This window comes from Staphylococcus sp. FSL K6-0223 (genome assembly GCF_038008285.1).
This window is the reverse complement of the sequence record NZ_JBBOYX010000003.1, coordinates 344,543-402,213: the sequence shown is the minus strand read 5'-3', so window position 1 is coordinate 402,213 and position 57,671 is coordinate 344,543. Positions and strand designations below refer to the sequence as shown.

The window sequence follows — 57,671 nt, the reverse complement described above, 5'->3', positions numbered from 1 at the left end:
AGTAATTATGATTGAGGAAAAGGGGCTGTAACATTGAATAGAGTAAAGCAATATAGAGCACATCAAAAAATATCGCAGCTTGCTTTAGCCCGAGCAGTAGGCGTTTCTCGACAAACGATTAATATGATAGAAAATGATAGATATAATCCATCTTTGAATTTATGTATAAACATCGCTAAAGAACTCAATGTCACATTGAACGATTTGTTTTGGGAGGATAAAAATGGTTAGCAAGCTATTTAATGTCAAAGACGAGTATCAACTAGAACAATTTAATCGCTTATTTGCTAAAATAAGTGCCCTTGTATCTATTTTAATGTTGGCTTTGTTATACTTTGAAGCTATTTTTGATGTTGAGAGGTCTTATTTATCACCTTATTTAATAGGTGTATTACTTTGTCTCATCGTATTAGCATGTATGTTAATGACAAATGGATATAGTGAAGAATCGAAAGAAATATATGTTAGAAATGAAGAAGAGAAAAAGTGGCTTAAAAAATGAGTTTAAAAAAACGTATGATAGCTTTCGGTCTTACTAGCATTTATTTACTTTTAGTAAATTTAATCATTGTGCCTTTAGTAACTAAGGGTCATATCGATAGGTTTCAATTATCGCTAATTACTCCATTTGTTGTACCATTTATAATTATGATATCAAGTGATAAAAGGATTAAAGTATCAAAGACACCTACCGCACCAGCTAAGGAAAAGCTGAATACCGCAGATAGGTTACTTAATTTAATCCCTCAATACAATTTTAGCGATGAGTATGAACGAATGAGAATAGAAATGGAATATGCCAAAAATTGTATATGGTTATTACCTGCATTATTAATCATATCCATTGTTGATATCATCATTTCAGGGGTTATGCACCATATGCCGTATGCACCTTTGATTACACTTCTTATAATTATCATTTTTATAGCCATTGCTTTATTCAAAGTACACAAGATAAAAAAAGCTTAAAATAATAGTGGTCAAAGTAAAATATCTACTTTGACCACTATTTATTATTTGTGTATATAAGATAAAGTTGGATGTTCACGTCCAAGAATATCATGAAGTTGACGATACTTATCAAAGAGTCTTTCATAAGCTTTCACTTTTTCGCTTTCAGGTTCTTTAACGTAATGAATAGGTTGCTTCATATGTTTTACAGCATCTTTAAGCGTCGAATAAGCACCACCAACATTTGCGCCTAACATAGCAGCGCCTAATGCTGTTGCGTTTGATGATTCAAGCACAACTACTTTTTTATTTAACACATTGGCGTAAATATCGACTAAGAGTTTACTTTTTTTAGGGATGCCACCAGAAGCATAAACAGTATGAACGGGAATATGATGATCTTCAAATTGATTCATTATCATTTTAGTACCGAAGGCAGTTGATTCTAAATATGCGCGATGAATCATTTCGAAAGGTGTTTGTAATGTTAAACCGAACACACTACCTGTAAGGTAACTATCACTTAGAATACTTCTATTACCATTGTGCCAATCAAGTACTATAATATGTTGATCTTCTACATTAATATTACTTGCTAACTCTTCCAAGTACTCAAGTAAGGGGACATCATTTTCAAGAGCAGTATCAGTAATTGACTTAGGTGCTAATTGTTCTGAGTAACTAAATAGATCACCAACTGCGGCTTGGCCTGCTTCATAGGCATATAAACCGGGTATAATAGCATCTTTTACTGAACCAGTAATTGCAGGAATAGGTTCTTGTTTAGGATCTAGCATAAGGTGGCAGGTACTCGTTCCAATTACAGCTGTGAATTCGCCTTGTTCAATGGCACCTGCTCCTAGAACGCCTGAATGTGCGTCAATCATGTATGGAGAAATTTGAACTTGAGAGGGAAGTCCCCACAATTCCTGATAATATTCAGCTAAAGTGCCTGCGCTTTCTCCAATATTAATTACTGGTGCTTCACATTTTTCTTTTACAATATTAGGTAAATCTTTGTCTACAGCTTCGAAAAACGCATAGTTAAAACCATTTTCTCTATCCCAAAAGCCTTTGAAACCTATACCGCAATTGGAACGTATATTTTTATATGTAAGTAAACTGGTAATGTAATCTCCAGCTTCCATAATATAATGAGTATGTTCTAACAATTCAGGAGCTTTATGTTTCATTTCAAGTATTTTCGGAATCATCCATTCACTATTAACGCTTGAACCATAATAATCAAGCCAGTTCTGATTCTCTTGTTGATTAACTTCAACCATTTGTGTTGCTTCATCTTGAGCCCCATGATGCTTCCATAATTTGACATATGCATGGGGATTACTTTTAAAATTATCATGTCTATGTAGAGGTTCGAAATGTTCATCTAAAAATACAATAGTACAACTTGTAAAATCTACACCAATTCCTATTACCTCATCTCTATTCACTTGACTTTCTTCTAATACATGCGTAACACCATTTTCAAGTATGTACTGATAATCATCAGCATTTTGTAAAAAATAATTACGCGGTAACGTTTCCCCGTATAGTGATTCAGCAATAGTACTGTGAGGATATGTTTCTTCATAACTTGAAATAATATCGCCATTGGATGTATCCACCAGAATTACTCGACCAGAAGCGGTGCCGTAATCAATTCCAATACTGTAGCTCATTTTACTAACCCCTTTATTTTATGAAGATCATCAACGTTAATTTAACGATGAATTGTTTGTGAATAATGATAGGGCTTTCAAAATTATTTGTAAAGTTTATTAATTTTATGAAGTTTACTTATATTATGTAATTAAATAATGTTATATTGAAAAAGAATTCAAAATAGAAATTTTAGTGTTAGGAGTAGAAACGATGGGATTGTTAATTGAACATGTCACCAAGAAATTTGGAGATTTTACAGCAGTAAATGATATTTCGCTAAGACTTGATAAGGGGAAAATGTTGGGATTCTTAGGGAGAAATGGTGCGGGAAAAACAACGACATTTCGCATGATTCTTGGCTTAAGTGAAACTACAACAGGCCATATTACATATGAGGGGAAAAATATTAACAAACATATGTATAACAAAGTTGGCTATTTGCCAGAAGAGCGTGGCCTACATCCCAAAATGACTGTAGAGGAAGAACTCACTTATCTTGCCACTTTAAAAGGTTTATCAAGTAGAGATATTCAACAACGTATTGATTATTGGTTAGAGCGATTTGCAATTACTGAGAATCGAAAGAAACGTATTCAATCTTTATCTAAAGGTAATCAACAAAAAATTCAATTACTTGCAAGTATGCTTCATGAGCCAGAATTACTTATTTTAGATGAACCTTTTAGTGGGCTAGATCCCGTTAATGTGGAATTACTTAAACGTGCAGTTAAAGATTTAAATGATAAAGGATCTACTATAATATATAGCTCACATCGAATGGAGCACGTTGAAGAACTATGTGATGACGTTTGTATTATTGATAAAGGACAACTTGTTGTTTCAGGAGATATACAGAAAGTTCGCTCTGAACATGGTAATAAATTAGTTATCGTCGAATCAGATCATCAGATAGATGGTCTTGATGATATACCAGGAATCTTGAAAAAGGAGCATCGTAAACATGATGTTCGTTTAACGATTGAAAATGAAGCGGTTGCGGAAAAGATTTATAATACTGTAATTAAACAAGGATACGTGAGACGTTTTCAAGTCTTAGAACCATCGCTTAATGATATATTTATCGATAAAGTAGGTGAACTACATGAGTAAATTTTGGTCAACATTCAAACTCACTTATATGAGTAAAATTAAATCAAAAGCATTTATTATATTTATGGCCATCGTTGTTGTGCTCATGGTTGGACTTTCAAACATAGATAAAATTATGGGGTTATTTGATCATGGTCCAGATAAAGTAGGTATAGTTACACAGAATGAACAAATATATAAAGTGTTAAAGCAACAAGGACATAGTCTTGAAAATGACGCGAAATTTAAAAAAGTAAGTAAAACCAAAGCAGAAAAGTTAGTTAAAAATGAAAAATTAGATAGAGCCTATATAGTCAATCAAAATAAAGATAATCAATTGTCAGGTACTATATTAAGTAAGGACAATGTTGATGTTGAAGATAAACAGCGGTTTACTGAAGTATTAACAACAATGCAATCTCATTTAGTTGCCTCAAAGCTTGACTTAAGCCAAAAAGAGTTAAAACAATTGCAATCGCAAAGTCATGTAGATAGTAAAATCATGTCTGATAAAGAAGATAGTCAATTAAATTCTGGCCAAAAAACGCTAAATTACATTTTGATTTACGCAACATTAATGCTAATATTTTTCATCATTTTCAACTTTGCAGGTCAAGTGGCAATGGAAATTGCTACGGAGAAAACATCACGGGTGATAGAAATGATAATTACAAGTGTTTCACCAGTTGTACATATACTTGCTAAAATTGCTGCAGTAATTGCTGTTGCTTTCACTCAAGTTATCATGATTATTCTTACGGCATTAATATGTATATTTGCATTTGATTTAAAGAAATTGTTCAAAAACTTTGATATACAAATGAATCACCTTGCATGGCAAATTATTGTTGTGAGCTTGCTATGTCTGATTGTAGGTATTTTCTCTTATGTGTTGCTTGCAGCTATTCTTGGATCGCTAGTCTCAAGAATTGAAGATATGAATCAAACTTTAATGCCATTAACATTATTAGCTATGATTGCATTTTACATCGCGATATTTAGTATCATGAAGCCAGATATGTTACTCACTAAGATTACAAGCTTTATACCATTTTTAGCACCGTTCGAATTATTAGTACGGTCTCAATCATCTGATCTAGACATATGGGAAATTATTGTCAGCATGGGGTTATCAGTGATTGTGATTATCTTATTATTATGGATAGCAGTAAAAACATATAAAGATTCTGTTCTCACATTTGAGAAAGGATTATTTAAATCTATACATCAACTCATTAAAAATAAATAACTCAGTAAAGCCAAGTATTTGAATTTTCATCAAATATTTGGCTTTTTATGTGGTTAACCTATGGAATAATAAAAGAAAAAGTGTAACAATATGTAAGTGAAAACATCGTCGTTAAATTAATGATAGATTTATAGAATTTAACATTGATACAATGTAACTTAACATATTAAATAAATTTCTTTTGAGTTTATCTACCTCTAAACAATAAAGAATGAGACTGTTTGATAGGGTGGTGCATTGTATCGTGTTTTATCCAGTATTTATTTTTATATTAGCAGGCCTTTGTGAAATTGGCGGAGGCTATTTAATATGGTTATGGTTAAGGGAAGGCCATACATATTGGCTAGGTTTAATGGGAGGCATCATACTCATACTTTACGGCGTGGTTGCAACGTTTCAATCATTTCCTACTTTTGGTAGAGTATATGCAGCTTATGGAGGCGTATTTATTATAATGAGCCTGTTTTGGGCTTATGTAGTAGATAAACAATCGCCAGATAAATATGATGTTATAGGCGCTATAATATGTATCATCGGTGTGCTTGTCATGTTATTACCTAGCAGAGCTTAATTTAACGTGGTTGAAAGGGAGATTATGTAATGATAGTTGAAGTTGAGCATCAAAGACATGATGTTGATTTAATTAAAATCGATAATGATGAAACAAAAATTGTATTCTCGAACTACGGTGCTAGAATTGTATCGTGGAAATATCATGACAATAACATTATTTTAGGGAATGTAGTAGAAGCGGATGAATTCTATTTTGAAAATCCATTTAACTTTGGTGCGACAATTGGTCGTTATGCAGGTAGGATTAAAGATGCATCATTTAAGTTAGATGGACATACATATGAATTAGAGAACAATGATAGCCCACATCATATTCATGGTGGTTCCAAAGGTCTGGATAAACGTATCTTTGATTATGAAATTATTGATGAAATTGGACAAATTAAAATTATATTCACTACAACAATTAAAGAAATGGAAGATCATTATCCTGGAGATATGACTATTAAGGTAACGCATACATATGATGCTGACCATCGATGGACTATACAATATGAAGCTGAATCAACGAAAAGGACATTATTCAACCCTACAAACCATGTATATTTTAATTTAAATCGTGATAATAATGTGGTTGATAATCATCGAATGTCCAGTTCATCGTTAAAGATGTATACACTTGATGATGAAAATATTGTGACAGGAGATGAGCCACTCAACTTTAGCCAAATATTTGAAGACGAACACATTCTCTTTAAAGATATATTTGATAGTACGAATCAAAAGCTTCAAGAACAAATGCAACGTTATAAAGGTTTAGATCATCCATTTGAAGTGGGTGACCAACAACTTGCTATAGATAATAAAGAGTTTGAACTTCTGATCGAAACGGACATGCCCAATATGGTTATATTTACATTTAACGAACCTCAAAATTGGGACAGCGATTTTAATATTTATAAATCTCATTCTGGTTTCACAGTAGAAACGCAACATATTCCTAATGACATTAATATGTATGGAGAAAAAGCACATTCAATTTTAAATGCTCATACACCATATTTTTCTAAAACAAGTTATCAAATCAACGAAAAGTAACTCATATCGGATACATTGCATAATAGCAATAGTATCCGATTTTTTAGTTTTAAAATTATTTATTATCTCAAAATATAAAGGTTGCTTCGGCAACACTTTCAAAAATTTAAAAATTGATGAAGTAATAATGTACAGACTTTTTTAAAAGTAATCGGGTATTCAAAAATAAACAAAGTCATGTAAAATAATATTAAGGATTAAAGAGAAAAGGAGACTTTCGGCTAATGAAAGACGTAAAAGAACTTAAACTTATGACATTAGATGATGTAACGAGCCAAATAAAAGATGGTATGACACTCGGAATCGGTACAGGAAGTACTATTGAGTTGTTAGTACCTAAAATTGCTGAGTTGATTCATCAACATCATTACGAAATTACAGGCGTGTGCACATCAAATAAAACTGCTTTTCTTGCCAAGGAGTTAGATATAAACATTGTTGAAGTCAACGACGTAAAAAAAATTGATCTTGCTATAGATGGTGCAGATGAAGTTGATCCAAATCTCAACCTTATTAAAGGTGGGGGCGGTGCACTGTTCAGAGAAAAAGTGATTGATGAAATGGCTGAAAAATTTGTTGTCATTGCCGATGAAAATAAAATCGTTGACTATTTAGGTCAAACGTTTGTTTTACCAGTTGAAGTTGATAAATTTAATTGGTATCAAGTTTCCAAAAAGATTGAGAGTATTAAGGGCGTAAAAGTGAATAGACGTGTGAATGAAGACGTTCCATTTACAACAGATAATGGAAATTATATATTAGATTGTAATTTACCAGAAGGCATTGATCCGTATGAAATGCATGAATTTTTGATTCATTTAACAGGAGTATTAGAAACAGGATATTTTCTCGATATGACTGATCAAGTGATTGTAGGTACCCAAAATGGCGTAAAAATCATGGATAAATAAATTGAGTTAAGATGATGAGATAAATTTTTGAAATGACTTACATAGGTGTATTGTCATTAATTCTGGTATCAAAATATGGTTTTGCAAATGAAATTTAGAATTTGAATAAACAAAATTAAAAGGCAACTTCTACTGAATTAATTTAGAAGTTGCCTTTAATATACTTAATTATTCTTTTTTAGTTGAATCACTCATGTCTTGTTCTTCAACTTGATTAATTTCTTTCTTTACATCGCTAACAACAGATGAATGACGATCTTCTGTATATTTAGCGCTGTCCTTTAAATCTGTATCACTAGTGTTTGAATGCTCTGAACTCGCTTCTGAATTATTATCTTCTTTATTAGCAACGCTATCATTTTCAAATTGATGATTTTTTGAATCATCATTTTTATGACTTTCAAAATCATCTTCTTCGGTGTGGTCTAAATAATTATTGGGTTGCACCTCATCTAAACTTTGTTTCGTTGTTTTGTAAGCAATGGCACGAATAATTAAACTGATAATGATAAACAATACGCCTACAATTGTAGTGGAAAGTGCAATCACTTTCATTGAGAAAAGATCACCAGTTTCTTCACTGAAAAGAAAAACTAAGGCAAATGTCATTGCTGCATGGAATATAGTCGCAATATAGATTGTACGTCCATGTGTTGCTCTGATTAATTCACCAATGATCATCGAGAACATAAATGTATATAAGAAATGGTAACCAGCATATTCAATACCATAAGTAGTGTTTGCGGTGAAGATTGAATAAATTACACCTACAATAATACTAGCAAAGAATGTGTTCATCTTAGATTCAAGAATACTTTGTAAGTATGAACGGAAACCAAATTCAGTAACAAACGCCATTAATAAATGGCCAATTAGAATTGTAATTAAAGATACTGATAAATCTGATGTTTGTAAAAGGATAAAACTGTCAGCAAAAGTATTGAAACAGAACATACCAATCATAAAAATGATAAGCGGTAAAATAAGTGCTAATAGGATACGTTCAATAACTTTTAGACTGAATGAAAATTTTAATCCGGCTAATTGTTCTTTTTTATACTTAAATACTAAAATACATACTAATGATGCAATAAATGGAGCTAAGTCTTTGATGTCAAAAACAAATCTTTTAACTCCAATGGACGCTTGGAAATCTCTAAGTATAATGGATAAGGCCATTGTAATAACAAAGAAGACAAAGACCATCATTGCCCATTGAAACCCAGAAATTCGAGAGTTTTTCATTTTTGTAACCTCCATTAGGTAACAGCCAAATTTCTTTTATTTACAATTATACATCTTACAAGCATATGTTTAAATTGTCTATTTTAATTATCATAAAAATGTAATAGTCCTGAAGTATTTTGTTAGATAATCGTAATTAATCAATTTTAATAGAGGGTATCACTTAACTACTAGCGTTGAATTCGATAACATCAATAGTTATACTTTAAATAGTTTATATAATAAATAAATTAAGGGGGAAATATCATGTATAGACTTGCGGAACCGGATTTATGGAAAGGTCGTTTAGATAGTGAAACAGATTTAAGACAATTTAGACATTTCCAAACTGTAAAATTTGGAGATTTAACTAAAGTTGAAAAGACTAATAACCCCAAAGGTGTAGGTATACTGGGATATGCTGTAGATAAAGGGGTTGAATTAAATAAAGGTCGTGTAGGTGCTAAAGAAGGACCTAATAAAATTAAACAAGCCTTTGCTGGTTTGCCAGATTTAAATCAATGTGAAGAGCTCATTGATTACGGTAATGTAGAACATGATCATGATTCACTTATAGATACGCAACAAGAGTATGCTGAGCTTGCAGCGAAATCAATTCAAAATCATAAACAAACTTTCTTACTTGGTGGTGGACATGATATTGCTTATGCACAATATTTAGCCACGCGTAAAGTTTATCCAAATGAGTCTATCGGTGTTATAAATATTGATGCGCATTTTGATACTCGTGACGAAGGTGAGTCTACGTCGGGTACTAGTTTTAGACAAATTCTAGATCAAGACGATAATGCTGATTACATGGTATTAGGTATTTCTCAAGGTGGTAATACTCAAGGTTTATTCGATTATGCTAAAGAGAAGAATGTTCAATATGTGTACGCAGATGAGTTGCTACACCAAGTTTCTCCCCCGATTAAAGATATGATTGAACATTTTATACATGATCATGATGTCATAATGTTTACTGTGTGTATGGACGTTGTAGACAGTGCATTTGCGCCTGGTGTGAGTGCACCTGCCGTTTTAGGTATCTATCCTCATACTGTATTTGAGCTAGCGAAACGTATTATTCCTAGTGAGAAAGTGGCTTCGATTAGTATAGCAGAGATGAATCCTGAGTATGATTTAGATAATCGTACTGCGAAACTTGTAGCAAACTTAGTTCATCATTTCTTAATTTAATACCTTTAAAAAATGGACTACCAATAGTGAAAAAATAAATATTCATGATATACAACAGCCCAATTAGCGTTGCAAAGATAATTTTAACGCTAATTGGGCTTTTTTTAATATAAGTTTATTTAAGTATCCCAATACGCTATACAAAGTTGTATTAAAGACATTACTTGTTCAGAATGCTTACGCTTATTTAAATAATTAATAAAAATCTTACGTCCTAAATTCGGGCGAATTTTAATACTATCCAAATCATTAGTAAAATTTGATTGATAATAAAAACGAGGTATCACTGCATAACCTAATCCTAAATGAACAAAGTTTGTTGCTGATTCAAAGCGATCGGCTTCTAAGACTATATTAGGGTGTTGATTCATACGATTGAAATAATCATCTAAATGGTCACGTACTTGTGAATTTTTGTTTGGCATTATTAATGGAAGATGCTCAATTGTAATCGTCTTCTGATTTGGAAATTCATCCTTAGGAGTAATTAACACATAAGGTTCCTTATACAATGGAATAGATGCGATATCTTCATGAGTGATTTCTTCATTCGTTAGTGCAAAATGAACATCAAAATTAAGCAATTTGTCTATAGATGAATGACGGTCATGTACTTCGTACATACGATATTGTTGATTAGGATAATCATTATGATGTTGTTTTATCACTTTACCCATCCATTGACTTGTGGATTCTAACATTCCCATTTTAATTCTAGGTTCAGATGTAATATTTAAGTCATACATTTTTTCAACTGTGGAACGATATTCCTGTACGATATGTGTCGCATGCTTATAAAATTGAATGCCTTTTTCAGTGATTTTAATGTCTTTAGTTGTACGCATAAATAAGTCATAACCTAAATCAGCTTCCATCTTTTTAATGGTTGCTGTTAGAGAAGGTTGGCTTATATGAAGAAAATTAGCCGCTTTAGTAAAACTATTATATTTAACTATAGCTAAAAAATATTCAAGTTGAATAATCTTCAAGTGTGACACCCCTATTTATAGTTTTAAGTTATAAATAATTAGTTTATTTATATTTGTTGTCTATATCTTAGTACATTATACTATAAATGTAAGATATTTAAAGCAGTCTAAATGTTTGGAATTTGAATTATTTGAATATTTAATTAATTTTCTAATGGCATTAAAGCTTCTTAATTAATATTCGTTTAGAAGGGGGTTTATTTTTCAAATAGGACTGCTGAGCTCATTTAAATAGGTTTGAATGATTATTCCAGATGGGAGAGATTAATATGAGAAAAATTCAAGCAAAAAAGGGTTTAGATATTGAGTGTAAAGGTTGGGAGCAAGAAGCGGTATTAAGAATGTTATATAACAACTTAGACCCAGAAGTTGCTGAACATCCTGAAGAATTAGTTGTTTACGGAGGTATTGGTAAGGCTGCTCGTAATTGGAAAGCGTTTGAAGCAATTGAAAACACTTTACGTGATCTTGAAGCAGATGAAACGATGTTAGTGCAATCTGGTAAACCAGTTGCCGTATTTAAAACGCATGAAGAAGCGCCACGTGTCTTAATATCAAACTCAGTTTTAGTTCCAGAATGGGCGAACTGGGATCACTTTAATGAACTAGATAAAAAAGGGTTAATCATGTATGGTCAAATGACCGCTGGAAGTTGGATTTATATAGGTTCACAAGGTATCGTTCAAGGAACTTATGAAACCTTCGCTGAATTAGCTAATCAAGAATATAAAAGTGATTTAACAGGAACAATTACTTTAACTGCAGGTTTAGGTGGTATGGGTGGGGCACAGCCACTTGCTGTAACTATGAATAACGGAGTCGCAATTTGTGTGGACGTTGATGAAACACGTGTTGATAAACGTGTAGAAACAAAATATTGTGATATTAAATCTACGGATTTAGATGAAGCTCTAAAAATGGCTCAAGAGGCAAAAGACAAAGGTGAAGCTCTATCAATTGGTTTAGTTGGTAATGCAGTGGATATTCATAAAGCAATTTTAGATAAAGGTTTCAAAATTGATATCATTACAGACCAAACGAGTGCGCATGACCCATTAAATGGTTACGTGCCACAAGGATATTCTGTTGAGGAAGCGAAGAAATTACGTCAAGAAGATCCAAAAAAATACGTAGAATTATCTGAAGCTTCAATGGCTAAGCACGTTGAGTTGATGTTGGAATTCCAAAAAAATGGTGCTGTAGCATTTGATTATGGTAATAATATTCGTCAAGTTGCATACAATAATGGTGTTGAAAATGCTTTCGACTTTCCAGGATTCGTTCCAGCATATATCCGTCCACTCTTCTGTGAAGGTAAAGGACCTTTCCGATTCGCAGCATTAAGTGGTGATCCTAAAGATATCGAACGTGCTGATGAAGAAATGAGAAGATTATTCCCAGATAATGAAAAATTATTAAGATGGTTAGATTTAGCTGAAGAAAAAATTTCGTATCAAGGTTTACCATCAAGAATTGCATGGCTAGGTTATGGTGAACGTGCAAAAATGGGTCTAGCTTTAAACAAGCTTGTACGTGATGGAGAAATTTCAGCACCCATCGTTATAGGGCGTGACCATTTAGACTCTGGTTCAGTAGCAAGTCCTAACCGCGAAACTGAAGGTATGCAAGATGGCAGTGATGCAGTTGGTGATTGGGCTGTGCTCAACGCATTGATTAATACTGCAGCTGGTGGTTCTTGGATTTCATTCCATCATGGTGGCGGTGTAGGTATGGGTTATTCATTACACGCTGGCATGGTAGTAGTAGCAGATGGTTCAGAACGTGCTGATAGAAGATTAGGACGAGTTTTAACTACAGATCCGGGTATGGGAGTAGCGAGACACGTTGATGCAGGATATGACATCGCTATTAAAACGGCTAAAGATAAAGGTGTCCAAATTCCAATGATTGATGAAGCAGGTGATAAATAATGAATGATTTAATAATCCAAAATATTCAAGAATTAATTTTACCTAAATCTACTGACAAACCTTTAAAAGGGAGAGAGTTGGACGAATTAGAAGTTGTAGAGAATGGTACAGTTGTAATTAAAGATGGGAAAGTGGTTTACTCTGGACCTCATACAGATGACTATGAGGCTAAAGAGGTCATTGATGCTAGTGGTAGAGTGGTATCTCCTGCACTTGTAGATGCGCATACACACCTCATTTTTGGTGGCTCACGTGAACATGAAATGTCATTAAAACGCCAAGGGAAATCCTATTTAGAAATATTGGAATCTGGTGGAGGTATTCTTTCAACTGTAAAGTCTACTCGAGAAATTAATGAGGAAGATCTTTTCAAAAAAGCAGAGCATGATTTACTTACAATGATTAAACATGGTGTGTTAACAGTAGAAAGTAAAAGTGGCTATGGTTTAGATAAAGAAAATGAATTAAAACAGTTAAGAGTATCGAATCGTTTAGCTGAAAAATATAACCTAAACATGAAACACACTTTCTTAGGGCCGCATGCAGTGCCTGAAGAAGCTGAATCTAATGAAGCGTTCTTAGAAGAAATGATTGAATTATTACCAGAAGTTAAAGAATATGCAGATTTTGCTGATATTTTTTGTGAAACTGGTGTATTCTCGGTTGAAGAATCTAAGCGATATATGGAAAAGGCTAAAGAAGCTGGATTTAAAGTTAAAATTCACGCTGATGAAATTGATCCATTAGGCGGATTAGAGTTGGCTATTGATGAAGGTGCAATTTCAGCTGACCATTTAGTTGCCTCTAGTGAAGAAGGTAAAGCTAAACTTAAAAATAGTGATACTGTGGCAGTATTATTACCTGCTACAACATTTTACTTAGATAAAAATGACTACGCTGATGCACGTGGTATGTTGAATAATGGTGGTGCGATTGCAGTAGCAACTGACTACAATCCAGGTAGTAGCGTAACAAATAATTTACAACTTGCGATGGCGATTGCTGCATTGAAATTAAAATTATCACCAAATGAAGTTTGGAATGCCGTGACAGTAAACGCAGCTAAAGCAATTGATGCTGATGCAGGTACGATTAATCAAGGGGACCAAGCAAATATTGTAATTTGGGATGCGCCAAACCATGAGTATATCCCATATCATTTCGGTATTAATCACGCTCAAAAAGTGATTAAAGATGGTAAAGTTATCGTGGATAATGAATTTAAGTTAGATTAAAGTAAATCAGTTACTTGTAAATGAGCTAGGCGGTTATGTTATCAATAAGAGTTAAAGCGTTCGTTTATAGTCTTTAGCGAGTCCTTTGAGGGCTCGCCTTTTTATATTTAAACGAGAGGTTTATAATATAGTGAAAAAGTGAAAATAAAGATTATACTTATATCGATATGAGAGGTTTAATAGTTTGAAATGAAGCCTCTAAAGCTTAGCAAAAAGGGGATGTATTAATGACCGAGTTGCATAAAATTGCTTATATAGAGGAATGGAAAGGTCATTATGGTCAAAATATTTTAGCAGGTATACTCATGGCATTAGCACTATTACCAGTAGCTATTGCTTTTTCTTTTATAGTACATATTAAGCCAACGTTAGGACTGATGAGTTGTGGTTTAATGATGTGTCTCATTTCTTTGTTCGGTAAAAGGTTAGCAATGGTTTCAGGACCAAGTAGTGGTATTTCTATCATAGGTGGGCCTTTAGTAGAACAATATGGGGTTCATTATTTGGCTCTTGCAACCATACTCATGGGAATGATTTTATTTATATATGGTTTATGCCATATTGATAAAATATTAAAACTCATACCTAATACTGTTGTGATAGGGTTTATGAACGCCTTGGGACTTCTATTATTGTGGACACAAATGAAGTATATATTTGGTATCTCAATAGCAACTTATGTGGTAAGTGCACTCACTTTTATAATTATTTTTATTTCATCTAGAACAATTAAAGTAATTCCGGCACCGCTGATTACTATTATCGTATTAACATTTGCGACATGGCTTATTCATCCGAATTTGCAATACGTACATGATATGGCGGATATACACTTTTCAATGCCATCGATTCATATACCTCAAGAAATGTTTGAACTGAGTGCTTTCTTCATTGCTTTAAAATATGCTTTCACAATGTCCGTTATTTCAGTAATCCAAACCAACTTAACAAATGATATGATGAATATGATTTCACAACATCCAACTAATAAAGACAGAGAGATTGTAGGACAAGGGTTATCAAATATTATCGTTGGTTTATTCGGAGGATATGGTTCAAGCGGTTTAGTTGGACAATCGAAATTTAATTATCGTATGGGAGCAAGAACACGAGTAGCGACGCTCACTACCGGTATTTTCTTATTATTATGTGTGTTCGTCTTAGGACAACTTGTTGGTTTAATACCAATGGTGGTACTCGCTTCGGTACTCATTACTATTTCTTTTAATACCTTTGATAGACGCACTTTTCAACATATTAAAGGTGCACCAGTTAAACGTGGATTGGTTATGGGATTAACGATGATTTTAATTTTAATTACTAATAATTTAGCTATTGGTGTTATTGCAGGCACGTTATTTTACTACATTTTACGCTTATTTTTTAAAAAAGAAGGGACTGAATAGCTTATGCCAAATTATTCAGATTATGTTAATTGGAGACGTACATTTCATCAATTCCCAGAGCTTTCCGATAAAGAGTATGAAACTACAAAGCGACTTAAACGTATACTTGAAAGTTTTGATATAACCATTTTAGATGTACCTTTAGAAACGGGTTTAGTGGCTGAAATAGGTAGAGGTGAACCGGTGATTGCAGTAAGAACTGATATTGATGCATTACCGATAAACGAACAAGTTGTGCACGAGTTTACATCTACAAATGAAGGAGTAATGCATGCATGTGGTCATGATATCCATATGGCAAGTATTTTAGGCGTAGCAACTCAACTTAAAGAGCTTGAAAACGAATTAAGTGGACGAGTGAGAATATTGTTTCAAGCTTCTGAAGAATTAGGTCATGGTGCAATTAGGTTAAGTGAAACTGGAGTACTTAAAAACGTTAAAGCAGTCTTAGGTTTTCATAATTATCCTTCACTAGACATTGGTGAATTCGCGATTAAAAGTGGTGTAATCACTTCCGCTGTAGATCGTTTTGAGTTTCATATTCAAGGAAAAGGTGCTCATGCATCGAAACCAGAACAAGGAAATGATCCGGTCATTGTAGTAGGTCAACTGATTAACAGCCTACAATCTATTGTGAGTCGTAATTTATCAGCATTTGATAGTGCGGTCGTTACGATAGGGGAAGTGTCATGTGGGAATACATGGAATGTCATCGCTGATCAAGCTTATATTCAAGGTACTGTTCGTTCATTTGATTCTAAAAAACGTCAACTTATAAAGCAACGTATGAAAGAAATTTCAGATGGGTTATCTCAAGCATTTAATGTAGATATTAAATTCGAATATACACAATTACCGGGTGCTGTCGTAAATGATGAAACACTTACCCAACAAGCAATTGAAGCAGCTAAGGAAGTAGGTTACAACGTTCAAATGATGGAAGAACCACTAACGATTGGTGAAGATTTCTCAGGTTATACGAAAGATTATCCTGGTGTCTTTGCTATCATTGGCTCAAATAGTAAATATGATTTGCATCATCCTAAATATGACCCAGATGAACGTATTTTAGAGAAAGTGCCAACGTATTTTGTAACGCTCGTTAAAAAGTTATTGAATGGTTAATCTATACGGCAATAGTTGCCGTGTAGCTATTTAAAGTGCTATTGAATTCATTTTCAGAGATAAAATGATGATTAAAATATGCTTTATGATGGGTAAATAATATTAAATCTTAAATATGGAGATGATGAATGATGTCAGCACAAGATCCTAGAAATAAATTTAAAACGTCTGATTATGAACAACAAGAACAAGAGTTACCAGGTCTACAATCGAAAATGACACCTCAACCTGATTGTGGTGAAACATCTTACAAAGGTCATGAAAGATTAAAAGGCTATAAGATGTTAGTGACTGGAGGAGATTCAGCAATTGGACGTGCAGCTGCAATCGCTTATGCAAAAGAAGGTGCAGATGTGGCTATTAACTATTTGCCGAGTGAAGAAGAAGACGCACAAGAAGTAAAACAAGTGATTGAGGATGCTGGTCAGAAAGCTATTCTTATTCCTGGGGATTTAAGGGATGAACAGTTTAACTATGATATGGTAGAAACGGCTTATAATGAGTTAGGCGGTTTAGATAATGTAACGTTAGTTGCCGGCCATCAACAATATCATGATGATATTCACGGATTTAATACTGAAGCTTTCGCAGAGACGTTTGAAACGAATGTATATCCAGTATTCTGGACAGTTCAAAAAGCGTTAGAATATTTAAAACCTGGCGCATCAATTACGACGACGTCTTCCGTTCAAGGATATAATCCGAGTCCAATTTTACATGATTACGCAGCTTCTAAAGCAGCAATTATTTCATTAACGAAAAGTTTCTCTGAAGAACTTGGTGCGAAAGGTATTCGAGTGAATTGTGTTGCTCCTGGGCCATTCTGGTCACCGCTTCAAATTACTGGAGGTCAACCTCAAAGTGCAATTCCTACATTTGGACAACAAACGCCACTGGGTCGTGCCGGTCAACCAGTTGAATTATCAGGTACTTACGTTTTACTTGCTTCAGAAGATTCAAGTTATACTACTGGCCAAGTCTTTGGTGTAACAGGTGGTACGCAAATCGACTAACAATTGATTTACTTTTAATAGACAAATTATATATTGATTATTTTAAGGTGATGGGGACTCGACTGAGTTCCCATTTTTTAGTGTGAGAGTAGAAAGTTTGCACCATATTAAATGGTGATTTGATAATAGTTGAAGCTTTCATGTAAGATGTATGTGATTGGTGAAATATAGAATAAAGGTGATTATAAAATGAAGAATTTTTTAATCAGATGGTTACCTAATATCTTAATTGCTTTAGCTTTACCGTCACTAATATTGTGCCATCATAATCTAATAGTAATATTAGCTATAGCTGTGATTATTTGTACATATATTTCTGCAGTTAATGTTTATTTAGTTAACGAGAATGTAAAAAAAGGTATAACTTGGTTTAATCCTATGATTGATTATATTTTAGCAATTGTTTCTGCACTTGCTTATTTTGGAATGTTCAGTTGGATTATTACACAACCTTTTTCAAATGTTACGATGCTACTAATCATTATTTGTTCTGGAAGTATTGCTTACGTCCTTGAAGTGAAGCTTAAAATTAGTGAAGCAAAAAATGGTAAATTTCTTCATGGCGACGAAATGAGTGAATATAAAATTGTATCGGTTAGAACTGAAAAAATTTTCAAAAGGGTATCTTTATGTTTAACAATTATAAGCATTTTACTCATATTTATAAGTCTTTATTTGAAATGGTGGATTGTTTTTGGTGTAGCTATTGTATTATTAATTGTTGTTGCTTTAGCAATCACGATTTATGAGAAATTTTTCACTACACAGATTGAAGAATAATTTTAAAATACAATAAACTTTATGTATTGACGTGTCTATAATTATCTTGTAACGTTAGACACAATTCGAATAACTTATCGAGAGAAGTGGAGGGACTGGCCCTAGGAAGCTTCGGCAACATTTTATCATGTGCCAATTCCAGTAACCGCTAAGGTTAGAAGATAAGCTGAAATGCTATGCCAACAGAGTATAAATGGTGAAATAACATATCTTTTAATCACTTGTTGGCATGAGTTGACTCTATTGATACACACTTGGGTTAGTTTACAAATAAAGTCACTTGCCGGAGCGGAATGAAGAAATGATTCATTGAGAATGAAATTTCTGTTTCGCTCCTATTTTTATGGAAAGTAGGTCAAATTTATGGAGAAAGTAAAGAAAGGTAACGCGTGGGCCCTGCTCCCATTACTCCTATTTGTATTACTCTTTTTAGGTGTAGGAATTATTTCAGGAGATTTTACAACTATGCCTTTAAATGTTGCAATTACAATTACAGTAATCGTTGCCTTACTTATGAATAGAAAAGAATCTTTTGCCAAGAAGGTAGAAGTATTTACTAAAGGTGCTGGACATTCGAACATTATCTTGATGATGTTAATTTTTATCTTGGCAGGTGCGTTTTCAACTACTGCTGAAAAAATGGGTGGTGTTACATCAACTGTTAATTTAGGTTTATCATTGATTCCTCAAAATTTAATCATTGTAGGCCTATTTGTTATTTGTATGTTCGTGTCTATTTCGATGGGGACATCAGTTGGGACTGTTGCAGCGATAGCCCCAGTAGGATTTGGATTCGCACAAGCAACACATGTGCCCGCAGCTTTAGCTATGGCTACGGTAGTCGGTGGTGCAATGTTTGGTGATAATCTGTCAATGATTTCGGACACTACCATTGCTGCAGTAAGAACTCAAAAGACTAAGATGAATGACAAGTTTAGAGTTAATTTTAAAATCGTTTTACCAGGTGCTATTTTAACGATTATAATTTTATTTTTCTTAACGAATGGTATTTCAATCGATCATGCCAAAAGTTATGATTATAACTTAATTAAAGTTATTCCATATTTATTAGTACTGATACTCGCACTTGTAGGGGTAAACGTCATCATTGTACTCATTGGTGGCACAGCCTTAGCAGGTTTAATAGGATTGATTGATGGTTCCTTTGGTTGGAAAGGACTTCTCAGTGCCGTATCTAAAGGTATAATTGGAATGGAAGATATTGCAATGATAGCATTACTGATTGGTGGCCTTGTAGGTATCATTCAACATAATGGTGGCATAGATTGGTTACTACAGTTTGTACGTGCTAGAGTTAAATCTAAACGCGGTGCAGAATTAGGTATTGCCAGTTTAGTAAGTGCCGCGGATATATCTACTGCTAATAATACAATTTCTATTATTATGGCAGGACCTTTAGCCAAGAATATTGCTGATGAGTATGATGTCGATCCGCGTAAGTCAGCTAGTATATTAGATATATTCGGAGGATGTTTCCAAGGGTTACTCCCATATAGTCCTCAAGTTATTTCAGCAGCTGGTGTTGCTGGTATTTCTCCATTCTTACTTGTTCCATATAGTATCTATCCAATTTTATTAGGAATCTGTGGTTTAGTGGCTATTATTTTGAGAGTCCCTCGTTTAAAAGATAAACCTCAAAAATAAATATAAATTAAAAGGAAGCTACTCAATTAGATTTTAGCTTCCTTTTAACTTTTTCAGAGCTTTCAGAGTTTGTGACATAGCTTAAATACGTTAAAATAGAAATAAGAGTGAAAGTAGGTGAAAGAGAGTGGCAAAATATAATGTAGAGAATGAACACGTAGAAATCGACATCGAACGTTTACTAAAATTTACTCCAGAAGTTGTTTATGAAGCATGGACAAAAGTGGAGATTCTTAAACAATGGTTCATGACAACACCACGTACAAATAAGACTTTTGAAGCGGATGTCCAAGAAGGCGGTACATATCGTATAGTAGATAGTAGAAATGGGAAGCAAAATGTTATCGAAGGTAAATACGAAGAGCTTGTAATGGATGAATACATTAAAATGACAATAGGTATGCCTGGTTTAAGCGCCGAAGAGGATGTCATAGAAGTAGAATTCTTTGAACGTGAAAATGGTGGTACTCAAATGTTGTTTTACTACCGCTCATTAGTTGAAAAGGAAAGACGTTTAACTGCGTTGGAGTACAAACAGAAGAAGAAAGAATATCATGATTCAACTGCGCATGGTTTTGAATTAATGATTGATCAAATGCAACATATATTAGAAGAACTAGAAGAACAACAGCATAATTAAAAACAATCGCAAGCATTAAATGAGTAGCCCCTAGGTGTTACAAATAATGCTTGCGTTTTATTTATAATAATTCATTTTTTTCTTTACGTTCATTATATTTTCTTAAAAGTGTTTCAAAAAAGATATGGTAACTAATAAAGCTTGAATAATCGGTACCGTCATTTAAATAAAATGTATTACTTGATACATATATATTATAGTTTGCTTGTTGAGCGAGTGAGTTATCTTTCATCGTTGTTACTGAGATAAAATATTTCTGTCTTAATTGAAGAAGCTGTGTAACTTCGGTCAATTGATATGTTTCGCCAGATAATGAAATAATAAAGAATAAATCCTCTGGAACAGTTTTATTTAACACCATTTTTAATTCATGAACATCATGTAGGATTATAATGTTTTTATGCATTGTAAGTAAAATACGTTGTGCTTCTTCAGCCACATTCATTTGAGCGCGTCCTGTTCCGTAAAGATAAATCGTAGTGGCTTCATGCATTTTATTCGTTAATAATTGATAATCAATGCGATCTAAATAACTAAAGGTATTTGCTATTTCTTGTTTAAATTGTTCCATTGAATCAGAAGGAAGCTGATTCTTTTTTTCATTTTCAAATTTCAAAAATGATTTAAAATCACTGTAGCCATCAAATCCTAGTTTACGTGTAAAACGGTGGATAGTGGCATTTGATGCATGCGTATGTACAGCTAAATCTTGAATTTTCATATTTTTACATTCTTCTATATGTGTATTAACATAACTTGCGATTTGTATATCATTATCATTCAATTTATCGAAATGAGTGTTCACACGTTCATCTAGTATCATTTAAGCACCTCATTATTTTGTATGAAAAAATTTCCGTTCAATGAAAATATAATCTGATTATACAAAATAGTTTCAAAATGCGTCAACGTCGTTGTTATTATGTAAGCGTTTACTATATATTGAAATTAACTTATTTAGAGATACTAACACTTACTAATAAACATATAAGTAAATGATAGTGAGAAATAGATTGGGATGTGGAGGTTTTAATTATGAATGCTATCAAACGATTCGGTAGTGCGATGATCGTGCCAGTGTTGATGTTTGCTTTCTTTGGTATCGTACTTGGGTTTGCGACACTTTTCAAAAATCCAACAATCATGGGTGGTTTAGCGGATCAGCATACATTCTGGTTCAAATTCTGGTCAGTGATAGAGTCAGGCGGATGGGTCATCTTTAATCACATGGAAATCGTCTTTGTTGTGGGTTTACCTCTATCTCTAGCTAAAAAAGCACCAGGGCATGCAGCATTAGCCGCGTTGATGGGTTATTTAATGTTTAACACATTTATTAACGCGATTCTAACGCAATGGCCTCATACTTTTGGTGCTAACTTAAAAAAAGGCGTAGAAAACGTCACTGGATTAAAAGCTATAGCAGGGATAGAAACGTTAGATACAAATATTTTAGGGGCTATTATTATTTCAGGGATTATTACATGGATACATAATCGATACTATAGTAAAAGACTGCCAGAAATGTTAGGGGTTTTCCAAGGCCTCACATTTGTAGTTACCATTTCATTCTTTGTAATGTTACCTATTGCAGCAATAACATGTGTGGTTTGGCCAACAATTCAACATGGAATTGCATCAATTCAGCATTTTATCATTGCTTCTGGATACGTTGGCGTGTGGTTATACCATTTCTTAGAACGCGTATTAATCCCTACAGGATTACATCACTTTATATACGCGCCAATTGAGGTAGGACCTGTGGTAGTAAATCACGGTTTAAAAGCAGAATGGTTACAGCATTTGAATCAATTTGCTGAAAGTAGTAAACCTTTAAAAGAACAATTCCATTATGGATTTATGTTACAAGGCAATGGTAAAGTATTTGGATGTTTAGGAATTGCGCTTGCAATGTACTCGACAACACCGAAAGAAAATCGTAAGAAAGTGGCAGCACTACTCATACCTGCAACGCTAACAGCGGTTGTTGCTGGTATTACTGAACCTCTTGAATTTACATTCTTATTTATTGCACCATATTTATTTGTGATCCATGCTATCTTGGCAGCTACAATGGATACTTTAATGTATGCTTTTGGTGTTGTAGGTAATATGGGAGGCGGTGTGCTAGATTTCTTAGCTACAAACTGGATCCCGTTAGGTAAAGATCACTGGATGACATATGTTGCTCAAGTAGTGATTGGTTTTATATTTGTGGGAATCTACTTCTTCCTATTTAGATTTTTAATTCTTAAATTTGATATACCACTTCCAGGTCGAAAAAAAGGAACAGAAGAAGTAAAACTATTTTCTAAACAAGATTATAAAGATAAGAAAGGTGGCACTGCTTCATCAGAACAACCAAAATCAACTGGGAATGAATATGATGACAAAGCAGCTTACTATTTAAAAGGCCTAGGTGGTAAAGAGAATATTAAAGACGTAACAAATTGTACAACTCGCCTACGTTTAACAGTGAATGATGAAAGTAAAGTTCAAGATAGTAGTTATTTTACACATAATCAAATGGCTCACGGTTTAGTGAAAAGTGGTAAAAGTGTGCAAGTTGTAGTCGGTATGTCTGTACCTCAAGTACGAGAAGCGTTTGAACATTTAGTTTACGAGGAAGAAAAGTAATTAAATATCACAATAAGCGTCTCAAGGAGAAAGAATTATATCTTCTTGAGATGTTTTATTGTCAAAAAAACCAGTGCTATTAACAACACTGGTCTTTAAATTATTATGAAATTCTAGCTTTATGAAGCATTTTGGCACGATAGCTTGCTGATAAAATATCTATATTACGTGTTGCAATTGTATGTAGCAATTGAGCGAATATCTCTGGAGAACATACGACACTTGCACAATTGTTATTCAATGTATAGTTTACATCGTGATGGTTAGCAAACATATTCATGATATCAATTACTTTGTCTTTAATGAAAGCATCTTGTAAACCATCGATAGCTAAATCAAAACGCTTGGCTGATTGATAGAGATGTTCTGAATCAAGAAGTTCATCGAAATGCTTAGGAGACAAAATTTGGTAAATAGAATAATTGTGGAAGCTCAAAAAGCTTATTAAATATGGTAACTGTTGCTTAGGTAAACTGACCTCAAGTGCAAACATGTTATTTTGTTTGAAAATCGAAAATTGAAATGACTCACAAAATTTTATTTCTTTACATAAATGAGTTAATTTTTTTCGCGTTGAGCGAGATTTCAAACCTGCAATATTGATAATGTAGGTTTCAAATTTATCAATCAACATGTTATGACCTCCCGTGAATTTGGCATATAACTGAAGCATACGATGTTCGTTTAAATAGATTGTACCACTCTTTTTTTATATAATCACTAAGACTTTTGAACGAAGTTAAAAACTTATTCTTTTGTAATCTTTTCTTTACAAAATATATAAAATGGTTTTAAGATTTAGTATAAAAAATACGCAAGTGCTTTAATAATGCTTATGACTATCTCGTCACGATAGTCATTTTTTTATGTTAATATGGGAAATAAATAGCTACATTTACAAGGAGAAAAATGAATGTACAGAGCAGTTATCTTTGATTTCGATGGAACAATTATCGATTCAGAACGTCATTTATTTGAGACAATAAATAAACATCTCAAATTTCATAAAGCTGAACCTATTTCAGTAGATTTTTATAGAGAATCTATCGGAGGGACAGCTACAGATTTACATCAACATCTCGAGCAGGCCATAGGCGCAGATAATAAAGAAAAAATATATCAAGAACATCATCAAACTAGTGGTGATTTGCCAATTATCAGTACAATCAAAGAGTTAATGGATTATCTTAAACAGCGTCATATACCTATGGCAATTGCAACTAGTAGTTATCGAGAAGATATATATCCAACATTTAAAAAGTTGGGTTTAGATAACTATATTGATGTCATTATTGGTAGAGAAGACGTTGATAACGTTAAACCAGATCCAGAACCTTATTTAATGGCTGTTCAAAACCTTAATTATAATCCAACAAATTGTTTAGCAATTGAGGATTCGTTGAATGGTGCTACAGCTGCTATGATGGCAGGATTAGATGTTGTCGTTAACACGAATTTGATGACAGCTGAACAGAATTTTTCAACTATTAATTACGTCGGAAAAGATATGTCGATTGAAGATATTGTGACATCTTTATTTGAGAAGAAATAGGAGGTATAAGCGTGGGTTACATTATACTTTTCTTTATAGCTGGTCCAATTATTTTAGCAATAGGGAATCTGGTACTTGGTCCTATTTTTAATAAACGTACACCATTTCATGTTCAAGTTAGATCATTCATAATTGGATCTATTGTTTATCTTTTACTTGCAACCATAGGATATTTTCTTTTATTGCAAGGAAAGCTTTAAAAGAATTATAAATTTTTTAGCAAATGATAATTTAACACTATTACGAAATCTTTTCTTAGTGGGATCTTAAATTAAAAAAGTCTATAAATGAATTTGGATAACTAAATTCATTTATAGACTTTTATTTTGTATTAACTATTCATTTTTAAAATTAATGTTATAGCGATGAGTACGATTAAAATTAAATCTATACCTACCATAATTGTGTATCGTGTAGGTTTCTGACCTTGATTTTTAGCTAATTTCATTGCTTGATAATTTGGTATCAAACTAATTACTAATAGTATGATAATGACTACACCTATAATTATTGTCATGATTACTTACCTCCATGATTTCCTATTGTTATAAGCTCCCATATAACGCCTGTTATAATTCCAATAACTAAACCACTAATGATTCCTATTTGAGGTGTGAAGAACAAAGCTCCAACTAATATACAAATTATAAGTGCTATTGGAATGGTTGTACCATAAATCATTTTTCGTTCTGGAGAACTTAGAATGGTAAAGGCAACTAAATAAAGAATGAAGAAGGCTACCGTAGCAAGAAGTGTTCGACCTACGACAGACATGATATCAGGTTGTTTCATAGTAAAATAATTAAGTAGGAAAAATATAATCATAAATATTAATGTAACTTTAAATGAACGATTAATGAGTGCCTTATTCATATCCGAACTCCTTAAACTATTTAGAAAAAGTATATCATACTCCATAATTCATTTAGAAAGAAAGTATATTATGTAATAAAAATGCAAATAGCTTTAATTTTCAGAAAAATATTCAAAATAGGTGTTTTCAAAAAACAAAAAGCTTGCTATGATACATGTGTAAGCGATTTCATTAAATTGTAAAAATTTTGTTTCAATTTCGTCAATTTGTAGTATAATTACGGAAATAAGATTATCATTAAAATAATAATCTAGATTTAGAGATGGGGTAAAGTTATGGAAAACAATGAATTACAAAGGGGACTAAGTGCACGTCAGATGCAAATGATTGCACTTGGGGGAACAATTGGTGTCGGTCTGTTTATGGGGGCAACAAGTACAATCAAATGGACTGGCCCATCAGTTATTTTTGCATACTTAATTGCTGGTATATTTTTATTCCTAATTATGAGAGCAATGGGGGAAATGATTTATCTTAATCCTACAACTGGATCATTCGCAACATTTGCAAGTGATTACATACACCCAGCAGCGGGTTATATGACGGCTTGGAGTAATATATTCCAATGGGTTGTAGTAGGGATGAGTGAAGTTATCGCAGTTGGTGAATATATGAACTATTGGTTCCCAAATTTACCAAACTGGATACCTGGTATCGTTGCAGTAGCATTATTAATGGGAGCAAACCTTGTTTCAGTTAAAGCCTTTGGGGAATTTGAATTTTGGTTTGCATTAATCAAAGTTATTACAATTATTTTAATGATTATCGCAGGTTTTGGCTTAATCTTATTCGGAATTGGTAATGGTGGTCATGCAATAGGGATTTCGAATCTATGGTCTCATGGTGGATTTATGCCTCATGGAATCGTTGGTTTCTTCTTCGCACTGTCAATAGTTATTGGATCTTATCAAGGGGTTGAACTCATTGGTATTTCTGCTGGAGAAACTAAAGATCCTCAAAAGAATATTGTTAAAGCAGTGAATGGAGTTATTTGGAGAATATTAATCTTCTATCTTGGTGCAATTTTTGTAATCGTTTCTGTTTATCCTTGGGACAAATTAGGTGACATAGGAAGTCCTTTCGTTGCGACATTTGCTAAAGTAGGGATTACTTTCGCAGCTGGTTTAATAAACTTTGTTGTATTAACAGCTGCTATGTCAGGTTGTAACTCAGGTATATTTAGTGCTAGCCGTATGATTTATACATTATCTAAGCAAGGACAAATGCCTAAGATTTTCTCGAAAGTATTAAAAAATGGTGTTCCGTTCTACACAGTACTTGCAGTATCAATCGGTATCTTAATCGGTGCATTACTAAACGTCATTCTCCCTTTATTTATTAAAGGTGCAGCAAGTATTTTCGTTTATGTTTATAGTGCATCTATATTACCAGGAATGATTCCTTGGTTTATGATTTTATTCAGTCATTTACGCTTTAGAAAGTTACATCCTGAAGAAGTTAAAAATCATCCGTTCAAAATGCCAGGAGGCGCATTTGCTAACTATCTTACAATAGCATTCTTAATTTTAGTCTTAATCGGTATGCTATTTAATAAAGAAACAGTTGTTTCTGTAGTTATTGGTATTGTGTTCCTAGCAGTTGTGACACTTTATTATTTCGTTCGTTATAATAAAAAGGATCAACAAGCTAAAAAAGCAGCATTAACTCAGAAAAACCAAAAAGGCTTAGAATAATAGCTATATATAGTTAAACAAAAAAGCGATTCGTTCATACACTCTAATATAAAGAAATTTAGAGTATGACGAATCGCTTTTTCTATTTATTTAATGTTTAAATTCAATATTTGATAAATGTTTACGGTAATTATCCAAAGCCATTTTAGATTGTGTTATAAAATCTAAGGATGATTGATAATTTAGAGCAATGTAACGATAATAAAGTACATCTATTGTAAACATTTGTGCAAACAATGAAGTCGTTGCACCCATGCGCATTTCATTTTCATCAGTTTGGCCGTAAGACAAGACGATATCTGAACGATTGGCTACTGGATTATCTTTCGTACTAGTAATAGTAACAACTGGTATATGATAGTCTGAAACAACTTTGGCTATTGAACGCATTTCACTTTGCATACCATTGTTTGTAATAAATACGACGCAGTCTTTAGCATTATGTGTCGCTAACATAGTCGTGAAGATATGTGTTTCCTGTACCAATTGTATATTTAAACCAATGCGAGATAATTTTTGATATAAATCTGTAGCCACTACAAATGAAGCACCATAACCATAGATGAAAATGGTTTCTGCACATTTAAATAAATCACAAATTCGGTCTATCGTCTTATCGTCAATTTTTTCATTGGCGTTGTTAAGCGCACCTTTAGCACGAGAGTGCATTTTCTTTTTGAGAGAATCTGTATTTTCATTGTCTACAAGTTCAACATTGTATACAGATGCTTCTTTAGGCAGAAATTTAGATAAACCAATTTTAAGTTCGTGAAAGCCACCTTCAGTTATTTTCTTACTAAACCTTATTATAGAGGAGGGGCTGGTATCTAAAACTTCTGCTATATCTTGAGAATTCATATTAACTACCTTATGAGGTGAGTTGAGTATGAATTGAGCTATCTTTTTTTCATTTTTAGTTAGGTAGGGGTACTGGTTGTCAATTTCATTTAAAATGTTTGGCAATTTAATCACCCATTTGATCAGAATTTCTCATTTCTTTAGTCGTGCCAAAGAAATAAGTGAAAATGAAACCTCCAGCGTAAGCAGCAAGTAAACCTGCAATATAACCGAGGTACATATGATTATCTATTAACGGTAAAAGAGAAATACCACTAGGCCCTACAGCTGTAGCACCGATATGACCAATACCACCAACAACAGCGCCACCAATACCGCCGCCAATACAAGCTGTAAAGAATGGTCGACCTAATGGTAATGTGACTCCGTAGATTAAAGGTTCTCCAATACCTAAGAAACCAACAGGTAGAGCACCTTTTAAAGTATTACGTAATTTAGTATTTTTACGACATCTAACCCATAAAGCTAATGCGGCACCGACTTGTCCAGCACCAGACATAGCTGCAATAGGTAACAGATAAGTAGAACCCGTTTTATTAATTAATTCGATATGAATTGGTGTGAAAATATGATGCAATCCTAGCATGACTAGTGGTAAGAAGAAAGCACCAATGATGAAACCACTAAATATGCCTCCTACACCAATAATCCAGTTAATGACATGCACCAATCCATCAGATATAAAGCCAGCAACTGGCATTATAATAAACAATGTTAATAAACCAATAATTAATAATGAAATAGTTGGAGTTACAATAATATCGATAGCATTTGGGACTATTTTATGTAATCTTTTTTCAATTAAACTAAGCAACCATACTGCAAATATAACGCCAATAATTCCACCTTGACCAGCGACGAGGTGTTCACCAGTAAAGATATTTTTAATTGGGTTTTCATCAGTTATACCAGTAAGTAAGGTTGCACCACCAATTACACCACCTAATCCAGGCGTAGCGCCGAACACCTTCGCTGCATTGATTCCAGTAAAGATAGCTAAGTAGGCGAGCATCCCATCTTTAATGACACTCAGCACTGAAACAACTTGTTTAAGCCAATATCCAGATAGAGTTCCAGCTGTTAATAAGTTATTCAGTATCGCTGCTATACCACCTATTAACCCGGCACCTATAAATGCTGGGATTAAAGGTATGAAAATATTAGCAATGGACTTTAAAACTTTATTCCATTTACTTTGTTTGCGATGACTTTGAAAATTCTGTTTATTTTGTCGTGCTTGTTCTTCAGCTTGCGCTTTATAGCTTTTATTTTCAGTATGAGAAGTATCATCATCTAAAGGTGCGCCACTTGTTTCAGACATATAATTTGCAACTTTGTTAACAATGCCTGGTCCAACTACAACTTGGAGGCGTTCATCTTCAACAACACCTAAAACACCATCAATACTTTTCAATTCATTGTAATTAACTTTATCGTAATCATGAATTTTAATTCGAACACGAGTCATACAATGAATAATATTATCAATATTATGATTACCACCAACGGCGTTAGTGATATCTTTAGCAAGACGTTCTTCTTTGTTCATGGAAACTCCCCCTTAAACGTTGATGGCTTGCTTGATCACTCCATTACTTTTATATAAACGCGTCTCAGCGTCTTCTTTAGTTGTATTACATAAATACATGACAACTGCTGTTTTAATATGATTTCCCGCTTCTTCATACAATGTTTGTGCAGCTTGTTCATCTAAATCACATATATCTTGAATAATGGTGATAGAACGATTGACCAATTTTTTATTCGTAGGTCGTAAATCCACCATTAAGTTATCATATACTTTTCCGACCCCAATCATTGTCATTGTAGAAATCATATTTAATATGAGTTTTTGAGCAGTGCCAGATTTTAAACGAGTAGATCCTGTTAAAACTTCAGGTCCTACATTAACTTCTAAAATATGCTCTGCACAAGCACTAATTTCACTATTTGTATTACACGAAAGAGCAACAGTATCAGCATGAATATCGTTTGCATAAGTGAGGGCGCCTTTGACGTAAGGTGTGCGACCACTTGCAGATATTCCAATAACAATATCATTATCATTTAGCTGAATATTTTTTAAGTCTTGTGCGCCTTGCTCGCTATCATCCTCAGCCCCTTCTACTGCGACGGTCATCGCTTTTTGACCACCAGCAATAATACCAACGACCTCTTCAGGACGTGTATTAAAAGTTGGTACACATTCAGCAGCATCTAAAACGCCAAGACGTCCACTTGTACCAGCGCCTATATAGATTATTCTTCCTCCACGATTAAAACGTTGGATAGCACTAGTTATAACCTGTGATAACTGAGGAATCACTTGTTCAATGGCTTTTGGTACTTTTTGATCCTCACGATTTATTGTTAGTAGTGCATCTTGAATAGTCATTTCATCTAAATGCATCGTTTGAGTGTTACGAGTTTCTGTTGTTAAACGATTCATTGTCATTCTCCTTCGTAAATGTAAATTTAAAAGTATCTCCAGGCTGAATCAGTGTTAATAATTGAAGATCTTCATCGCTCACTGTTGCAATATGGTTAATATGAGAATGTCCTTTGAGTGGTGTTTTAACGACTTGAATTTCACCTTCATATCGACCATTTAGTTGGTTATCTACAGTGATATCCCCAATGTCTCTTTCACTTATTCCTATAGGATTTATAGGAGTATCATTGTTAACACGTGAATATTGAGAACGTATGATATGCTCTGGTGCGTCAATGCGCGATGTATGTGTTCTTAAGATTCTCTCAGAAAATGATGGATCCAAGTCTTTAAGCTTGAGCGTAAAATGTCGACGATGCATCATATCAGACAATTGTTGAGCAATTAATAAATTGATTGCTGTGTCACCGATAATAACATGAGAGATATCTAGAGATTGTAATTCATGCGTAGCAACTAAAGGATGTGATGAACGATGTGACTCAACTGTTGGTAACCCTTTATGTAAAGGGCCTCTTAGCTCTGTTCCTGGTATAAAGGCATATATTTTTGCATGTTTATCGTAAGTTTTAATAAGTTGATTTTTATATTCAATGAAAGAATGTGAAAGACCTGTATCAGGTCGTGGATAATAATTGTGACAGTATAATAGTTGAGACTGATAATCTTGTTTATAAATGCGCTTCAACATATCTTCTGTGATATTACTCGCATTAAGACAGCATTGGAAACCATGACTTTGAACTTCATGGATGAGTTCAACATCCAATTGATCATCAATACGTATAGAAAATGCCCCATGTGGCAATTGATTTAAATAACTGTAAAGCGTTGGATTAAGTAAAGAAGGATTAACATCAATGATATAAGTGATATTATATGATGAAAGAAGCTGACATAATTCCCCAAAATATGACAACTGATGTTGCTTGTTTTCTTCAGGGATTTGTAAAGATGTAAAGATCACATCATAACCCATAGAAGCCATGTTAAGAATATACTCTTTATCTAAAGCATTTCCTAAATAAACTGAGAAGCCAAGCACATCTAACACTCCTTTTAAATACTTAATCAGTACGATTATAACGCTATTATTAAACGTTTACAATTTGAGGTATTTTTTGAATAATATAATATTAAAATTTAAAGCACATGATGTTTTAAGTTACATGAAATTTAAATAAGTGCAATGTATCGAAACGTTGATAAACGAAATTAAAGATAAATTTATAATAATTAGGAAGTCGAAGGTTTGATTTTTAAAAGTTGTTCATGTAATAAAAGTTGTTTGATATGAATATAAAAAAGCATGTCTCCTTGTTTGATTGGTATAAGAGGGTGTTTTGATAAATGAAGAATGACATAATAGTAAGATGTTAATTCTGGTGTGGTACTTAATATTGATTTATGCGATTCTATCCAAATTTTTTCAACTTCTACTTCTTGATTAAATACGTTCAAAGTTTCTTCAAATTTGTTATGATGATTGAGTACATAATATTTAGCATTTTCAGTCAAAGAGAGCAATTTTATAATTCGTTGTTCAATGTGTCGTGTGATTTCTAAATAATTCATAATTCCTCCAATAAATTTTAAAAATGATTGAGTAATAGAAAGGAAACGTCTATGAGGCAGAAAGAAGTTAAGAAAAAATATAAATTTAGTGATATTGCGTGGAGAGATTTAAGTCTAATTGCAGTAGTATTGGTGGGACTTTTTCTATTTAGCGTTGCAGGTATGGCGCTAGGTGCGCTTTTTCTAAAACATATGTCACAGTTACAATTAGCGATGATTAGTACATTAGCGCAGTTAATGGCTTATGTTGTTGTGATATTTGTATTTTACTTTTTACACATCCATACATTTGGAGAGAGGTTTAAAAAAGGTTTACAATATTTGAAACGACGATGGTTCATTATTATTATCGCTTTTTTATTGGCGTATGGTTTGTCTAGTTTATATGAATGGTTAATGCAGTTTTTACCTAAGCATCTACAATATTCTGATACGCAAAATGAGATGGCTTTAGATCAATTGTTCAAAGTACATGCATTTATACCTTTCGCGTTTTTATTAATCGTGATTGTAGGACCTATCGTTGAAGAATTAGTGTTTAGACACATACTAATAGGAGAGTTAGGAAAGAAGTTTAATTTTATTATAATGGGGATTATATCAGCTGTATTATTTACTTACATACATGTAACTGATGCGAAATCACCGTTTGAATTCGGAGCATATTTTATTTTAGCCATTGCTTTAGTCTCTGTGTATTTAGTTTCAAAGAGAAATTTGGCAGCATCGATTAGCTTGCATATGTTAAATAATCTAGTGTCATTTATCTATACTCTATGGTCAATATTTTATAATTAGTTTAAAACCCAGCTGATTCACATTAACTGTTTATGTCAGCTGGGTTTAAAAATTGCTGATAGTTATCTATTGAGATATCTTGAGTTTTAATAGTTTTTTCGAATGAGTAAGAAATATCGTGTATGTCCATGATTGATAATTCACGTGTATGACCACGACCTATATCAAAGATCACTGCATGCCATTGACCATCCTTACACAATAAACCTATAAAAATAACATTTTCAGCATGTGTTTTTCCTTCTTCTTGATAATCAACAAGCATGACATTTCGTTCTGTACAGTATATTAATATATCCGAAAATAGTTGTGGTAATGAGTAATTATTACTATCTTCAAATTTAATATAATAATCCATCTTTTTTAATAGCTTACGTAATCGCGTTTGAGGTAAACCTAAACATTGTTTAATAATGGCTTGAATTTCTGTTTGATAAGGTAGAGTAGAATAAGACTGACTTTCATTTAGTGTAAGAAACAACGCTGACAGTTGATTTTCTGTTAAAGATAAAGAAATTTTTGATTGAGCATTTTTAATTTGATAACCACCGAGTTTACCGTGTTGTGCGTACACTTTTACACCTTGTTCTTCTAAATCATCAATATCCCTTAAAATAGTACGTTTCGAAACTTTAAATAGTTTTGCAAGTTGTGAAGCGGTCATTTTATCTGAATTTTGTATAGACTGAATGATTTGATTTTGGCGTTCTAATTTATTCAATGAAAGTCACCTCCATAAACATTACATATTACATTTATTATAACATATAAGCGACAATGATGACATTTTCTTATTTTTGGTCGGTACAAAAGTGTAAAATTTCTTATTTTTCTTTTAGAAAACGCTTACAATATAAAAATCATTATGTTACTATAATATTTGTAACAGGGGGAGCGATTAGACAAAGGGGTAGAGCTATATAACAGATAGCTGTGTAATCGTTCGAGTTACATCAAAACATCTTCAATATTTATTACTTACTTTCCTTTCTATTTGTCGGCTAGCTCGTGACTAGCCGATTTTTTCTTTTTTAAAAACTTATTAATTATTATTCCAAAATCTTGATGACTTCGTATAAAATAAATATAAGTAAATAGAGAGATTTCGATAATTAAAGTTTACTTATAATATATAACTGATTTATTAATTCTACATAAATTTATTTTATTTGGTGGTGAAACATAGGATGACAGAAAGTTTAAAGCAGATTGATCGTTTAATTTGTGATTGGTTAAAAATTGTTGATGATATTTTACCGCGTCTTATTCAAGAGATGCATACAGATACCAAAAAGGATCGTTTTGATTTAGTTACTAACGTAGACAAACAGATTCAAGACCATTTTCAAACATTCTTGTCAAATCAATTACCTGGGCATCTACTATTAGCTGAAGAAAAAAATAATGATGATATTGATCCTTATCATGGACATGTTTGGATTATGGATCCTATTGATGGAACGGCTAACCTTGTAAAGCAACAAGAAGATTATTGTATTATACTAGGATACTTTGTGGATGGAGAGCCAAAACTATCTTATATCTACGATTATCCTCATAATAAATTATATAAAGCAATAGCAGGTGAGGGAGCATATGAGAATGATTTACCGATGTTAAAGCCTGCAACACTAACCATTGAAGATGCAATATTGTCGTTTAACCCACATGTTTTAAATGATAGAACGATAAACGCACTTTTCCAAACTTCATTTAGTTATCGAATTATTGGTTCATGTGGTTTAGATTCAATTAGGGTCATTAAAGGTCAATTCGGCGCTCACATGAATACGAATCCTAAACCTTGGGATATAGCCGCTCAGTTTCTTTTTGCGCAAGAACTTAATTTGAAAATGACTAGCTTAGATGGTGGCAAAGTTGATTTTGGTAAGGGTGGCCCTTTTATAATTAGTAACCCTGGTTGTCATCAAGATGTACTGGATATTTTGAATAGCGGTAATGGTTATCAAAAATAAGTACAATTATATTAATATAATTGTATAAGTGAATTGTTAATGTCGGAGCCTTAGAAAGAGTTTCTTTTTAAGGCTTTATTATTGTCCTCAATTATAATTATGTGAGTTAAAATTCACTTTTAAGTTATTCGGAATGTATAAATGAATAGGTCTACAGATGTATAGTAAATAATTTATTTTATAATATAATTATCTATGGAATATGAATATGAAATAAATGTAAAGGAGTGGTAGGAGTGAAACGTTCAGATAAAAGAAAAATGAGCCTGCCAACTAAAATTTTACTTTGGATAGTAGGAGTATTATTTTTACTCGCTGTTATTGCAGTAATATACATCTGTGCCAAGATATTTATTACAGGGGATAAGATACATAATCCTCTAAATAGAAGCCATTCAGAGTTACGCTCAGGAAAGGTTAATTTAAAAGAAGGGGACCCTTTCACAATTGCATTATTTGGTGTGGATTCAGATGCGGAGCGAAAACATCAAGGTGGTGGAGAGCGTAGCGATACCATTATGATTTTATCAATTAATCCTAAAGAGAAAAAAACAGAACTCGTTAGTATTCCTCGTGATACTCAAGCTCAAATTGTAGGACGAGGTACGACAGAAAAAATTGCTCATGCCTATGCTTACGGAGGACCCAATATGGCGGTAAATTCTTTAGAGAAATTAATGAATGTACCAATTGACCACTATGCAACAATTGATATGGATGGATTACACGATATGATTGATACTTTAGGTGGTGTGGATGTGGTAAGTAATGACACTTTCACAATTAGTGGTTTACATTTTGTAAAAGGGCAAAAAACACATGTTGATGGGGATGCTGCAATGAGATTTATACGTAGCCGCAAGGAAGAAGGTGCTGGTGGGGACTTTGGTAGACAAGAACGCCAACAACTTGTACTTGAAGCTATGGCTAATAAAATGACAAGTCCAACATCAATAACACATTTTAATTCATTAATGAGCGAAATACAGCAAAATGTTAAAACTGATTTATCATTAAGTGATCTGAATCTTGTCAGAAAAAATTATAAAGATGCTAACGATAACGTAAACCGTCATCAACTTGACGGAGAAGGTGGTATTCAAAGTGATGGTTTATATTACTTTGTCCCAAGTGATGCTTCTAAAAATAGCAACACGCAACTACTAAGAGATAATTTAGATTTATAAACTGTATTTGAGCACTGTGAGAACCATTCTCACAGTGTTTTTGTGTTTATAATGTATTTTTACAAGGTATATAAGTATTAAATGTAATAAGTAAAAGGATCATTAATTGATAATGATTTTCAAATAAGTAATTTATGAATATAAATTATTTATAAACACTTAACTTTTTGCAATTAAAGTAATACAATTTAGATAATTCTATCTTGAAATATATGTGGGGTATTTTTCAGATAGATCTAGCTAACATGAAAAGTCTATTACGGTAAAATTAATATAAATGGGGTGAGCCTATGCAAGAACATTTGGTAGTCACACTTGATGGCACAGATTATCTTGTCGAACCAGGCACAAATTTACTTGAGTTTATCCGGTCTCGAGATACTTTCGTTCCAGCGATTTGCTACAATGAATCGATGGGGCCAATTCAAACATGCGATACATGTATGGTTGAAATTGATGGAGAAATTGCGCGTGCATGTGGCACAACAATAGACCGTCCAATGAATGTAAAAACAGATAACAACGATGTTAAATCAAGTCAAAAAGAAGCATTAGATCGTATTTTAGAAAAACATATGCTTTATTGTACGGTATGTGACTATAATAATGGAGACTGTGAAATCCATAATACTATGGATGAGTGGGGCATCCAGCATCAAACATATGAATATAAAGAAAAACCTTATGAGAAAGATTATGGTCCATTCTATCGTTACGACCCAGACCAATGTATATTATGTGGTCGTTGTGTTGAAGCCTGCCAAGACATAGAAGTAAATGAAACAATAAGCATTGATTGGGATCGTGAACATCCACGTGTCATTTGGGATAATGATGTACCAATTAATGAATCTTCGTGTGTATCATGTGGTCAATGTGCAACAGTATGTCCATGTAATGCCATGATGGAAGTGAATATGGAAGGCAACGTTGGTTACATGACTGATACTGAGCCAGGGTCACTTGTAGCAATGATCGACTTAATCAAAAAATCTGAACCAGGATATGGTCCATTATTGGCACTTTCTGACTCAGAATCTGAAATGCGTAAAGAACGTATAAATAAAACAAAAACAGTATGTACATATTGTGGTGTAGGTTGTTCATTTGAAGTTTGGACAAAAGATAGAGAAATTTTAAAAGTTCAACCATCTCATGATTCTCCTGCTAATAAAATTGCATCATGTGTTAAGGGTAAATTCTCATGGGGGCACATCAACTCTGATCAACGTATTACTAAGCCATTAGTAAGGAAAGATGGTGCTTTCCATGAAGTAGAATGGGAAGAAGCACTGCAAGTGATGGCAGATAACTTTAACAATATTAAAGATCAACACGGTGCAGATAGCTTGTCATTTATTTCATCTTCTAAAGCGACGAATGAAGAGTCATATTTAATGCAAAAATTTGCTCGACAAGTGATAGGAACAAATAACGTAGATAATTGTTCACGTTATTGCCAAGCACCAGCTACGAAAGGTTTGACTCGTACAGTAGGAATCGGCGGCGACGCTGGTGGTATTGATGATTTAGAAAAGGCAGCTATGACAGTGTTGATTGGTACAAATACTGCTGAAGCACATCCTGTCATTGCTTCAAGAATGAAACGTGCTCAAAAATTATTCGGTCAAAAATCTCATGTCTTTGATATTAGAAAACATGAAATGGCTGAACGTGCAGATGAATTTTATCAACCCAAACCAGGTACTGATTTAGTATGGTTAGGCGCGGTAACAAAGTATATTATCGATAATGATTTACATGATAAGGCATTCTTAGACGAATGGGTCGATTATTTTGATGAATATTATAAATCATTAGAACCATTCACAATGGAGTTCGCTGAAGAAACAACAGGTATTCCAAAAGAACGATTAATTAAGTTCGCTCATGAAGTTGCGAAAGCTGAATCAGTTGCAATCTGCTGGGCGATGGGTATCACGCAACAAGACATCGGTAGTGATTCTAGTACAGCTATTTCTAATTTATTACTTGTAACTGGAAATTATAGAAAGCCTGGCGCTGGAGCATATCCTCTACGTGGTCATAATAATGTACAAGGTTGTAGTGATATGGGTAGTATGCCTGACCAATTCCCTGGTTACCAGCTTGTTACTGATGATGAAATTAGACTTCATGGTTGTACAAGATGAATTCTTAACATTCACTGCTACTTATGCTGATGTGGTATTACCTGCAAGTCCTTCTCTAGAAAAAGATGGTACATTTACCAACACGGAACGTCGTGTGCAACGTTTATATAAAGCGTTAGATTCACTGGGGGATTCTAAACCTGACTGGGAAATCTTCCAACTTGTTGCTAATAAATTAGGCGCAGATTGGGATTATAGTCACCCTGGAGAAGTGATGGATGAAATCGCTCGACTTACTCCGTCATATGCAGGTGTAAGCTACGACCGTTTAGAAGGTTTTAATAGTCTTCAATGGCCTGTAGATAAAGATGGTAAAGATTCTCCAATTCTTTATTTAGATGGATTTAACTTTGAAAATAAAAAGGCAAAGCTTTATCCACTAACATTTGATAATTTCTTCAAAGAAGATGAAGTTTATGATATTCATGTTAATAATGGTCGTTTACTTGAACATTTCCATGAAGGTAACATGACTTATCAAACTGAAATGATTAGATATAAAGTACCACATCCATTTGTTGAGATTTCACCAGAACTAGCACAAGATCGTGATATACATGAAGGTGCTGAAATCAAATTGATTTCAGAAACTGGTGAAGCAACGTTGGTAGCTCATATTACAGATAGAGTGAAAGGCAAAGAAATCTATATTCCACTAAATAATGACGCTTTAGAAAATGGAGATATGGGAGCAATTAACTTACTCACAAATAGTGATGTAGATAAATACACTGATACGCCGTCATACAAGCGAACAAATGCACGCATGGAGGTTATATCTAAACGTGGTAAGTCACCATTAAATCCAACTAACTTCCGTGTTGATAAACATCGTCATCCTCAATATAGTGTTCAAGTACAGAAAAAATGGAATCGTTCTGATTACGTATTCCCAGGGAAGCAGAGTGATAAATAATGGCTGAAAGAATTACTGAAATTAAACGTCTAAAAAAGTCACCTGAGCAAATAAAGAATGAAAATTTAAACGAAGTCCTTGATGCTATTGCAGAGAATAAAGATAGCATTCTTAAAGCAATCCGTTTAATTCATACTTTAGATGAAGCGAAAATTTTAGATGCACTCAATGGTGGATTTAAAGCACGACAAGTAATTATCAATAAGTTTGCAGTGGAGTTAAATAAGGATATTTACACAGGATTATTATCTAATATGGCACAAATGGTCTTTTTACTTGGTGACTTAAATGTGAAAGATTTAAGTGAAATGCTTAATCGTCTTAACAAAGGTCTTCATGTTGCAAACCAAGCAAGTCCTAATGCACGTACATCTATTAGAAACTTAATGGGTATCCTTAAAGATGACGACATGAATCGTAGTTTAACTTACATGCTTAATTTACTTAAGGGCATGTCACGAGAATAAAATCATATCAATGATTATGTGAGCATAGGGGCGAAGAAGCATTCTATAATGACTTCCGAGCCTCTATTTTAATATCGCATATCTATAAATTTTCATGTATGATGAAATGTATATTGAAAAGTTTAAATAAAGGAGTGAAGTCGTATCAATCCTAATATTTTGAAAGCCATGGCAATCACTTCCAATGTCTTATTAGTTATTGGTATTGTATTTCTAATTATGCTAAAACTTATGCTTGCAATAGCATTCTTCGCAGTATCTTTAGCTATTAGTCTAGTCATATTTAATGTCATGTTTAGAGATCGCACAGGTATGAAGATTGCAATCAATGTATCATTCTTTATTGTTGTCATTGCAATTGTTATCGCATATTTCGTTTTATCAAAATAAAGCTTTGGGAGTTAGATAACAATGAAGAATACTAGATTTCGTATAACGACAATCTTAATAATTGCTATTTTAGTAATATTTGGAATTCTATTCCTCATTTTTGATACTAATCTTTTCAAAAATGATATCAAATATACTTTCAATGAAGCTGTAGAAAGACAGATAGGTGAAGGTACGCTAAATACTAAAGAAAGAGATGGAAAGTTTGTCAATGCGAAAGAAAAAGATGTTGAACAAGCCATGAGTATTAGCCATGGAGACAATCCGTTGAAATATATGGATATTTCTGAAAAAGTGCCTATGTCTGAATCAGAAGTCAATCATATTTTAAAAGGTAAAGGTATCCTTGAAGATCAAGGCCATACCTTTATAAAAGCTCAAGATAAATATGAAGTTAATATTATTTACTTAATAAGTCATGCATTAGTAGAAACTGGGAACGGAAAATCAGAACTTGCTAAAGGCGTTAAGGATGGAAGTCATAGATACTACAACTTTTATGGCATTGGCGCTTTCGATGAAAATGCTGTCCATACTGGTAAAAGCTATGCTAAACAACAATCATGGACTACACCTAGTAAAGCAATTATGGGTGGCGCATCTTTCGTACGTAATCATTATTTTGAAAATAATCAACTTAATTTATATCAAATGCGTTGGAATCCACAGAATCCTGGGCAACACCAATATGCGAGTGATATTAAGTGGGTAGACAATATTGCTGATATGATGAAAAAATATTATGACAACTTTGGTATTAAAAAAGAAAATATACGAAAAAAATACTATAGATAGCAATGAGGTTAGCACATGGTCATCAATGTCGCTAACCTTATTTAGATATGTAAAATTTACCATTAAAAGTGTGACGACAAACTTTTAAACAACTAAACATATGATAAAATATTAACGAATGATAAATTTGAGGTGTAAAAACAATGAAAGTTGCAATTGTAGGTGCAGGAATTGGTGGTTTGACTGTCGCTGCATTATTAGAAGAGCAAGGTCATGAAGTGAAAATTTTTGAGAAGAATAATTCAATTAGTGAAGTGAGTGCAGGGATAGGAATAGGGGATAATGTACTAAAAAAATTGGGTAATCATGATCTTCAAAAGGGCATTAAAAACGCTGGTCAAAATCTAACAGCTATGAATGTATATGATGAACGTGGGCGCGAATTAGTGTCCGCTAAATTAAAAAATAATACTTTAAATGTAACGTTAGCGCGTCAAACTTTAATAGATATTATTCAATCATATGTTAAGTCTTCTTCAATATATACTAATCATTTAGTGACTGGTTTAGAACAAACAAATTCTAAAGTAACAGTTCACTTTTCAGCACAAGAAAGTGAAGCATTTGATTTGTGTATCGGAGCAGATGGCATTCACTCAAATGTAAGGGAAGCTGTTGGTGCCTCTACCAAGTTGATTTATCAGGGCTATACTTGCTTTAGAGGGATCGTTGATGATGCCAATCTTAAAGATGAACATGTAGCTAATGAATATTGGGGTGCAAAGGGAAGAGTTGGTGTTGTTCCATTATTAAATAACCAAGCTTATTGGTTCATTACGGTTCCAGCTAAAGAAAGGGATCCTAAATATCAAACATTTGGTAAACCGCATTTACAAGCATATTTTAATCATTTTCCAAATGAAGTACGACAAATACTTGATAAGCAAAGTGAGACGGGCATATTATTAAATGACATTTATGATATGAAACCTTTAAGAACCTTTGTATATGGAAGAACAATTTTATTAGGAGATGCTGCCCATGCTACTACGCCAAATATGGGGCAAGGTGCTGGACAAGCGATGGAAGATGCAATCGTTTTAGTCAATTGCTTGGAAGCTTATGATTTCGACAAAGCACTTGAACGATATGATAAATTACGTGTTAAACACACTGCCAAGGTAATTAAGCGATCAAGAAAAATTGGAAAGGTTGCACAGAAACGTAATAAATTAGTTGTGAACATACGCAATTCAATTATGAAAATGATGCCTAACGCATATGCGTCATCACAAGCAACATTTTTATATAAATCAAAAGAAAAATAATTAAAGGTGAGCGGACGACATTAAATGTTCCGCTCACCTTTTGTACGTTTAGAGTGATAAATTATTTACGATTTACGACGAATTGTGGTTCTTCACCATTTAATTTTTTAATTGCATCGTTAGCAACGATTTTAGCCATCATATCTCTAGCTTCATATGTCGCATTACCGATATGTGGTGTAAGAACAATATTTTTAAACGATTTGAGCTCATCTGTTATCTCAGGTTCGAACTCATATACATCTAGGGCAGCGCCTTCGATTTCTTTATTTTCAAGCGCTTGTACAAGTGCTTGTTCATTGACGATAGGTCCTCGACCAGCGTTAACTAGATATGCTGTGGATTTCATCTGTTTAAATTGTTCACTATCAATTAAATGATGAAGATCAGGGTTATAAGCCGCATTAATAGTAATGAAGTCTGCATTCTCTAATAAAGTATCTAAATCTACATATTTAGCACCGATTTCTCTTTCTTTTTCTTCTTTACGGTGTGGGCCTGTATATAATACATCCATATCAAATGCACGTGCACGTTTGGCAACAGCACCACCAATTTCTCCTAAACCAATAATTCCAATTGTCTTGCCTGAAACTTCTCTTCCACGGAAAAATAGAGGCGCCCAGCCGTCAAAGCCTTTAGTTCTTGATAATTCATCACCTTCAACAATTCGACGGGCAACGCTAAGTATCAAGCCAATTGTTAAATCAGCAGTGGCATTTGTGGATGCTTTAGGTGTGTTAGTCACATCAATATCTTTTTCTCTCGCATAATCGACATCAACATTGTTGAAACCAGCGCCATAGTTAGTAATAATTTTAAGATTTTTACCGCTATCTATCACGTCTTTATCCACATTAGTAGAGAGTAAACTTACTAAAGCAGTGGCATCTTTAACGCCTTCTTTTAAAGTTTCTTTATCAATAATTCCCTCGCCATCGTACATCTCAACTTCAAAATGTTCTTTCAATAAGTTTAATCCTACTTCAGGAATTGCGCCTGCGATATATACTTTTTTCACAATTATCACTCCTTCTTTATTAATAGTATAGTAAAAGAAGAAAGCGCAAACAATAGAAAGCGTTCAGCCACCTCAGGATTAAAATAGCTTGGCTAATGGCAGTATATAAGATTCTTATGAGCTATTTCACTATATAAATTAGCCAATCAAACGTAATCCGACTACAGCTACAAGTATCATTAAAATGCAAATAATTCGACTAAAGTGTTTCGATTCTTTATAAAATAACATGCCGATTATGGTACCGCCTGCGGTTCCTATACCTGTCCAAATAGCATAAGCTGTGCCCATAGGTATTTCATGCATTGCAAGTTTTAAAGTGCTAAAGCTTAAAATAAAGGCAAGGCCAAGTAATATGATGAATAATTTATTCTGTGTACGTGATAATTCATTCAGTAGTACCACACCGAGTATTTCTAAGCTTCCGGCTATTAAAAGAAAAATCCACGCCATCGTTATTGACCTCCTTCTTCATTTTCATTAGTAGTGAGTTTTAAGCCTATAATACCTGCAATAAGAATTATGATTAATATAAGCTTGGTAGGTGTAAAGGGTTGATTGAAGAAAATCATATCTACAAGTACCGTACCTACAGCACCTATACCTACAAAAAAAGCATAGACGGTACCTACTGGTAAATGCTTAGATGCATCAATGACAAGATAGAAACTGAGGGCAATAAAAAAGAGGGTAACAACCCAACTTAATAAAGAATGCGCATTATCTAATCCTGTAACCCAGATGATTTCTACAAATCCAGCTATAATTACCTTTAGCCATTGCATTATCAATTGCCTCCAATTTAAAGTGATATCACTATTTTCTCAAATAAGTGATAGTGTAGCAATATTTAAAAATTGACGTAGTAGTTAAGTATTAATTTAGTATATTGAATTAAAAACCCGTCAAGTTACTTAGATATAAATCGCAACTTTGACGGGAGTTAGAGCTATAAGATAGTTGAAAATATAGTGTTTAGTCGAGGTGAATGTAATTGTAAGAACTTGCTTCACTAGATGAGATTGTACGTGTATCTACAACGTATGGTCCACCATTATAATTCATTTCTGATACAGTAACTGAACCATCACTACCAACACTCTCTACATAAGCAACATGTCCATATGCACCTGCAGATGATTGAAGAATTGAGCCTTTTTCTGGAGTATGATTAACAGTATAACCAGCTGATTGAGCTGATGTTGCCCAGTTATTTGCGTTACCCCAAGTTGAACCTATCTTACCTCCAACTTTATCATAAACATACCAAGTACATTGACCAGCTGTATATAAGTTTCCTGAAGAAGACGTTGTCTTAGTTGACGTAGTAGATGAGCTGCTTGAATTAGAGCTTGATGAGGAGTTTAAGTCAGCTGATGTTGTAATTGTATTTTTAAAAGTGTGTGTGCGTGTATTTTGATTTAAGCTATGCTGATCCTTGTAGTAGTTAAATGGACGTTGAGGGTGATAGTTAAAATGCTTCAAGTGATTATTATGTTCTTGAAAACCATTGTTCATGGGATGGTGAGAATGTTGATTCCACTGTTGATTACCATGACTATTTTCTGCAGCATGTGCGTTTGTCGTAGTTCCAAATAAAGATGCACCAATACCTGCTGTTAATGTAGTAATTGTAACTAATTTTTTCATAATTAAAAGTCCTCCCAAAAATAAAACATTCATATGATATATCTTAAAGGTGTAGCGACCAATGAGTAAGAATATATCATTTTATGTTATTTATTCGTCATCTTTGACGACACAACAACTCTAACAAAATATTTTATGTTTGTGATTGATGTTACGCTTTCGTAAACCAATTAAAAAAACCTTGACCATCGTTGTAATAAACGTTAGTCAAGGTTACAGTGTGTTACAAAACTTCAATGAAGCACTGCTCTTAAAATTAAATAGGTTTTGTTGTTTAAAAACTTAAGCTTTTGTTACAGGTTATTGTAATAAAATAAGACCTAACTTTTATTTTATGATAGGGAGGCTGAATGGTATTTTATAGGTTTTACCTGAAAAATACTTAACGCACCCAATAATAGTACATACTATACTAATAATTGATAAAACAAGTAAGGCAAGAGTGAGAATTAACATACAAATTAATGCAAAAATTTGAATACCTGTATTATTATCACTCAAGGTTGATATGAAAAGAAAGCCATAGACTAAAATCACTGCAACTACAGAATATATAAAATAAGAAATGTAGTAATTTAGATATGTCTTTCCAGCTGTATCTATAAGTTTAGAATCTTTTCGTTTTACTAACCATATGACAAGTGGACCAATAAAACTTGTAAATAAACCTAATAGATAAATTAACATTGACATTAATCGCTCGTCTTGCTCTTCATCTTTTGCGATTTGATTGTTTTCTTGTGAAGTATACTGATTGCTTCTATTATATTGTTGGTAATCACTATTTTGAGTAGATTGGTTTCGTTCACTATTTAAGTTTTGAGATGACATTTGACTTTCTGAAGTTGTTTCTGAATGATCAAAACGATGATTTTCACTATTATTCATAATGAATAGCCTCCGAATTTATTATTTATATACATAATACACTTATTACTATATCAAAATAAAATATATTATTAAATGATAAATTTAAATTTTCAACTTTAAATATTGAATAAGTTTAAAAAATGGTTTATTCGGTTATATAGTATTGTTATTATACAGAAGAAGTCATGTTTTTGAGTAAGTGAATGGCTTTGACTCATACTTATTAAACACGTTATTTATAGTTATCGCGGGGCGGGCCGCAGAATTCTTCCTATACGATTGATGAATTCAGACCCACTCCTTTTTTATTGGATTATTTAAATTAACAAACATGAACGCAACTATTTTAATGAAGAAAGAAGGAAAATTATGAAAATAGCTATTGTAGGTTCAGGTAATGGTGCAGTAACTGCGGCTGTCGATATGGTAGACAAAGGTCATGACGTAAGATTGTATTGTCGTAACGAGTCAATTGAAAAATTTAATGCTGCTTTCGAAAAAGGCGGTTTTGATTTTAATAATGAAGGACAAGAAAAATTTATACCTTTCACAAATATTAGTGATGATATTGAATATGTTCTAGAAGATGCAGATATCGTTCAAGTCATTATTCCATCATCCTTTATTGAATATTATGCTAAAGTCATGTCTCATTTTGTGACAGATAAACATCTTATCTTTTTCAACATAGCTGCTTCTATGGGATCTATTCGTTTTATGAACGTTTTAGAGGATCGTCACATTGATGTACACCCTAATTTTGCTGAAGCCAACACGCTTACTTATGGTACACGTGTTGATTTTGAAAATGCGCGAGTAGATTTATCACTTAATGTACGTAGAGTATTTTTCTCAACATTTGATAGAAGTGAATTAAATGATAGTTACGAAAAAGTATCACAAATTTATGAATATCTAGTTAAAGAGGAAAGTCTGTTAAAGACAAATCTAGAGAATGGTAACCCAGAAGTACACCCGGGTCCTACTTTACTAAACGTAGGTCGAATAGATTATGCTGAGAATTTCTCATTATATAAAGAAGGGATAACTAAACATACAGTTCGATTATTACATGCGATTGAACTTGAACGATTGAATTTAGGGAGAAAATTAGGGTTTGAGTTATCTACAGCAAAAGAATCTCGTATTCAAAGAGGTTATTTAGAACGACAAGATGAAGATGAACCTTTAAATCGTCTATTTAATACGAGTCCAGTATTTTCTAAAATACCGGGACCTAACCATGTAGAAAATAGATATTTAACTGAAGATATCGCTTATGGATTAGTCTTATGGTCTAGTTTAGGGAGAGTTATAGATGTACCAACACCTAATATTGATGCGGTTATAGTTATCGCATCAACAATTCTCGAACGAGACTTCTTTGAAGAAGGGTTGACAATAGAAGAATTAGGTTTAGAAAAATTAGATTTAGAATAAAAATTTAATCACAAGTTTACGAAAAGAGGTTTTGCATCAAAAAACTGCTGAAGGGAGCATTTAATATGACGCATAAGTATAGGAAACCCACATTTTTGGAGTCCTTATCTACGATTATATTTATGGTAATAGTGGTAGTAATAGGATTTATCTTCTTTAATATACCTATTCAGATATTATTATTAATATCATCAGCTTATGCTGCATTTATTGCATATCGAGTTGGGTTAAGATGGGAAGATTTAGAAGAAGGTATAACTAAGAGGCTTACTACAGCTATGCCTGCTATTTTTATCATTTTAGCCGTAGGGATTATAGTTGGCAGTTGGATGTTTTCTGGAACAGTGCCAGCATTGATTTATTATGGCTTAAAGTTCTTAAATCCGAGTTATTTTTTAGTTTCTGCATTTATCATTAGTGCAATTACTTCGGTCGCTACAGGTACAGCTTGGGGGTCAGCATCCACAGCAGGTATAGCATTGATTTCAATTTCAAATCAGTTAGGCGTAGCGCCTGGTATGGCTGCAGGTGCAATTATTGCAGGCGCAGTGTTTGGCGATAAAATGTCGCCTTTATCAGATACAACTAATTTAGCCGCATTAGTTACTAAAGTGAATATCTTTGCTCATATCAAATCAATGATGTGGACAACAATTCCTGCATCCATCATTGGCATGATTGTGTGGTTCTTTGCGGGATTGCATTCAAAAGGTCATACGAATCCTAAACAAATACAGACATTACTCCATGAGTTAGATAAAGTTTATAACATTAATTTAATTGTATGGATTCCTTTAGTTGTAATTGCGGTTTGTTTATTTCTAAGAGTCTCTACAGTACCTTCCATGCTCATTTCTAGTTTAAGTGCTTTAATTGTTGGAACATTTAATAATCATTTCAATATAGTTGATGGTTTGAAAGCAATGTTTGAAGGTTTTAATCATAGTATGGTAAATCAATCACACTTATCTAAGAATGTGACCACTTTAATAGAACAAGGTGGTATGATGAGCATGACAGAAATTATTGTTACTATTTTTTGTGGCTATGCCTTTGCAGGTATTGTAGAAAAAGCAGGATGCTTAGATGTCATGTTAAATACTGTATCTAAAGGTGTAAAATCAGTTGGAACTCTTATACTTATTACAGTGGTTTGTAGTTTGATGCTTGTTTTTGCAGCAGGTGTTGCTTCTATTGTAATTATCATGGTTGGTGTGTTAATGAAAGAAATGTTTGAAAAGATGAATTTATCAAGATCGGTATTATCTCGAACACTTGAAGATTCAAGCACTATGATTTTACCACTTATTCCATGGGGAACTTCAGGTATATATTATTCACACCAATTAAATGTGTCAGTAGGAGATTTCTTTATTTGGACAGTACCTTGTTACTTGTGTGCACTAATAGCAATTACTTACGGTTTTACAGGTATAGGTATAAAGAAATTAAATAAAAGTTAAGTTTAATATTTTTACAGAGTGGAATATACTAAATATGTTGAAACAATATACATAGATATAACTTGTAGCGATTATATCTAGTGTTGGTTTTAGCATATTAATATCCTTCTATATAGTGATTGTATTTATTTTGTAGCGCAATAAATACTTGACTGTATGTAACGAATTCTTTTATACATCTTAATTATCAATTTTAAAATGATATAGAAAGACTAAACAAGAACATTTGAATTTGTTTTAGAAAAAACTATTTTTAGCCTATTACTTTCTAAGTAATAGGCCTTTTTTATGTTTAATTATTTTTAAATTGATAGGGCATTCAATGAATAAAAAAAGCATTCATACCTAAAATGGAATGAATGCTTGACGTTATTAAATATAATTGCATTATTAGTGAATATAATTATAAGAAGCAGCTTGACTAGCTGAGATAGTACGTGATGTTACAACACCTACACCGTGGCCATAGTTCATTTCTGAAACAGTAATTGAACCATTGCTGTTGACACTCTCAACATAAGCAACGTGACCAAATGCACCTTGTGAAGTTTGTAAAATCGCACCTTGTGAAGGTGAGTTATTTACTGTATATCCTGCTGAAGCGGCAGCGTTTGCCCAGTTATTAGCGTTACCCCAAGTAGAGCCAATTTTTCCACCAACTTTATCATATACATAGTATGTACATTGACCTGAAGTATATAAGTTACCACCTGCTGAAGATGCGTTTGATAATGACACACCATTTGAAGATGGAGCAGAAGTTGTTGTTACATGTACGTTACGACTTGTTGAAGAATAGTTAGCACCTAAGCCACCAGTTTGGTTATTAGAATTACTATAATTACTGCTATTGTAATTATTATTTGAGTAGTTACTGTAACTATAATTGTTATGAGAATTTAAACGATCTGGGCTCCAGTTACCTTTCCAAGTGTAGTGGTAATCTCCTTGTTGATCGATAGTGTATGAGTAACTATATGAAGTTGGATCATTTGGATTATAACCACCATTATTTTGTTCTGCTGCGTGAGCATCGTTGTGTGCAAAAGCGAAAGTAGCGATTCCCGCAGTTGCGATTGTAGCTGTAGCGATTTTTTTCATTGTTAAATATCCTCCTGAGAATTAAATTATCTTTTTTATTTAATAGTCATGTGACCAATGAGTTACTAATTTCTTTCGTTCTTTTTTAACGACAAGCAATACTTTATCAGAAAAAAGTATGCTTGTGTGGCTTGTTAACGTTTTGTAATTTTTTGCTAATATTGTTACACGGTTTGTTATAATCCAACATTTTAGTCGAATCTGTTGGAAAACGATTATGACGGCATTTTATTTTTATTTGAATTAAAAAACATATTTTGTTGTTACAACACTGTAAAATTACAGAAAATTCTTTAAAGCAAATGTATTTAAATATTTATTGAATTATATATTGAATAAACTAGATGATGTTTGTCTGTTCAATAAATCGTTTGTGTGGATATTGAAAGATTTATTAAGGATATTAATCAAAAAATAATAGGTAAAGCTATTTAAATTAAAAATAAAATTGATATAATATTAATCTAATTTGCTACAGCTAAAAATTTAAAGATTGTATAATTAAGAATGAAATATAGATGTTGTCTAGTTAAATTTAGTTTTTAACAATCGGGGAGAATTTTAATAAACAAAAACACAATACTACATCGTGAGGCAGACATATGAGAGAGAATTATTCGATACGTGTTTTTAATCAATTAGCTATTAAAACAACTAAAGCATTAAATGTAAGAGTATTCTATTGTTTACAAGGTAAGAGTGAGTTAACTATTAATTTGAACAAGTATGAATTAATTAAAGATGAAATTGCATTCGTACTTTTAAATGATACATACTCATTTAAAAGTGAAAATGATTCAATTTGCTGTGTTATTGATATACCTTATGATTCATATCTTAGAATTGCGAATAACTCAATGTTATCTAATGGTCTAAAAATAAATAAAAATGAGCAAGAAAGAGTTAAATTTTGGATAATAAAGTTATTGGAATTACATACTCTAAAAAAAGCTTACAAAACAGAGGCCAATAAATTAATTCTGTATTTAATGGTTGAACTAAGTCATTTTGAGAATACTGACCACCCATTTAATCAAAAAATGTACATTTCAGAAGAAATTCATGAATATTTAGTTAATCACCATGAAAATAAAATAAATAAGCAAGACTTAGCTAATGCAGTTCAGTTATCTAATCAAACACTTACAAGTATGTTTAAAGAAACGCCCTTTCAAACATTTAACCAATACCTTAACCATCTACGTTTAAAGTTTTGTCTAAATGATATTTTAACTACACGTCGACCGATAGAAGAGATAGCAATTGATCATGGCTTCCACCATTATTCTCGATTTATACAATTATTTAAAGATACTTATGGAAACACACCTAAATTAATTAGAAGAGATTATATAGCAACGTCTATCTTCCAAAATAAATCTGAAGAAATTGATTTAAATCGACATATTCTAAAGTCCCTAAGTGAATTCAGAGAAGAAACTTCACTTGAAATAGAAGAGCGTACAATTAAAGTGGCAGAAAGTAACAATATATTTCAATCACCGGACTTTTATATTGAACACATTAACAATAATTATTTTGACCAATGTTCATTTCTAAACATGAAAAGAGCACTAAATATCAATAAAGGAAATGTACATTATATAGTAGATTTAAATTATAAAGATATATTTAAAGATAGAGAGTCGTTTATAAAAGAGTTGTTACAACTTCTTCAATTTATATCTGATTTAAATATGCATCCTATATTTAAAGTATCAACTTCAAGTTCAGATGTATTTAACTCAACAGAGAAAATGTCATTTCATCAAGCATTGGAAGTATTATTTATATTTTTGCGTCAATTTAATCATTTTCAATTAGGTTTTTTAATAGAAGAAGTTAAGTGTAGTTTAATCCACCAGTTACAACAATCTATTAATAAGTATTTTGATGATTATCAATTGATTTATCGAGTAAAACCTGGCCAATATGAAGAGTTAGGTTTAGCGCGAATAGTAAATGATGTGGATAAAATAATGATACCGATTAACTTATTAGAGGTCCTCGATATTCATCAGTCTAAAATAATTATTGAAGTAGACCAATTAATAAAAAATAAGGAAAAACTACTAAATATACAAACAATTGATTATATAAGATTATTAATGAATCAATATGATAAAGTGAGTGGTTTATCGTTACCTTATTTAGAAAAATATGTGGTAGTTAATATAGCTCAACAAGAGCCGAATGCATTCCAGTTAGTATCTTATGTAATCAGTATGTTAAACCAACTGAGAGGCGAAATAGTTTATAGAAATAACCAGATGGTAATGACTCGATATAAACACGAGTATCAAGTAATTACATATTTTTTAAATATCAAATCAAAGATGAATGTGAATCAATATCGATTAATTTTTTCAGATATTAAACAACTCAATCATGCAGAGGTAGAGTATTTCGATATTCAAAGGTATGCGATAAGTGAGAACAATAGTCTGGACAATCTAATGCTTTATCATCAACACCATTGGTTAGCAAAATTAAATTTCAAAGAAATTTCAACATCTTCGATAGAAATTCCTAAAGATAGTATTGCCCATATTAAATTTCTTATTTTATTGTAGAGCGTGGTTGGTTGCTAAGAGAGGATTGTCATCATATGCATCAACAGAAGATTAAAAGTTTTCTAGCTCACTTTGTATTAGATCACATTTCGATAGAATATTTGAGAGTTTCCTATAATTTAACGGTGGAACAATTAAAATTATTACAATTCATATACCATTTTACTGAGAAACATAAAGAAGGATTAAGTTTGAATGCTATTATCTTTTATAGAAATTATTCAAAAAACCATCTTCTTAAATTAATAAATCAACTATATGATTTTAATTGGCTCACTAAAAAACGTGATCCGCTTGATCAACGTCGATTAATCATATGTCTATCAGCAGTGCAACATGAAAAAATAGCGCTTATGTTTGAGGGTTTTAAATCATTTTTAGAATTAAAATCTAAATCCATCGCTTACATTAATCAACATACTGCACTTCCTTATTATTTAAATTGTCATGACCAATTTGAAAGCATTGAAAAAGTGCCATCTCAAGACCAGCTATCTTTAGAAGAGTTATATATATTAGGGCTACTGATTATTAATAATGAACCATCCACTTATAAAAATATTAAAGCTCATTTATTAAAAGGGGTTGTTACAGTCAGCCCTATCATCAAAAAATTGTATGCCAAAGGATATATTAATAAAAGTAGAAGTACTGAAGATGAGAGAAATATTGTTTTAAGTGTTAATGAAGAAAAAGTGGACTACATTAAATCAACCATTAGTGAATGTTACAATAGCTTGGAAACGGGAATAGAACGACTATAAAACAAAATTGATTTGATAAAGTAAGGAGAATAGATAATGATTTTAGATAATGTAAATCCGGACGATTTGTTCCCAACTGAAAAGAAAGGACCTTCTGTTTTAGGTATCATTGAATACAATGTACAGGGGCAAAGTGAATTTGAAGGTGCATTCATTGCTACTAATGAACGTTTGATTATGAATGTAGATATGAATGGTCAATTCTATTATAGAAATATTAGATATGATGAAGTAAATCAAGTGGAATTTGATGGCAAAGATATTATGTTTGAATTTAATATCGGTAAAGTGCCTATGAAACAAATTAAAACTGAAGATGTTCAAGCATTTGTAGATTATGTTAAACAGAAAATTCAATAACTAGTATATGCTAAGTTATTCATTAATACTCCAAAATATTGGTATGCTTATGAACAGTAAAGAATAGTAAACAATAAAAACCACTCTTGTCGACTATGCGATAAAGCTAATTAAACTGATAGGAATTATATAAAATTTTAAAATTACTATGATGCAATTAGTGTTATATAAATTGGATTATAATTTTTAAATTACATCAAATTCACTTATATAAATGTATAGGTTAAGAAATAAATCTATAAATGCATTTTGTAGTAATAAAAATATTGAATTTTTATACCTATTTGTTTAAAATGTATTTTGTAACATGGGCGGAGAAATTTTCGGTTAGATAAAATACATGTGAACCTTGCTACAACAAGATGTGCATCAGAGGAGTGGTTTTAATATGGGAAAAATCAAAGATATCAATGATTTGATCAATGCTACATTTCAAGTAAAAAAGTTTTTCAGAGATACTAAAAAGCAATATAATTTAAATTATGAAGAAATTTATATTCTTAATCACATTTTAAAAAGTGAATCTAACGAAATCTCTTCTAAAGAAATTGCTACATGTTCAGAATTTAAACCTTATTATTTAACTAAAGCATTACAAAAATTAAAAGACTTGAATTTATTATCAAAAAAACGAAGCGTGCATGATGAAAGAACAGTTATTGTATTTGTAACAGCGGAGCAACGAGAGAAAATTAAAAAATTAATTGTTGAATTAGAACAATATATTTAAAAAATACTAGAGAACTGAAGTTTCATGTGTGTTTTAAGGATGAAGATTTCTAAAAAAAGACTAGGTCTACTATCGGAATAGTATGCCTAGTCTTTTAATGTGAATAATAGTTAATATTTTCTTAAAAAATCTATTTCGCGCTGATAAAGTACTTGAGCGATATATGATTGAACTTTCGTTAATATTTTTTCGATAGTTTGTGTACGATTCGCTAAAATACGTATTGCAAGTCCGTGTGTGGGTAACTGTGTAATGCCTAATCTACAATTCAATTCATTTTCATAATGCGAAACTTGTTTATAAATATCATCAATAAGATTCTGATTTACTTTGGGATGAATAAAATAAGCTGAGCCTAAATGTGTATAGTCTTCCATATAGCCTATTGAACTAAGTTGATTTTTCTCAGGGTTTAATAGCATATTATCATATGTGACTAACTCGTCTTCTACGTAAATTTCATTAATTAAGTGCATATATTTATAAGTGAAATCATGATCGTCTGAAGAATAGCCAGGCGTTAGAATATCTGTGTAAAACATAGAACTTTCAGCTTCTAAACGAAACGTATTATGTTGATAGAATTTCGCATTTTCATAAGCGATAATTGGATCGGCTACAAATTCCATATAAGAGTGATTCGCCAAATTGAAAGATTGATATTGTTCTACGCGATCATTTAGTGTCTTGTATATTTTTGTGGCGCCTTGAGATGTTAAGGTAACTTGGGCGTTTTCTTCAAGATTTATGTTTAGACGATACCGATCTCCATCTAAATAGCCACCACCTACGTTAACAATATAAAATGTTGGAATTGTAGATTGATTAAGATACACAGGACGAAGGACTTTCAGTGCTTTCTCAAAAAAGATATTTCGAGCAACGGAACGATGCCCGTTATTAAAGACTGTTAAGTCGAGTTCTCCTGTCCATTTAGATTGTGCCATTAAGCTAATCCTTTAAGTAGTGTATCTCGCTCAATCCATTCAATCACTTCATCTAGACCTTCATCCGTTTTCAAATTAGTGAAAGCGAAAGGGCGGTTACGACGAAAGACTTTCGTATCTTCTGCCATTTGTTCTAACGAAGCACCAACATAAGGAGCTAAATCTGTTTTATTTATAATGAAGAAATCAGATTTAATCATTCCTTGTCCGCCTTTGCGAGGAATTTTCTCACCTTGAGCCACATCAATAATATAAATTGAAAAGTCTACAAGTTCAGGACTAAAAGTAGCTGCTAAATTATCGCCACCAGATTCAATGAAAATGAGTTCAATGTCATCATTGCGTTCTAATAATTCATCAATAGCAGCAAAGTTCATAGAAGCATCTTCACGGATTGCAGTATGCGGGCAACCACCTGTTTCTACACCGATAATTCTATCTTCAGGTAGCACACCGCTATTGACTAATATTTTTTCATCTTCTTTAGTGTAAATATCGTTAGTTATGACACCGATACTCATTTCTTGAGATAGACGTTTAACAACTTTTTCTATTAATTGAGTTTTACCTGCACCTACAGGTCCTCCAATTCCAATTCTAATTGGTTCAGCCATAAAATATGCCTCCTATGATATAAATATTCTCACATTCACGTTTTCATGTTCCATTTGGTTTAGTTCTAATCCTGGAGCAGTCATACCAAAATCAGATTCTGCTAGCTCTAATATGTGTTGACGTGTTTTTTCAATATATGGAATCATGTTCGTTACGACTTTTTGTCCGGCAGTTTGACCAAGAGGGATAGCTCTAACAGCGTTCTGAGTTAAACTAGATACGTTTTGGTATAAATAATAATCTATGATTGTGTCAATGTTCATTCCTAAATGATGACCTAAAATAGTAAAGCATATCGCAGGATGTAGCTTTGCTTTTTTGAGATTCATTTGTTCATGATACCACTGGATCCACGGTGCATCATAAAGTTCCATTGCCAATTTAACCATTCTCGTGCCCATTTGTTTCGTACCAACTCGAGTTTCTTTAGGCACACTTTGAACAAATATTTTTTTATCGATGTCCAAAATTTTTGTCTGATTATTATTTTCTAAAGCATCGTATACAATTCGCATTGCCAAACCATCTGAATAGGTCAACTGTTCATTTAAAAAGAGTGTAAGCCACTGTGTAAATGATTCAGCATCATGTACCGTCTGTCGTTGAATATAAGTTTCAAGACCAAATGAGTGACTAAATGCACCAGTCGGAAATTGAGAATCACAGAACTGAAAAAGTCTTAGATGTTGATGATCAATCATGAGAATGTCCTATATGTCTAAATGCTTGATTTACCTTTCTATCTTCATGATTAAAAGGAATACCTAATTGCTTAAGTAAATCTTCAACTAAATAGTCATATTGAACTAACATTTCAGTATCTGTAAATTGTGCTGGAAGGTGACGATTTCCGAGTTGATGTGCAATATCTCCCATCTCTTTAAGGTTTCTAGGCTTAATTACTAATAAATCTTCAGAGTTTACGTCGACCACAATCATATTTGTTTCATCTTGGTATAAGATATCGCCGTATTGTAAATCAATCGGTTGTTTTAATCTGATACCTATTTCATTACCGTGATCAGTTTTGACACGTTGAATTCTTTTTACTAAATCAGAGTTCTCTAAGTAAACTTTTTCAATGTGTTTTTGTTTCTCTTCAGGAGATAAATTCGCAATGTTGCCTTGAATTTCTTCGATAATCATTTGTATGCCTCCTAGAATAAGAAGTATCTTTGAGTTAATGGTAATTCAGTAGCAGCTTCACTAGTGATTTTTTCACCATCTACAAATACTTCATAGGTTTGTGGATCTACATCTAATTTAGGTGTAGCATTATTATTTTTCATATCTGCTTTAGATAACTGACGTATATTTTTAACAGGACGAACCACGCGTTGTAAATTTAATTGACGGGATATACCATTTTCGTAAGCAGTGTTTGATACAAAAGTCATTGCTGTATGAGTGATGTTACCACCGTATTGACCATACATTTTACGATATTTTTGTGGTTCTGAAGTTGGTATAGAACCATTGGCATCACCGTTCACAGCTGAATTAATTAGCCCCCCTTAACGATGAGTTCAGGTTTAACACCGAAGAATGCTGGGTCCCACACGACAAGGTCGGCAAATTTACCCGGTTCAATTGAACCAACGTAATCTGAAATACCATGAGTGATAGCAGGGTTAATTGTATATTTAGCAATATATCTTTTAATACGATTATTGTCATTATATTCAGAGTCACCTTCTAGTAATCCGCGTTGCTCTTTCATGCGGTGGGCAACTTGCCAAGTACGAATAATCACTTCACCCACACGTCCCATTGCTTGTGAGTCAGAACTAATCATACTGAATACGCCCATATCTTGAAGTACGTCTTCGGCCGCAATCGTTTCTTTACGAATTCTTGAATC

General features: G+C 32.8%; 57 protein-coding genes, 2 pseudogenes and 1 riboswitch (1 of these 60 cut by a window edge). Of the genes and pseudogenes, 35 read left to right on the top strand and 24 right to left on the bottom strand.

Translation table 11 applies throughout. The annotated features are described in order from the left end of the window. Positions 1–33 precede the first annotated feature (33 nt). The 3 genes from MHI13_RS19300 to MHI13_RS19290 are packed head-to-tail and all read left to right on the top strand — an operon-like array spanning position 34 to position 969. Entirely contained in the window at positions 34–231 is a 198-nt protein-coding gene (locus tag MHI13_RS19300) for a helix-turn-helix transcriptional regulator (protein WP_002469691.1), read from the top strand. Continuing rightward, positions 224–502, top strand: a complete 279-nt coding sequence (locus tag MHI13_RS19295) for a hypothetical protein (RefSeq protein WP_002469682.1) — start codon at positions 224–226, stop codon at positions 500–502. The genes MHI13_RS19300 and MHI13_RS19295 overlap by 8 nt, the downstream gene beginning before the upstream one ends. Continuing rightward, positions 499–969: a hypothetical protein gene (locus MHI13_RS19290; RefSeq protein WP_002469689.1), complete on the top strand. Its 471-nt coding sequence runs from the start codon at positions 499–501 to the stop codon at positions 967–969. Before MHI13_RS19295 ends, MHI13_RS19290 begins: the two co-directional genes overlap by 4 nt. A 44-nt stretch (positions 970–1,013) precedes the next feature. On the opposite strand, the gene MHI13_RS19285 is transcribed toward MHI13_RS19290, so the two are convergent. Further along, the gene (locus MHI13_RS19285; RefSeq protein ID WP_002469695.1) at positions 1,014–2,633 is read right to left on the bottom strand and encodes a ribulokinase; all 1,620 of its coding nucleotides are present in this window, start codon (positions 2,631–2,633) and stop codon (positions 1,014–1,016) included. Between the two features lie 193 nt (positions 2,634–2,826). Here MHI13_RS19285 and MHI13_RS19280 point away from each other — a divergent pair, with 193 nt between their 5' ends. From MHI13_RS19280 to MHI13_RS19260, 5 genes are all read left to right on the top strand, one after another. Beyond that, positions 2,827–3,726, top strand: coding sequence for an ABC transporter ATP-binding protein (locus MHI13_RS19280; protein WP_047796619.1), 900 nt, complete (start codon positions 2,827–2,829; stop codon positions 3,724–3,726). Next, positions 3,719–4,954: an ABC transporter permease gene (locus MHI13_RS19275; protein WP_002432299.1), complete on the top strand. Its 1,236-nt coding sequence runs from the start codon at positions 3,719–3,721 to the stop codon at positions 4,952–4,954. Before MHI13_RS19280 ends, MHI13_RS19275 begins: the two co-directional genes overlap by 8 nt. Before the next feature lie 244 nt (positions 4,955–5,198). Continuing rightward, positions 5,199–5,525 carry a YnfA family protein gene (locus tag MHI13_RS19270; protein ID WP_002432587.1) on the top strand — a complete coding sequence of 109 codons (327 nt, stop codon included), beginning with the start codon at positions 5,199–5,201 and terminating at the stop codon, positions 5,523–5,525. A gap of 29 nt (positions 5,526–5,554) precedes the next feature. Then, complete coding sequence (locus tag MHI13_RS19265; protein ID WP_002432689.1) at positions 5,555–6,565, top strand: aldose epimerase family protein; 1,011 nt, start codon at positions 5,555–5,557, stop codon at positions 6,563–6,565. Between the two features lie 224 nt (positions 6,566–6,789). Next, positions 6,790–7,476, top strand: a complete 687-nt coding sequence (locus tag MHI13_RS19260; RefSeq protein ID WP_002432473.1) for a ribose 5-phosphate isomerase A — start codon at positions 6,790–6,792, stop codon at positions 7,474–7,476. 168 nt (positions 7,477–7,644) lie between these two features. Here the strand turns inward: MHI13_RS19260 and MHI13_RS19255 are convergent, their stop codons facing one another. After that, complete coding sequence (locus tag MHI13_RS19255) at positions 7,645–8,721, bottom strand: CPBP family intramembrane glutamic endopeptidase (protein WP_049428334.1); 1,077 nt, start codon at positions 8,719–8,721, stop codon at positions 7,645–7,647. Positions 8,722–8,967: 246 nt separating this feature from the next. On the opposite strand from MHI13_RS19255, the gene hutG reads away from it, so the two are divergent. Further along, positions 8,968–9,903, top strand: coding sequence for a formimidoylglutamase (hutG, locus tag MHI13_RS19250; RefSeq protein WP_002432611.1), 936 nt, complete (start codon positions 8,968–8,970; stop codon positions 9,901–9,903). Between the two features lie 119 nt (positions 9,904–10,022). On the opposite strand, the gene MHI13_RS19245 is transcribed toward hutG, so the two are convergent. Then, positions 10,023–10,892 (bottom strand): LysR family transcriptional regulator, encoded by an 870-nt coding sequence (locus tag MHI13_RS19245; RefSeq protein WP_002432524.1) that lies wholly within the window; start codon positions 10,890–10,892, stop codon positions 10,023–10,025. A gap of 269 nt (positions 10,893–11,161) precedes the next feature. Here MHI13_RS19245 and hutU point away from each other — a divergent pair, with 269 nt between their 5' ends. The 8 genes from hutU to MHI13_RS19205 all read left to right on the top strand — a co-directional run bounded on the left by hutU (position 11,162) and on the right by MHI13_RS19205 (position 20,687). Further along, the gene (hutU, locus tag MHI13_RS19240) at positions 11,162–12,823 is read left to right on the top strand and encodes a urocanate hydratase (protein ID WP_002432204.1); all 1,662 of its coding nucleotides are present in this window, start codon (positions 11,162–11,164) and stop codon (positions 12,821–12,823) included. Beyond that, a complete protein-coding gene (gene hutI / locus MHI13_RS19235; protein WP_002432478.1) occupies positions 12,823–14,058 on the top strand; it encodes an imidazolonepropionase in 1,236 nt (411 codons plus the stop codon). The genes hutU and hutI overlap by 1 nt, the downstream gene beginning before the upstream one ends. A gap of 227 nt (positions 14,059–14,285) precedes the next feature. Beyond that, positions 14,286–15,464, top strand: a complete 1,179-nt coding sequence (locus MHI13_RS19230; protein WP_002432553.1) for a SulP family inorganic anion transporter — start codon at positions 14,286–14,288, stop codon at positions 15,462–15,464. 3 nt (positions 15,465–15,467) lie between these two features. Then, on the top strand, positions 15,468–16,589 hold the full coding sequence (locus MHI13_RS19225; protein WP_002432331.1) for an amidohydrolase: 1,122 nt from the start codon (positions 15,468–15,470) through the stop codon (positions 16,587–16,589). Between the two features lie 131 nt (positions 16,590–16,720). Further along, positions 16,721–17,602, top strand: coding sequence for an SDR family oxidoreductase (locus tag MHI13_RS19220; protein ID WP_002432897.1), 882 nt, complete (start codon positions 16,721–16,723; stop codon positions 17,600–17,602). A gap of 189 nt (positions 17,603–17,791) precedes the next feature. Then, positions 17,792–18,382 carry a hypothetical protein gene (locus tag MHI13_RS19215; protein ID WP_241497400.1) on the top strand — a complete coding sequence of 197 codons (591 nt, stop codon included), beginning with the start codon at positions 17,792–17,794 and terminating at the stop codon, positions 18,380–18,382. A 71-nt stretch (positions 18,383–18,453) separates the two neighbouring features. Then, positions 18,454–18,550: riboswitch (SAM riboswitch) on the top strand. A gap of 195 nt (positions 18,551–18,745) precedes the next feature. Next, positions 18,746–20,047 (top strand): Na+/H+ antiporter NhaC family protein, encoded by a 1,302-nt coding sequence (locus tag MHI13_RS19210; protein WP_002432627.1) that lies wholly within the window; start codon positions 18,746–18,748, stop codon positions 20,045–20,047. 127 nt (positions 20,048–20,174) lie between these two features. After that, positions 20,175–20,687, top strand: a complete 513-nt coding sequence (locus MHI13_RS19205; protein WP_002432851.1) for an SRPBCC family protein — start codon at positions 20,175–20,177, stop codon at positions 20,685–20,687. Between the two features lie 61 nt (positions 20,688–20,748). On the opposite strand, the gene MHI13_RS19200 is transcribed toward MHI13_RS19205, so the two are convergent. After that, entirely contained in the window at positions 20,749–21,510 is a 762-nt protein-coding gene (locus MHI13_RS19200; RefSeq protein ID WP_002432676.1) for a MurR/RpiR family transcriptional regulator, read from the bottom strand. A gap of 212 nt (positions 21,511–21,722) precedes the next feature. Between MHI13_RS19200 and MHI13_RS19195 the strand changes: the two genes are divergently transcribed. Beyond that, on the top strand, positions 21,723–23,321 hold the full coding sequence (locus MHI13_RS19195) for an alpha-glucoside-specific PTS transporter subunit IIBC (RefSeq protein ID WP_002432526.1): 1,599 nt from the start codon (positions 21,723–21,725) through the stop codon (positions 23,319–23,321). A gap of 103 nt (positions 23,322–23,424) precedes the next feature. Here the strand turns inward: MHI13_RS19195 and MHI13_RS19190 are convergent, their stop codons facing one another. Next, complete coding sequence (locus MHI13_RS19190; RefSeq protein ID WP_002432504.1) at positions 23,425–23,955, bottom strand: hypothetical protein; 531 nt, start codon at positions 23,953–23,955, stop codon at positions 23,425–23,427. A 279-nt stretch (positions 23,956–24,234) separates the two neighbouring features. Between MHI13_RS19190 and MHI13_RS19185 the strand changes: the two genes are divergently transcribed. Together MHI13_RS19185 and MHI13_RS19180 are read left to right on the top strand one after the other, a co-directional pair. After that, entirely contained in the window at positions 24,235–24,873 is a 639-nt protein-coding gene (locus tag MHI13_RS19185; protein ID WP_002432874.1) for an HAD family hydrolase, read from the top strand. Between the two features lie 11 nt (positions 24,874–24,884). Then, entirely contained in the window at positions 24,885–25,073 is a 189-nt protein-coding gene (locus tag MHI13_RS19180) for a hypothetical protein (protein ID WP_002453841.1), read from the top strand. A gap of 131 nt (positions 25,074–25,204) precedes the next feature. Here MHI13_RS19180 and MHI13_RS19175 read toward each other — a convergent pair whose 3' ends face one another. Both MHI13_RS19175 and MHI13_RS19170 read right to left on the bottom strand, forming a co-directional pair. Further along, positions 25,205–25,390, bottom strand: coding sequence for a hypothetical protein (locus tag MHI13_RS19175; protein WP_002432292.1), 186 nt, complete (start codon positions 25,388–25,390; stop codon positions 25,205–25,207). Between the two features lie 2 nt (positions 25,391–25,392). Next, complete coding sequence (locus MHI13_RS19170; RefSeq protein ID WP_002432865.1) at positions 25,393–25,746, bottom strand: hypothetical protein; 354 nt, start codon at positions 25,744–25,746, stop codon at positions 25,393–25,395. Between the two features lie 276 nt (positions 25,747–26,022). Between MHI13_RS19170 and MHI13_RS19165 the strand changes: the two genes are divergently transcribed. After that, positions 26,023–27,441 (top strand): amino acid permease, encoded by a 1,419-nt coding sequence (locus MHI13_RS19165; protein ID WP_002432870.1) that lies wholly within the window; start codon positions 26,023–26,025, stop codon positions 27,439–27,441. Positions 27,442–27,531: 90 nt separating this feature from the next. Here the strand turns inward: MHI13_RS19165 and MHI13_RS19160 are convergent, their stop codons facing one another. The 5 genes from MHI13_RS19160 to MHI13_RS19140 all read right to left on the bottom strand — a co-directional run bounded on the left by MHI13_RS19160 (position 27,532) and on the right by MHI13_RS19140 (position 32,326). Next, the gene (locus MHI13_RS19160) at positions 27,532–28,404 is read right to left on the bottom strand and encodes a MurR/RpiR family transcriptional regulator (RefSeq protein ID WP_023351272.1); all 873 of its coding nucleotides are present in this window, start codon (positions 28,402–28,404) and stop codon (positions 27,532–27,534) included. A 1-nt stretch (position 28,405) separates the two neighbouring features. Next, positions 28,406–29,848, bottom strand: coding sequence for a PTS transporter subunit EIIC (locus tag MHI13_RS19155; RefSeq protein ID WP_064210178.1), 1,443 nt, complete (start codon positions 29,846–29,848; stop codon positions 28,406–28,408). Positions 29,849–29,860: 12 nt separating this feature from the next. Next, complete coding sequence (gene murQ / locus MHI13_RS19150) at positions 29,861–30,748, bottom strand: N-acetylmuramic acid 6-phosphate etherase (protein WP_002432576.1); 888 nt, start codon at positions 30,746–30,748, stop codon at positions 29,861–29,863. Continuing rightward, complete coding sequence (locus MHI13_RS19145) at positions 30,720–31,796, bottom strand: MupG family TIM beta-alpha barrel fold protein (RefSeq protein ID WP_064210179.1); 1,077 nt, start codon at positions 31,794–31,796, stop codon at positions 30,720–30,722. Before MHI13_RS19145 ends, murQ begins: the two co-directional genes overlap by 29 nt. A 191-nt stretch (positions 31,797–31,987) precedes the next feature. Next, a complete protein-coding gene (locus tag MHI13_RS19140; protein WP_023351276.1) occupies positions 31,988–32,326 on the bottom strand; it encodes a hypothetical protein in 339 nt (112 codons plus the stop codon). A gap of 51 nt (positions 32,327–32,377) precedes the next feature. Between MHI13_RS19140 and MHI13_RS19135 the strand changes: the two genes are divergently transcribed. Further along, on the top strand, positions 32,378–33,124 hold the full coding sequence (locus MHI13_RS19135) for a CPBP family intramembrane glutamic endopeptidase (RefSeq protein ID WP_064210180.1): 747 nt from the start codon (positions 32,378–32,380) through the stop codon (positions 33,122–33,124). Between the two features lie 22 nt (positions 33,125–33,146). Here the strand turns inward: MHI13_RS19135 and MHI13_RS19130 are convergent, their stop codons facing one another. Next, a complete protein-coding gene (locus tag MHI13_RS19130; protein ID WP_340761821.1) occupies positions 33,147–33,845 on the bottom strand; it encodes a helix-turn-helix transcriptional regulator in 699 nt (232 codons plus the stop codon). Positions 33,846–34,311: 466 nt separating this feature from the next. Between MHI13_RS19130 and MHI13_RS19125 the strand changes: the two genes are divergently transcribed. From MHI13_RS19125 to MHI13_RS19095, 7 genes and pseudogenes are all read left to right on the top strand, one after another. Beyond that, positions 34,312–35,100: an inositol monophosphatase family protein gene (locus MHI13_RS19125; protein WP_064210182.1), complete on the top strand. Its 789-nt coding sequence runs from the start codon at positions 34,312–34,314 to the stop codon at positions 35,098–35,100. A gap of 236 nt (positions 35,101–35,336) precedes the next feature. Further along, positions 35,337–36,287 carry an LCP family glycopolymer transferase gene (locus MHI13_RS19120; RefSeq protein WP_002432962.1) on the top strand — a complete coding sequence of 317 codons (951 nt, stop codon included), beginning with the start codon at positions 35,337–35,339 and terminating at the stop codon, positions 36,285–36,287. A gap of 290 nt (positions 36,288–36,577) precedes the next feature. Further along, positions 36,578–39,356, top strand: a pseudogene (locus MHI13_RS19115) (molybdopterin-dependent oxidoreductase). After that, positions 39,356–39,823, top strand: coding sequence for a DUF1641 domain-containing protein (locus MHI13_RS19110; RefSeq protein WP_002432356.1), 468 nt, complete (start codon positions 39,356–39,358; stop codon positions 39,821–39,823). The pseudogene MHI13_RS19115 and the gene MHI13_RS19110 overlap by 1 nt, the downstream one beginning before the upstream one ends. Before the next feature lie 168 nt (positions 39,824–39,991). Next, positions 39,992–40,213 carry a hypothetical protein gene (locus MHI13_RS19105; RefSeq protein WP_002443867.1) on the top strand — a complete coding sequence of 74 codons (222 nt, stop codon included), beginning with the start codon at positions 39,992–39,994 and terminating at the stop codon, positions 40,211–40,213. A gap of 21 nt (positions 40,214–40,234) precedes the next feature. Further along, entirely contained in the window at positions 40,235–41,008 is a 774-nt protein-coding gene (locus MHI13_RS19100) for an N-acetylglucosaminidase (RefSeq protein WP_002432770.1), read from the top strand. 143 nt (positions 41,009–41,151) lie between these two features. Beyond that, positions 41,152–42,276, top strand: coding sequence for an FAD-dependent monooxygenase (locus tag MHI13_RS19095; protein WP_064210184.1), 1,125 nt, complete (start codon positions 41,152–41,154; stop codon positions 42,274–42,276). 61 nt (positions 42,277–42,337) lie between these two features. On the opposite strand, the gene MHI13_RS19090 is transcribed toward MHI13_RS19095, so the two are convergent. The 5 genes from MHI13_RS19090 to MHI13_RS19070 form a co-directional block, all read right to left on the bottom strand. Further along, positions 42,338–43,297 carry a 2-hydroxyacid dehydrogenase family protein gene (locus MHI13_RS19090; RefSeq protein ID WP_064210185.1) on the bottom strand — a complete coding sequence of 320 codons (960 nt, stop codon included), beginning with the start codon at positions 43,295–43,297 and terminating at the stop codon, positions 42,338–42,340. 138 nt (positions 43,298–43,435) lie between these two features. Further along, positions 43,436–43,750, bottom strand: a complete 315-nt coding sequence (locus MHI13_RS19085) for a DMT family transporter (RefSeq protein WP_002432642.1) — start codon at positions 43,748–43,750, stop codon at positions 43,436–43,438. 2 nt (positions 43,751–43,752) lie between these two features. Continuing rightward, positions 43,753–44,082 carry a DMT family transporter gene (locus tag MHI13_RS19080; protein WP_002432921.1) on the bottom strand — a complete coding sequence of 110 codons (330 nt, stop codon included), beginning with the start codon at positions 44,080–44,082 and terminating at the stop codon, positions 43,753–43,755. A 190-nt stretch (positions 44,083–44,272) separates the two neighbouring features. Continuing rightward, entirely contained in the window at positions 44,273–44,947 is a 675-nt protein-coding gene (locus MHI13_RS19075) for a CHAP domain-containing protein (RefSeq protein ID WP_064210186.1), read from the bottom strand. A gap of 327 nt (positions 44,948–45,274) precedes the next feature. Next, on the bottom strand, positions 45,275–45,835 hold the full coding sequence (locus tag MHI13_RS19070) for a DUF4870 domain-containing protein (protein WP_064210187.1): 561 nt from the start codon (positions 45,833–45,835) through the stop codon (positions 45,275–45,277). 351 nt (positions 45,836–46,186) lie between these two features. On the opposite strand from MHI13_RS19070, the gene MHI13_RS19065 reads away from it, so the two are divergent. Together MHI13_RS19065 and nhaC are read left to right on the top strand one after the other, a co-directional pair. Then, entirely contained in the window at positions 46,187–47,257 is a 1,071-nt protein-coding gene (locus tag MHI13_RS19065) for an NAD/NADP octopine/nopaline dehydrogenase family protein (RefSeq protein ID WP_002432785.1), read from the top strand. Between the two features lie 65 nt (positions 47,258–47,322). Further along, complete coding sequence (gene nhaC / locus MHI13_RS19060) at positions 47,323–48,720, top strand: Na+/H+ antiporter NhaC (RefSeq protein ID WP_002432773.1); 1,398 nt, start codon at positions 47,323–47,325, stop codon at positions 48,718–48,720. 390 nt (positions 48,721–49,110) lie between these two features. On the opposite strand, the gene MHI13_RS19055 is transcribed toward nhaC, so the two are convergent. Continuing rightward, positions 49,111–49,821: a CHAP domain-containing protein gene (locus MHI13_RS19055; RefSeq protein ID WP_023351283.1), complete on the bottom strand. Its 711-nt coding sequence runs from the start codon at positions 49,819–49,821 to the stop codon at positions 49,111–49,113. Positions 49,822–50,423: 602 nt separating this feature from the next. On the opposite strand from MHI13_RS19055, the gene MHI13_RS19050 reads away from it, so the two are divergent. The 4 genes from MHI13_RS19050 to MHI13_RS19035 all read left to right on the top strand — a co-directional run bounded on the left by MHI13_RS19050 (position 50,424) and on the right by MHI13_RS19035 (position 54,248). Beyond that, positions 50,424–52,394: a helix-turn-helix transcriptional regulator gene (locus MHI13_RS19050; protein ID WP_064210188.1), complete on the top strand. Its 1,971-nt coding sequence runs from the start codon at positions 50,424–50,426 to the stop codon at positions 52,392–52,394. A 35-nt stretch (positions 52,395–52,429) separates the two neighbouring features. Further along, entirely contained in the window at positions 52,430–53,158 is a 729-nt protein-coding gene (locus tag MHI13_RS19045; RefSeq protein WP_064210189.1) for a transcriptional regulator, SarA/Rot family, read from the top strand. Between the two features lie 36 nt (positions 53,159–53,194). Then, the gene (locus MHI13_RS19040; RefSeq protein WP_002432947.1) at positions 53,195–53,518 is read left to right on the top strand and encodes a PH domain-containing protein; all 324 of its coding nucleotides are present in this window, start codon (positions 53,195–53,197) and stop codon (positions 53,516–53,518) included. Between the two features lie 388 nt (positions 53,519–53,906). Continuing rightward, positions 53,907–54,248 (top strand): SarA family transcriptional regulator, encoded by a 342-nt coding sequence (locus MHI13_RS19035; protein ID WP_340761811.1) that lies wholly within the window; start codon positions 53,907–53,909, stop codon positions 54,246–54,248. A gap of 110 nt (positions 54,249–54,358) precedes the next feature. On the opposite strand, the gene MHI13_RS19030 is transcribed toward MHI13_RS19035, so the two are convergent. The 5 genes and pseudogenes from MHI13_RS19030 to ureC all read right to left on the bottom strand — a co-directional run. Then, positions 54,359–55,195 carry an urease accessory protein UreD gene (locus tag MHI13_RS19030; protein ID WP_047796593.1) on the bottom strand — a complete coding sequence of 279 codons (837 nt, stop codon included), beginning with the start codon at positions 55,193–55,195 and terminating at the stop codon, positions 54,359–54,361. Continuing rightward, entirely contained in the window at positions 55,195–55,809 is a 615-nt protein-coding gene (gene ureG, locus MHI13_RS19025; RefSeq protein ID WP_002453820.1) for an urease accessory protein UreG, read from the bottom strand. The genes MHI13_RS19030 and ureG overlap by 1 nt, the downstream gene beginning before the upstream one ends. Before the next feature lie 12 nt (positions 55,810–55,821). Further along, positions 55,822–56,511, bottom strand: coding sequence for an urease accessory protein UreF (locus MHI13_RS19020; RefSeq protein ID WP_002432764.1), 690 nt, complete (start codon positions 56,509–56,511; stop codon positions 55,822–55,824). Beyond that, positions 56,504–56,956, bottom strand: a complete 453-nt coding sequence (gene ureE / locus MHI13_RS19015; protein ID WP_002432939.1) for an urease accessory protein UreE — start codon at positions 56,954–56,956, stop codon at positions 56,504–56,506. Before ureE ends, MHI13_RS19020 begins: the two co-directional genes overlap by 8 nt. An 11-nt stretch (positions 56,957–56,967) precedes the next feature. Then, positions 56,968–57,671, bottom strand: a pseudogene (gene ureC / locus MHI13_RS19010) (urease subunit alpha); it runs 1,011 nt beyond the window's last position.

Coding starts and splice junctions, on each gene's coding strand:
- MHI13_RS19295 (WP_002469682.1), top strand. CDS start 224: ATGGTTAGCAAGCTATTTAATGTCAAAGACGAGTATCAACTAGAACAA.
- MHI13_RS19290 (WP_002469689.1), top strand. CDS start 499: ATGAGTTTAAAAAAACGTATGATAGCTTTCGGTCTTACTAGCATTTAT.
- MHI13_RS19285 (WP_002469695.1), bottom strand. CDS start 2,633: ATGAGCTACAGTATTGGAATTGATTACGGCACCGCTTCTGGTCGAGTA.
- MHI13_RS19280 (WP_047796619.1), top strand. CDS start 2,827: ATGGGATTGTTAATTGAACATGTCACCAAGAAATTTGGAGATTTTACA.
- MHI13_RS19275 (WP_002432299.1), top strand. CDS start 3,719: ATGAGTAAATTTTGGTCAACATTCAAACTCACTTATATGAGTAAAATT.
- MHI13_RS19265 (WP_002432689.1), top strand. CDS start 5,555: ATGATAGTTGAAGTTGAGCATCAAAGACATGATGTTGATTTAATTAAA.
- MHI13_RS19260 (WP_002432473.1), top strand. CDS start 6,790: ATGAAAGACGTAAAAGAACTTAAACTTATGACATTAGATGATGTAACG.
- MHI13_RS19255 (WP_049428334.1), bottom strand. CDS start 8,721: ATGAAAAACTCTCGAATTTCTGGGTTTCAATGGGCAATGATGGTCTTT.
- hutG (WP_002432611.1), top strand. CDS start 8,968: ATGTATAGACTTGCGGAACCGGATTTATGGAAAGGTCGTTTAGATAGT.
- hutU (WP_002432204.1), top strand. CDS start 11,162: ATGAGAAAAATTCAAGCAAAAAAGGGTTTAGATATTGAGTGTAAAGGT.
- hutI (WP_002432478.1), top strand. CDS start 12,823: ATGAATGATTTAATAATCCAAAATATTCAAGAATTAATTTTACCTAAA.
- MHI13_RS19230 (WP_002432553.1), top strand. CDS start 14,286: ATGACCGAGTTGCATAAAATTGCTTATATAGAGGAATGGAAAGGTCAT.
- MHI13_RS19225 (WP_002432331.1), top strand. CDS start 15,468: ATGCCAAATTATTCAGATTATGTTAATTGGAGACGTACATTTCATCAA.
- MHI13_RS19220 (WP_002432897.1), top strand. CDS start 16,721: ATGTCAGCACAAGATCCTAGAAATAAATTTAAAACGTCTGATTATGAA.
- MHI13_RS19215 (WP_241497400.1), top strand. CDS start 17,792: ATGAAGAATTTTTTAATCAGATGGTTACCTAATATCTTAATTGCTTTA.
- MHI13_RS19210 (WP_002432627.1), top strand. CDS start 18,746: ATGGAGAAAGTAAAGAAAGGTAACGCGTGGGCCCTGCTCCCATTACTC.
- MHI13_RS19200 (WP_002432676.1), bottom strand. CDS start 21,510: ATGATACTAGATGAACGTGTGAACACTCATTTCGATAAATTGAATGAT.
- MHI13_RS19195 (WP_002432526.1), top strand. CDS start 21,723: ATGAATGCTATCAAACGATTCGGTAGTGCGATGATCGTGCCAGTGTTG.
- MHI13_RS19190 (WP_002432504.1), bottom strand. CDS start 23,955: ATGTTGATTGATAAATTTGAAACCTACATTATCAATATTGCAGGTTTG.
- MHI13_RS19185 (WP_002432874.1), top strand. CDS start 24,235: ATGTACAGAGCAGTTATCTTTGATTTCGATGGAACAATTATCGATTCA.
- MHI13_RS19175 (WP_002432292.1), bottom strand. CDS start 25,390: ATGACAATAATTATAGGTGTAGTCATTATCATACTATTAGTAATTAGT.
- MHI13_RS19170 (WP_002432865.1), bottom strand. CDS start 25,746: ATGAATAAGGCACTCATTAATCGTTCATTTAAAGTTACATTAATATTT.
- MHI13_RS19165 (WP_002432870.1), top strand. CDS start 26,023: ATGGAAAACAATGAATTACAAAGGGGACTAAGTGCACGTCAGATGCAA.
- MHI13_RS19155 (WP_064210178.1), bottom strand. CDS start 29,848: ATGAACAAAGAAGAACGTCTTGCTAAAGATATCACTAACGCCGTTGGT.
- murQ (WP_002432576.1), bottom strand. CDS start 30,748: ATGAATCGTTTAACAACAGAAACTCGTAACACTCAAACGATGCATTTA.
- MHI13_RS19140 (WP_023351276.1), bottom strand. CDS start 32,326: ATGAATTATTTAGAAATCACACGACACATTGAACAACGAATTATAAAA.
- MHI13_RS19135 (WP_064210180.1), top strand. CDS start 32,378: ATGAGGCAGAAAGAAGTTAAGAAAAAATATAAATTTAGTGATATTGCG.
- MHI13_RS19125 (WP_064210182.1), top strand. CDS start 34,312: ATGACAGAAAGTTTAAAGCAGATTGATCGTTTAATTTGTGATTGGTTA.
- MHI13_RS19110 (WP_002432356.1), top strand. CDS start 39,356: ATGGCTGAAAGAATTACTGAAATTAAACGTCTAAAAAAGTCACCTGAG.
- MHI13_RS19105 (WP_002443867.1), top strand. CDS start 39,992: ATGGCAATCACTTCCAATGTCTTATTAGTTATTGGTATTGTATTTCTA.
- MHI13_RS19100 (WP_002432770.1), top strand. CDS start 40,235: ATGAAGAATACTAGATTTCGTATAACGACAATCTTAATAATTGCTATT.
- MHI13_RS19095 (WP_064210184.1), top strand. CDS start 41,152: ATGAAAGTTGCAATTGTAGGTGCAGGAATTGGTGGTTTGACTGTCGCT.
- MHI13_RS19085 (WP_002432642.1), bottom strand. CDS start 43,750: ATGGCGTGGATTTTTCTTTTAATAGCCGGAAGCTTAGAAATACTCGGT.
- MHI13_RS19080 (WP_002432921.1), bottom strand. CDS start 44,082: ATGCAATGGCTAAAGGTAATTATAGCTGGATTTGTAGAAATCATCTGG.
- MHI13_RS19075 (WP_064210186.1), bottom strand. CDS start 44,947: ATGAAAAAATTAGTTACAATTACTACATTAACAGCAGGTATTGGTGCA.
- MHI13_RS19070 (WP_064210187.1), bottom strand. CDS start 45,835: ATGAATAATAGTGAAAATCATCGTTTTGATCATTCAGAAACAACTTCA.
- MHI13_RS19065 (WP_002432785.1), top strand. CDS start 46,187: ATGAAAATAGCTATTGTAGGTTCAGGTAATGGTGCAGTAACTGCGGCT.
- nhaC (WP_002432773.1), top strand. CDS start 47,323: ATGACGCATAAGTATAGGAAACCCACATTTTTGGAGTCCTTATCTACG.
- MHI13_RS19055 (WP_023351283.1), bottom strand. CDS start 49,821: ATGAAAAAAATCGCTACAGCTACAATCGCAACTGCGGGAATCGCTACT.
- MHI13_RS19050 (WP_064210188.1), top strand. CDS start 50,424: ATGAGAGAGAATTATTCGATACGTGTTTTTAATCAATTAGCTATTAAA.
- MHI13_RS19045 (WP_064210189.1), top strand. CDS start 52,430: ATGCATCAACAGAAGATTAAAAGTTTTCTAGCTCACTTTGTATTAGAT.
- MHI13_RS19040 (WP_002432947.1), top strand. CDS start 53,195: ATGATTTTAGATAATGTAAATCCGGACGATTTGTTCCCAACTGAAAAG.
- MHI13_RS19035 (WP_340761811.1), top strand. CDS start 53,907: ATGGGAAAAATCAAAGATATCAATGATTTGATCAATGCTACATTTCAA.
- MHI13_RS19030 (WP_047796593.1), bottom strand. CDS start 55,195: ATGGCACAATCTAAATGGACAGGAGAACTCGACTTAACAGTCTTTAAT.
- ureG (WP_002453820.1), bottom strand. CDS start 55,809: ATGGCTGAACCAATTAGAATTGGAATTGGAGGACCTGTAGGTGCAGGT.
- MHI13_RS19020 (WP_002432764.1), bottom strand. CDS start 56,511: ATGATTGATCATCAACATCTAAGACTTTTTCAGTTCTGTGATTCTCAA.
- ureE (WP_002432939.1), bottom strand. CDS start 56,956: ATGATTATCGAAGAAATTCAAGGCAACATTGCGAATTTATCTCCTGAA.